The sequence below is a fragment of the Bacillus sp. 01N42_2 genome (assembly GCF_056399565.1).
Genome location: NZ_JBFTRO010000001.1, coordinates 56043 through 113489 on the forward strand (window position 1 = coordinate 56043; position 57447 = coordinate 113489).

Genomic DNA, 57447 nt, shown 5'->3' on the forward strand with positions numbered 1-57447 from the left:
GGCGAAAAACGTAAATGAGCCAGAAAACAACTCACAATAAACTTACAAGCTATCAAGGGACGGCATTGATTGCCAACACGATGCTCGGGGCGGGGCTCCTCACCATGCCGCGGTCGCTGTCAGCGAGGGCAAATTCGCCGGACGGCTGGATCGCATTATGTCTGGAAGGCGTCATCTTTATCTTTTTGATTTATCTCAATACGCTCATTATGAAAAAGCATCAATACGGATCGTTTTTTGATTATATGAATGAAGGTCTCGGCAAATGGGCGGGCAATATCGTCAACCTGGTGATCTGTCTCTATTTTATAGGAGTCGCCAGCTTCGAAGCCCGTGCGATGGCGGAAATGGTCAAGTTCTTTTTATTGGAAAAAACCCCCGTTCCGGTCATGCTGATTATCTTTATCGCCTGTTCCGTTTATTTGATTATCGGCGGCATGAGTGATATCGGCAGGCTCTTTCCTTTCTATTTAATGATTACGATTATTATTTTGCTGACGGTGTTTTCCTTCAGCTTTAAAATATTTGATATAGACAACTTGCGGCCGGTGCTCGGCCAGGGATTTTCTCCCGTTATGGCCTCTTTGACCGTCGTTTCTGTTTCCTTCTTGGGCATTGAAATTATGCTGTTTCTCCCAGAGTACCTTAAAAATAAACAGCACACGTTCCGCATGTCGGCCATTGGCTTTGGCATCCCGATTATTTTATACATCATTACCTACGTGCTCGTCGTCGGCGCCTTAACCACCCAGGATGTCAAAACAATGATCTGGCCTACGATCGCGCTCTTTCAATCATTTGAAATCAAAGGGCTTTTTATCGAACGGTTCGAGTCCTTTTTACTTGTTGTCTGGATTATCCAATTTTTCGCCACCTATGTATCGTACGGATATTTCGCGACATCTGGCCTTCATAAAATTTTCGGGCTGAAGCAGAAAAAAGGCATCATCTTCGTAGGGATTGCGACATTCTTGGGGGCATTGATGCCAAAGGACGCGAACAAGCTGATGATGTTCAGTGATATTCTCGGCTATATCTTCTTAGGTTTCTTTTTGCTGCCTTTACTGATGTTTGCAGTCGTCGCTGTGAAAAGGAAGGTGAAAAAAGCGCAATGAAGAAATACATCGTAATCTTTCTTTGCTCATTGCTTTTGACGGGGTGCTGGGACAGCCGTAATATAGAAGACTTGAGCCTCGTTATCGGCGTCGGGCTCGATAAACCTGAGGAAGAAAACGTGGAAGTGACGCAGCAGATTCTGATACCGCAAAAAGCAAGTTCCCAGCAGTCGACATCAAGTAATCCGACAAAGGTGACTTCCACTTCCGGGGAAACTGTTCACCAAGCCTTAAGGACGGCATCGTTAAAAAATCACCCCGCTTTCTCCCAGCACTTGCGCATCATGCTGTTTTCCGAAGCGCTGTTAAAGGACAACATCCCGTTTGACGCATTAATGAACCAGTTTGTCAGGGACAACGGAACGAGAAGAAGCTGCAATGTGATGACGGTGCCGGATAAAACGAAAGATATTTTCAATGTCAGCGACCAGGGGGAGCCTGCGTCAAATACCATCTATGACTTAACGGAAAATAATGCCGTCACCATCCGAATGATGGAGCCTGTGACATTGGGGGAAATATCCGAGAGAATCGCCAAGGGCGAAACCTTTGCCCTTCCTCAAGTGCGCAAAGTGGGCAGCAGACTGGAAATCTGGGGCGCTACCATTATAAAAAATAAATTCTGGTATGCGAATTTAACGCCTTTACAAGTCCAGAATATGAACCTGTTCACAGGGACGGTAAAAGGGGGCGTCACGTTTGCAAAGCATGACAATTATTATTTATCCTTCGAGGTATTTTCAAGCAAATATGATGTAAAAACACAATATAAAAACGGAAAATTCAAGTTTATCGTTACCCGATTTGTTGAAGGCCGCCTGTCTGAGGATTGGAACCCGAAAGAAGATTCCTTCAAGGAGTCCTATATAAATGAAATCAAAAACGCGGTAAAACGAAGCATCCATTCGGATGTCATGACATTCATCGATTATCTGCAGCATGATTTAAAAGTGGATATTACCGGGTTAGGCGACCAGGTCCGTATTCATTACCCCGATAAGTGGCAAAAGGTGGCCTCTGACTGGGACCGTCATTTCAGTGAATCAGATATTGAATACAAAGTCAAAGTCGCCGTCAGAGATTTCGGAACAAAAGGAATGTCCCAATGACCTGTCCTGCGGGGAGAGTGTGCATAGCACCGCTCTCCTTTTTTCATTTCACGAGATGATTGCGGTGGGCATATACGGCTGCCTGCGTGCGGTCACTGACATCAAGCTTTGACAATATATTCGTGATGTGGGTTTTCACCGTTTTAATCGTTATGAACAGCTCGTCCCCAATCTCTTTATTCGTCTTGCCTTCCGCGACGAGACAGAGGATTTCCAATTCTCTCTTTGTCAGCGTTTCATGCGGAAGCTGATTCTCTGAATGGCGCAGCCTTGACAGCACTTTTCCCGCCACCTTCGATTCAAGCTTCGGTTCGCCCTTGGCAGCCGCTCTGATGGCTTCGGCTATTTCCGCCGCCTTGGACGTTTTCAGCAAATAGCTGAGCGCTCCCGCTTCGATTACCGGGTACACTTTATCGTCATCAATAAAGCTCGTCAGCACGATGATTTTCGGGTCATCGAGTTTGGCGCAGATCTGTCTCGTCGCTTCGATGCCGTCCATGCCGTCCATGACAAGATCCATTAAAATCACATCCGGCAAAAGCGCGGCGGCCAGATCGACGCCCTGCTGTCCATCTGATGCTTCACCGGCGACTTCAATGTCCGGCTGTGCTTCTAAAAACGCGGCCAGACCCATCCTGACCATTTCATGATCATCAATCAGTAACACTCGAATCACTGTCGTTCTCTCCTTTTGTTTTCTCGTAAATCGGGACTTTCACGTCGATCTGCGTGCCTTTTCCCTTCACTGAGATAATTTCCGCTATGCCGCCGATTTCGCTCGCTCTTTCCTTGATGGAATGCAGACCGTAAGAGGACGCTTTGACTTGATCCATTGTAAAACCCGCGCCGTTATCAATAACTTTAAGCTGAAGTTTTTGATGTTTCGCGCCGAGTCTGACAGTGACCTTGGTCGCCTTTGAATGCCTGAAAACATTGGAAAGCGCTTCTTGTACGATTCGGAACAGATGGTCTTCAACGCCTTTTGACACACCCGTGTCGCTGATATCCCACTCAATATCAAGCGGCTGCTTCGCTTTGAACTCTTTTAACAGCTCAATCAGCCCTTCTTTCAAGCCTTTTCCTTCTAACGTGACAGGCCGCAGGTGCAATAGCAGCGCCCGCATTTCGTTTTGCGCTTCACCCGCCATATGTTCAACCATGCGAATCCGTTTGACGATTTTGTCATCCGCATCTTTCACCTGCTCTAAGACGGCGGAAGTCATCATAGAGATGGCAAAGAGCTGCTGGCTGACGGCATCGTGCAGATCGCGCGCCAGCCGCTGGCGTTCTTCAGTGATGACCGATTTTTTCATTTGATCCTGCCATTCCGCCCGCTCGTTGGAAAGCTTTTGCAGCGATGTGACCTGCAGCTCGACCCGCTTGGCCATTTCGTTGAGCTGGTCTGCCGCCAGACCGATTTCATCATCACCGAGCGGCGGCACCCGATAAGCGAAATTGCCGTTTTCAAATTTCAAAACCGCTTCAATCAGTGTATCCATTCTCGTTTTCAGACGGCCGCCGTATACATAACCGGAAATCAGTCCGGCCGAAAGGGACGCCAAAAGCAGGATGACCACAAACGGAATACCGAACCAGCCGGAAGAAAACAAAAGCATCGGATCAAGCCCGTAATATAACAGCATCAGCGCAATAAACACCGCGCAAAGGAGCAGACTGAGCCCCGCGGTCATCCGCATGGCGCGCCACTGAATATTGGCGAGTAATTTTTTCCTCATAAATACTTCACATCCACATCGCCGATGAATAGAGAAATTGATATTTTAATCCGCCGCGGCGAGTCGCCGTACTCAGAAGACACTTTATACAGATTCGTGCTCATGCCGCTTTTCTTAGAGCCGAGCAGGTTCATATCGCCGATAAAAGCTGATGAACTGACGGACACTTCGATATCGGACGGGACGTACACATCAACATTGCCGATGACGCCGCTGATTGTCATCGTGCTTTCTCCTTCAGGTATCATCGCCTTTGATAGATCAATTTTCACATCACCGATAAACCCGGAAACATTTAAATCATTCAGCTCAAACGGGTCCTTCATCATGCGCAGCTCGCCGATAAAAAAGCTGCGGAGGTCCGGCTGTCTGCTTTCCGGCTGGACGGCCGGCTTTGGCTGTTCTTCTTTTTCAAGGCTGATTTTCTTTTCTTTATGCTCAAATACGCGCTTTCCTTTCAGAAGCCTGTAGCCCGCGTAAATGAGAAAGGCGGCGAAGGCATAGCCGAACAGGCTGAAGGTGGCGCTGAACAGGTTTCTCAAAAATAAAAAAGCGGCAAAGATATACAGGACGGAGCCGAGCCAGCCGCGGGAGTATTTATTAAAAATATAGCCTGTGATCAGAAAAAAGAGCGGCCAAAACAGGAAGTCGCCAATGCCGATAATACGTAAAAACATGCTGACGCCTAATAAGGCGATGATAAGTCCGAGAATCTGTTTTTTTGCCATGTCAGCTGCTTGCCCCTCCTTTCCTTGTCTATTGCAGTGCAATATTGCCGCTCGTCACTTTTATATCTATCGGCCTGGCGCCGCTGCCTTTCATGCCGGTGAAGGTCCCGCCTTCCTTACTCGTTTTTTCAAAGGAATAGGACGGCTGAATCCTTCCGCTTGCCGTTTCGGCGTTTACCGTAAAATTCCCGTCTTTCGTCAGGCTGATGGCTGCGCTGCCGCTCGCAAGCCTGACGGATACGGGAGCGTTCGCCGTCTCAAGCGAGGCGTCGACACTGCCGGAAGCGCTCCTCACGTCAAGGGCTCCCTTCACATGATGAAGCCTGGTATGTCCTGAGGATGAGCGGACTTCCGCCGTTTCAGCCGCAAGATCGGCTGCTTCGAGATCGCCCGACAGCCCTTTTGCTTTAAACACATCCGTCTTCACATGCTTCAGCGATATGTTCCCGCTTACAGAACGGACGCCGAGATGTGCAAGAGACAGCCCCTTGTTTCCGTCAACGGAAATGCTTCCGCCTGATGTTTGGACAGTGATGTCCTGATGATACTCATACGGGATGCGGACAATCAGCAGAGGACGCTGGAAGAGATTCAAAAATTGGAATCGTTTCTCCTTCGCTTTGAGATTGAGGGTTTTCCCCCTGCTTTGGACAAACATTTTCCCCGCTGGTCCGGTCATGTTTGCCGCGATGTCATTCCGCTCTTCCGCAATGATTTTCACATCCGTCTGTTCCGACGAAACGGACAGGCTTTTGACGGCATGAGGCGGCACGCTTGCCGATACCGATTCTGTTTCGTACAGCGGAAACAAACGCCCGGCAAACACTTCTTTCACCAAAAACAGACAGCAGATCAGAACGGACGCCGCCATCAGCCCTTTGGCAATCTTACGCTTCATTACGTTCCATCCTTTTTCATTCATTTTATTATAAAGGAAAAGCCGGATAATTGATACGTGCGTATAGGGAAGAGGCGTAAAAGCGCCGACCTTCCCTTGTGCACATTATTCATGAGCCGCTTTTTGATGCTCTGCTTTTTCCAGAGAAAGCGAGCGCATTTTTTCAAGCTCAGCTTCGACCTCGTCCGAATATTGCGAGCGGCTGTGTTCTGTATTCGCCTCAGCCGAAGTGCCGTATTTGACGCGGACTTCCATTTCTTCAATGCGGTTTTCCATTCGGAGAAACTCTCTGTAGGCGCTTTCGCTGTCAATCTTGTCAAAAGAAGCGTTCATATGTTCCTTCGCTTTAGCCGCGTTGGCGCGGGCGATGAGCGCCTGTTTTTTATCCTTTACGTCGCGAAGACGCGTTTCCAGGGTTTCCAGCTGTTCTTTCAGCTCGGCCAGCTGTGTTTTCGCCTGCTCGTACGCTTTTTCATGTTCGGCCGCTTTTCCCTCAAGGTATTTCATTTCAGTCAAAGCCTTTTTCGCAAGCTCCTCTTCCCCGGCGTCAAAAGCAAGCTGAGCCTGATTTTTCCGCTTTGCCGCCGTTTCGGAAGCGTCCTCCTGTTTTTTCTTAAACTGATGGACGATCGTGTGCTGTTTGACGATCGTTTGTTTCGCCTTGGCGATGTCACTTTCCATATCACGCACATATTGATTCAGCATGACTTTCGGATTTTCTAATTTATCAAGCCCTTCGTTAACAGATGCGACGAACATATCTCTTATTCTTTTTAAGACCATTTTGTCTTCCTCCTTATTTTTTCTTCAAAAATTCTTCCCATTCAGAGTCAAAGCCGGATTGGTAGCCCGGTGATGCCGCTTCGGGTTCATACTGGCGGGAAGCGGTGTCTGAGCCGCCCTGCTTCATCATTTTCCATCCGCCATACACCATAGCGCCGGCCAGTCCGATGGCAACGATAAATGGAAGAGAGCCGACAAGAATCATAGCTCCGATGACGCCCGCGATGATGCCGGATACGGCGCGGCCGTTTGAGAAACGTTTGATTCCCCAATAAAGCATCAGGCCTCCGATCGCAAGCGGGATGATAAACGCGAAGTGGCCTCCTCCTAAAAAGACAGAAAGTCCGAACACAATCAGCAGAAAGCCGCCTGCCGTTTTTACATTTATATTCATGCAGATCCTCCTTTCGATTTCCTTGTCTTTACTATAAACAAATCCCCCGGCCGGCAAAACGAATCAGAGATTGATTTTCATATCAGACCGGAGTCGTATAAGCCCCCCGACCCTTACGACAAAAAAACGCCGCTGCACCGGACGGCGCAGGGCGTTTTACAAGAATGCTATATTCTGATGCTCGCTTCTTTTTCCTTGATGAGATCAGTGCGTTCCGCTTTGGCAAGCTTCGTAAAGAACAATATCCCGAGACCTGACAGGACTTCAACGAGACCTCCGGCGGCAATGACTTTTCCGGGACCGAAGGCGTTAGCCGCATATCCGCAAAGAACCGCACCGAGCGGAATGGATATGTTGGAGATCATATGGATGACGGCATAGACCTGCGGCTGATCATCATGGTCCACAGACGTTTGAATAATGGTATACTCCGGGACATTTATGGCGCTGACGGCCGATCCGAACGCAAACGCCGCAAGGAAGACGAGCGGCAGAAACGTGTTGATGCCGGTGATGAAAAATGCCGCCCCTTCTATGATTCCCGCTGACACAAACAGGAGACCGTATTTGTTCACCTTCACCTTAGCCAAAATAAAACCCATTAAAAAAGCTCCGCCCGTGCCTGTCGCTTTCAGAAGCGAGTAAATGATCGGCGGCATATGTAAATCTTCGGCGACGTAAACGGCGGAAAGCGCCTCCCACGGAGCGGCCGCAAAGTTCATGAAAATACAATAGATGGCGAGCGGGTATAAAATCTGGTGTTTTCTGACGAGCACAAAACCCCGTTTAAGCCTTCCGAAATACGTCCCGCGCTGTCTGACGGCGGCGGTATCCTGTTTGTCATGCTGAACTTGGTATGACATAAAGAGTACGAGAAAACCTGATAGAAGATAGAATATAAGTGCGATAAACAAAGAATAGGCGGGACTGATAAATGTTAAAAACACCCCGCTCAGCGTAATGGCGGCAAGCCTGACGATCTGGCCTGATGACTGGATGACCGCATTCGCTTTCTGCAGGCTGTTTTCTCCGACAATATTGGGGATTAAAGAGATAGATGCAGGATTATAAGCAGCTCCGGTGGCTGAATGCACAATCATGAGAAGCATCACAAACCATAAAGGAGAAAAACCGTTAAAATAACAGACCGGAATGATTAACACGACCGCCGCGCGCGTGAGGTCTGAAAAATACATCCAGAATTTCAGCGTATGCTGCTTCATAAAAGGCCCGGTAATCGGCGCCAGCATCGCCTCCGGAAGGAACGTAACCGCAATTAACAGCGCCGTGCCGATCGCCCCTTCACCGTCAAAAATCAAAAACCAGAGAATGGAATTAAAGGCAAAACCGTCTCCCGACAATTTAACAAGCCTTGAGATAAACAGAAAGGTGAAATTTTTATTCCAGATGCTCTCGCTCTTATGATTTGTATCCATCTATCAAATCCCCCATTTTTTTACAATGTTTCTTATAATATCTCATTTTTTAATTTTTCAGTCAATAATGCATAAGATACATTTTCCTTCTGGCAATAAGGGTTCAATTGATGGATATCGCCGTTAAAAACAGCCGGCTTCCTCTCGCCGGCTGAATCAAAACGTTATTCATCTTCACGGAATACTGCGGCGCTTCTTTCATACTCTATATCTTTCACGCCATGTCTTGCGTTGACTGCTCTTGCCGCCGCGAAAAAATAATCAGACAGGCGGTTCAAGTAACACATCACTGTGTCATTTATCTCTTCTGTTCTGCCCAGTTTCACGATGAGACGCTCCGCCCGTCTTGTGACGGTCCTGGCAATGTGAAGCTGAGCAGCCGCCTTATGCCCGCCCGGAAGAATAAATTTTTCAAGCGGAGGCGCTTCAGCGGTATAACGGTCTATGCAGGCTTCCAGCACGGTAATAGATTTCTCTCTTAATGTATAGCTCTTATTCTCCGTGACAGTCGCCAAGTCGGCGCCGCAGTCAAACAGCTCATGCTGAATGTTTCTGAGTTCGGCTTTCAGATCACCGCAATTCTCACAATCATCAAGCTCCGCAAGCGCAAGCCCGATAAAGCTGTTCAGCTCATCTATCGTCCCGTAGCTTTCAACCCGCAGACTGTCTTTATCCGTTCTGCCGCCGATCAGGCTTGTCTGTCCTTTATCGCCGGTTTTCGTATACAGCTTCATCGTTCTGTTCCTCCTTCTTCCGCCGCTTTTACACATGCCGCGGTTCCTCTTCTCACAGCTTTTTCCGCATGACGGACGTCCATTACCTTTCCTGTCTGCCAGGCACAAATGACAATGTCGCCGTTTGCCTGTCTGCCGGAAAGAGCCTGCATTCTCGCTTCCGTTGCTGCCGTTAACAGCCGTACAAATCCTTGTTCAGATAAGCGGCCGCTGATGAGTGCCCAAACGGTGTGCTTGGCGGTCACGGCAATCGTTATCGAATCAAACGTCCGGCAGACAAAACCAGCCGCCGCTGATCCGGTAAGCCGGCGGCTCCACGAAAAGCCTGAGCCGTCAGATGCGGTTGACAACATTCTGAACGGACGGTCTGTTTGAAGCGTTACGGTATTTCCGCTTTTGTTTATCAAAGAGGCGAACTGAACGCTGGCGGACTCTCTTTCCTCCCGCACTTCCGGCATGAAGGCGATCAGCGGTTTCGGTGACGCTTTTTGGCCGACAGCACTGACGGTGATGCCGTAAATGTCTTCAATCGTTTCTTTTTTCAAAGCCTGATCCGGCGTCTGCTTCGAAAAAGCGCGTCCGTCTTTCATCATCAGGAGCTGATCACAGTATTGTCCTGCGGCGTTGAGGTCGTGAAAAATACTGATGACCGTCAGGCCGCTTTCTCTCGTCAGCCGCTTCACCGTATCAAGCAGGTCTTTTTGATATTTGAGATCAAGAAATGTCGTCGGCTCATCCAGACACAGCACCTCAGGCTGCTGAGCCAGCGCCTGCGCCAGAAAGACGCGCTGCCGCTCCCCGCCGCTCAGATTGCGGACGGATTGCTGTGCATATCGGTCGATGCCGGTCATTTCCATCGCTTCCCGGACAATGTCTTCGTCATGTTGATCCATCTGTCTGAAGAGTCCTTTTTGATACGGGTATCTGCCGAAAGACACCGTTTCCTTCACGGTAAATGAAAAGGCTTGCTCCGTATGCTGCGGCAAAACGGCCATGATTTTCGCAAGCTCCCGCGGCTTGTATCTGCCCGCGGGCCTGCCTGCGACAAGCACCTCGCCTTTTGACGGAGAAAGCATCCCCGTCAGCAATTTCATCAGCGTTGTTTTTCCTGAGCCGTTCGGACCGAGTATGCCGACAAATTCACCCTTTTCGGCGGTAAAGCTGACATCCTCTACAATCATCCGGCCTCCGTACCCGCCGGACAGGCTGCTCACCCTGATCATAAGCGTTTCCCTCCATGATGCTGGCGAAGCAGAATCAAGGCAAATACAGGCGCTCCCGCCAAAGCCGTCATAATGCCGATCGGCAATTCGACAGGTTCAATGACGGTGCGGGAAAACAAATCAGCCAAAATGAGAAAACCGGCGCCCGTCAATGCTGACAGCGGGAGTAAATGGCGATGATCCGTTCCCCATAAAAGCCGTGTCACATGAGGAATGACAAGGCCGACAAATCCGATTGTCCCCGATACGGCAACCGCTCCTCCCGTCAGCAGAGATCCGGCAGCGATCATCAGCAGTTTTCTTTTTCCCGTACTGACGCCTAACAGCCTTGCCTTTTCTTCTCCATAAGTCATAATGTTTAATTCTCTGCCATTGATAAGCAGAAGCGCCGTCCCGGCCAGAAAAAAAGGCAGAAACAGCGCGACATAGCCCCAGCCCCTCATTGACACGCTTCCTAACAGCCAGCGCACAATTGGGAGCAGGTCATTTCCCGTTAAAGCGATCACAAGCGAAATGAGAGCTCCGAGAAAAGAATTCATGATGATGCCTGTCAAAATGAGCGTCGAAACAGACATCGACGCATGAACGAGACGGCTGAAAAACAGAACCGCCGCCATGACCGCAATGGCTGCGGCGATGCTGACAACCGGAAGTGTGAACCGGCCGATGACGGGAATCTGGAGGCCGAAAAACAAGGTGATCACGGCTCCCGCCGAAGCTCCCGAAGACACCCCGAGTGTATAAGGGTCGGCGAGCGGATTTTTCAGAAGTCCCTGAAACGCCGCTCCCGCAATGGATAACGCGGCTCCGACAAGGGCGGCCAGCACGACTCTCGGCAGGCGGATATTCATCATAATATTGACATTCATAGGGTCAGCCGAGGATGTCCGGCCGATCCCGATCCAAAAAACGTCGGATAAAGGAATATGCAGACTGCCGATTGAAATGCCAAGCGCCGCACAAACGGCTAAAAACAGCAGGCTGACCGCGTAAGCCAGCGGCCGGTTACTTTTTAAACGTTTCAGGATAAACGCTTTCCGCAAGCTTCTCGACCCCTTTTACAAGGCGCGGGCCTGAGCGTGTGACAAGGTCAGGATCAACAGAATAGACGTTGTGGTGTTTGACCGCATTGACGGCACCCCAGCCGGCGCGTTTTTCCACTTCAGCGGCCTTTACGCCGTCTGTCGTAATGATGACGTCCGGATTCATTTTGACAATCGCTTCATCCGTCAGCTGCACCCAGCCGGTCTGGCTGCCGGCGGCGTTTTTCGCATGTATATCTTCAAGCATTTCGTTCATAAACGTGCCCTTTCCCGTTGTATAGCCGTCAGGAGAAACCTCGACGAATACTTTCTTTTCATCTTTTTCAGAAATCGCCGCCGCTTTCTTTTCTATGCCGGAAAGGTCGGATTTCATCTTTTTGATCAGCTTGTCCGCCTGCTTTTCTTTGCCGGCTGCTTTTCCGATCATACTGATTGATTTGTACACGTCTTGGAACGATTGCGCATCATTGACCGTTAAGACGGTGATGCCCGCATCTTTTAACTGCTTCATCGCATCGGCGGAAGCAGACATTGAGGACGCGTGGGCCAGCACGAGATCCGGCTTCAGCGCGATGACTTTCTCAGCGTTTACATTCATATCTCCGACTTTCGGTTTTTTTGCAGCTTCTTTCGGATATGTATCATTGGTCGTGACGCCTGCGACCTTATCTCCCAGTCCGAGCGCGTATGTAATTTCCGTATTGCTCGGCATGAGGGAGACGATTTTTTCGGGCGCCTGCTTCATGGTTACTTTGTCATTTGCGGCATCCTTGATGGTTACCGGGAATGCCTCGGTTGAAACGGCTTTTTGTTTGGCCGGGCTTCCTTCTTCTTGCGCGCCGGAACAGCCGGCGGACACAACGGCGGTGACAAAGAGCGCCGCCCAGACGGCAGTGATCTTCTTCATTCTTTTAAATCCCCCTGATTATGGTAAGCGATTGTCTTCTTGACATTCGTATCCTTTTTTCGCAGTAATTATACTATAAGTCTTGAAGGCTTGTATATCCGGCCTTTTTTGCATGAAAGCAAATGATTCGTAAACACTAAAATTCATCATGTATACTGTTACACAATGGAGTAAAAAGGAGGATCATCATGGAATTACAGCTTGAACGAAAACTCGTATTAATCACAGGATCAACTTCCGGCATCGGAAAAGCCGCGGCAAAAAGCTTTTTAACCGAAGGCGCCGAGGTGATTGTAAACGGAAGAAAAAAAGAAACCGTTGAACGGACGGTCGAGGAGCTTTCCGCTTACGGAACGGTTCACGGCATCGCCGCAGATTTATCGCGTCAGGAGGAGGCCGATGACCTGATTAAGCGCGCCGCCGGAATCGGGGAAGTCGATATTCTCGTTAATAACCTCGGTTTTTTCGAAGTAAAGGACTTCGCGGATGTATCTGATGACGAATGGACCCGGTATTTTGAAGTGAATGTCATGAGCGCCGTGCGCCTGTGCCGGCGTTTTCTGCCGCAAATGCTTGAAAGAAACAGCGGACGGATTTTGAACATCTCCAGTGAAGCCGGTGTCAAACCGCTTGCGCAAATGATTCCGTATTCAATGACGAAAACGGCGTTAATCAGCTTGTCACGGGGGATGGCGGAAATGACAAAAGGCACGAATGTCACGGTAAACTCTGTGCTGCCTGGACCGACATGGACCGAAGGCGTCGCTTCTTACATGGAAGGAGCCGCAAAGGCCGCTGGAGAAGATACGGACAGCTTCGTTCGGGATTATTTTAAAGTGAATGAACCGACATCTTTGATCCAGCGCTATGCGACCCCGGAAGAAGTCGCCAATACGATTGTATTTCTCGCTTCAGCTGCGGCATCTGCCATTAACGGCACCGCACAGCGGGTTGAAGGCGGCATCATCCGCTCCATTTAACAAAAAAAGCCCGGCACAATGGGACTGTTCCCATATGCCAGGGCTTTTTTACATGAGGCCTGCAAACGGAACCGGCTCCCAGCCGCCTGTCTCAAGCTCTGCGGAAAACAGGCCGCCCGCATGCGGCTGTTCAAGTCTTTCGGCTTCCGTCAATTTTTCCGTCGCGGTCGTAATGTATAATGTGTTGAGCTCCCTTCCTCCGAACGCACAGCAGGTGACGTATTTTGCGGGAACTTCAATAGATGCAATTTCCTTATGCGAAAACGGGTCAATCCGGACGGCACGGCCGCCTCCGAACAGAGCCACCCACAGCATTCCGTCACGGTCAATAGTCATCCCGTCGGGAGATCCTTGCGACTCCGGAAAGCGGTAGACCGTTTTCGGATCTGATACGGCTCCGGTTTCAGGATCGTATGCATAACAGACGATTTCCTGCGTCGGAGTATCAATATAGTACATCAGGTTTCGATCCCGATCCCAATCCAAACCGTTCGAAGTGGAGACCTGGTCTTTTATTTTGGCAAGACTGCCGTCCGTATTCAGACGGTACAGCGAAGCCTCCTCTTCTTTGCCTTCCATGCTCGTCGTCCCCGCCCATAATCTTCCGGACGGGTCGCATTTGGCGTCATTGAAACGGATATCTTCCCGCATGTCTTTCGGCTGCTTCATCTTCGTCAATGTGTCTTCCCGGAGATTGTACAGGTAAAATCCGTCTTTCATCGTCATCACCAGCTCTTCCTTTGAATACAAGGCCAGAGCCGTGACAAATGATTTGAATTTAACGGAACGGTTGATTCCGTCAGCCGGAGTGAAAATATGGAGCTGGCTGCCCAGTATATCCACCCAGTACAGGCATTGCTTGTCCTTATCCCATAAAGGGCCTTCTCCTATAACTGCTCTCGTATCTGCTCGTAATGCTGCTTCCATGTGTGAACACCTCTTCTTTTGCTTGTCAGTCTTCTATTGTTATTCCCGACAAAGCGGCGTCCAAACTCAATCTTTCTTAAAAAGAATCGTAATCACCGTTCCGGCGCTGATTCTGCTGTTGACATGAATGGTTCCGTTATGAAGGTGAACCAGCTCCTTGGCAATGGCGAGCCCGAGCCCAGTTCCTTCTGACGGCCCCTTCGTATTCGTTCCCCGGTAATAACGGTTAAACAGCTGGTGAATCGTTTCGTCGTCCATTCCTCTTCCGTTATCTTTCACCTTCAGAATGAGCTGTTCTGCTGATTCCTCAAGCACGACCCGAATGGCGGTCCCTTTCTTATTATGCTTTACCGCGTTTGCCAGCAGATTCTCCAGAATACGGCGGAACCATGCTTCATCAATGGCGAAAAGAATGTCTTCCTTTTTGGTTTCAAAGGCGATGTCATAGCCTTCCGAGAACGTGTTTTTCGTGAAATCGTTCGTGACGTTTCTGATAAACGGAACGACGTTGATCAGGCGCCGTTCGATCGGGAGGGCGGCGTTTTTCAGACGGTATGTCAAGTTCAAGTCCTCAATCAGCTTCGACATATATTCTGATTTTTCCCGGACGATCTGCCCCATTTCTTTGACTTCTTCCGGGGTCCAGTCGTATTGCTTCGATTCAAGCATCATGCTGTAGCCGTAAATCGTGCTCAGCGGGGTTTTCAAGTCATGGCTCAGCCCGGCGATCCACTCTTCCCTTGTCGCCTGGATTTTTTCTCTGTTTTTCTTATCCCGCTTCAGCGTGTCCGTCAGCTGATCCATTGATTCGAAAATCTCAGCGAAAAAGCGGAACGGCTGCTTTGTTTTGCCTTTTTTGTTTTTGCTGACCGGCTGTCCTTTGCGGTTCTTCGGCTCTTCAAGCCGGCCCTTTGATAAATTGACGAGCCATTTGATGGTATGAAACAGCGGCCAGCCGAAACGGAAAGAGTACCAGATGGTCAGGATGCAGATCATCAATACTAAGATTCCGATCAAGAGGAAGAGGGTTTTCATCACATTTCTCAGAAATGACTTGTTAAACTCATGATCGGGAATGTACACGGGATTCGGCACCGACGCGACCATCCATTTCGTTTTATCGAGTCTTTTAAAAGAAATTTCCCGCTTGTAATTCCACGGTTTGGAATTGTATTTCAGCAATTCAAGCTCATTGACGGTGTTCCGCTCTTTTTTGGTGCTGTTGATATCCCCGAGCAGTCTGCCGCTGTCTTCGAGAAGGTAGACCGCCCCTTTTTCCCGTTTAATATAATCAACCGTGCTTTTTTTATATTGAGAAAGAGAAGCGAGGGATGGCTCCTGGGACTCGATGTAAGTGAGAAGCTGCTCACTGGCGGATTTCCAGCCGAACAGAATCAGATAGGTCTCATCATTAATCGTGACCGTCCAGTAGTTCAGCTTATAGTTGTCAAAATTCCGATACTGATAAATGGATAAGAGATCTTTTCTGCTGTAATGGCTCGGGACGTCTTTCGGCACTCTGTACGCGTAGTCCGTTTTTTCTTTGTCATTAATGATCTGCAGCCAGCCCTTCTGCTTTCTGACCGACATCTTTAAAAATTCATCGACATCCCATGTGCCGTCTTCGTTTTTATCAAGCCACGCTTCAAACGAGTCTGCCGTCGCTTTAGTAAGTCCTGCATTGGCTTCCGCTTCGCTGAAACGCCAATCCAAATAGAAGAAAGAAGCGACGGCCAAAACGGACATCAGCAGGATGACAAGCAGCAGCTGACCGAAAAAGTGAAGCAGAAATTTTCCGCGCATTCTCATGAGCGGGTTCCTTTTTCTCCTTGATCGGGAATAAACCGATAACCGAGGCCGCGCACCGTCACAATATAGGACGGATTGCTGGGGTCTTTTTCAATCTTTTCTCTGAGCTTGCGGATGTGAACCATGACGGTGTTGTTGTCGCCGTAAGACGGGTAGCCCCATACTTTTTCATAGATCTGGTCTTTAGAGAGCACCACATCAGGATGTTCACAGAAATATTGAAGCAATTGCAGAAGCTGTGCGGAGCAGCTGACGGGCTCGCCCCCGACAATCAGCTCGGCGTTTTGCGGCGAATAGGAAAAATGGCTGTATGAGTACGTTTTCTCTTCGCGCTTATAGGTTCTCTTCAACGTCGCCCTGATCCGCGCCGCCAATTCAAGCGGATTAAACGGCTTTGTTATATAATCGTCAGCTCCCAATGCAAATCCTGACAGCTTATCCGCATCAGACGACCGGGCAGTCAGAAAAAAGATCGGAGCGTCGGTATAGTTCCGGATTTCGGCGCATGCCTCAAAACCGGACATGCCTTCCATCATCACATCCAGCACGAGCAGATCCGCTGTCTCATGTTTAACAAACTCAATCGCTTCCTCTGCGCTGCCTGCTGTCTTAATGTTGTGATAGCCTTCTTTGACGAGAACGCGCTTGACCATATCAACGATCGCCTTCTCATCGTCTACAATTAAAATTGACGCATTTTCCACCTTGGACGTTCCTTTCTCTTTGTTTTTTTCATCATATCATTATATGGATAAGATTTGGTACTTTTTTAGTGCGGAGGTCTTGCGGGGAAACAGAAAAGAAAAACGAGACCGGACATCTCCTCTCGTTTTTCTCGCGGTGTCAGAGCGGAATCCCAATCATCCCGCCGCTTTGTCAGGAGCTTTCATTTATAAGATGAAGAATAAATTCCCAAAATCCCGGCACTTCCTGGCATAACAGCATGTCCGCTTTCTCAACGATTTTAATCTTCAATTCCTGTTCCAGATCTTCTCTTTCCTGGTAAGACGTATTGCTCAGTTTTTTTTTTATCATTGGCGAAAAACGCGAAATCAAGAGTTCCATTTCGTCTATATCTGTTTTCCCCTTGTTGAAGTCAAATGGCCCGTTCACTGCTTATTTTCCCCCTTTTTTCTGCTTGTCCAGCTGCTTTCTGAGATTGTCGAGACCCTTTTTATGAATATTGGAAATGTTCTGCCGTGATTCCCCCAGAGACTCGGCAATCTCCTTCATTGTCGCTCCGTGAAGATAAATATTCGTCAGCACGCTTTTTTGTTTATCGGTTAACGTCTGGAGCGCTTCGTATAAATCCCTGTTTTGGACATGCTGGCTCAAATCCCCCTGCTGCCGCAGAAACTCTTCATACGCGTCTTTTCCCATTTCATAGGGAAGCGCTTCACCTCCTTCCGGCTGATCCACCGTAAGCGGATAGCGCTTCTGATTTTTGCGGATGCGCTTGTCAAAGTCGATGGAGAAAATCCGGATCATAGAATTCATATATTTGATGATCCGGATTTCCTTATAAAACTGCTTAAAATGTTCGTCCAGTGATTTTGCATCCTTCTCGTCTGAATGTTCGAGCACATTTTTAAATTTCTCGTAATGCTTAGGGTCACTCAAGAAATGTTTGACGATCGGATGTTTCATGATTTCCTTGCATTTTGACCGTAAAAGAACTTGATAGTCCATAAAACCGCCTCCTATTTAAATTAAATGAAAGAAAGCAAAAAAAAGTAAACTACTCCTTTCCGACTAAGGTTTCACACTCCTTATGTCCCGTTTTTGCCGGAACAAAAAAAGACTCTCGCCCGGATATCAGGTTTACAAGAGCAGCACGTTCTTTCACTTATATACATGACTGCAGGTCAAGTCAGGAGGTGGCTGGTGATGGATCAGGTTTTTATAGAAGAAGTTGTCAGACAGATCGGCAATCTCGGCTTTCCGGCTCTGATTGCCATGTATCTTCTCACACGGTTTGAGAAGAAGTTTGACGCCCTGATCGAGCTGATGGCGGAGCTGAAAGACCAGAAAATGAAAAATTAATTTTCACACGAAGTTGACTTTTCATCAGGACGCATCACTTAACAAAGCAGAAGGGAAAACGAAAGGCCTTTCACATTCTCTTTCTGAAAACCAAAGCTTGAGAGGAGACGATTTACATGTCAAAAGAAAACAACTGCAATATCCCGCAGCCGATCAGAGGAGACAAAGGAGCGACCGTCACGATACCGCGCAACCTTGAAAGAGACCGCCAAAACCCGGATATGCTGACGCCGCCGGAAACGGATCACGGCACGGTGGATAATATGAAATTCTCTTTCTCAGATGTGCATAACCGGCTGGAAAAGGGCGGATACGCGCGTGAGGTAACCGTCCGCGAGCTGCCGATTTCTAAAAATCTCGCATCTGTCAACATGCGTTTAAAACCGGGCGCCATCCGTGAGCTGCATTGGCATAAAGAAGCGGAATGGGCATATATGCTGACGGGCAAAGCGCGGGTCACAATTGTTGATGAACAGGGACGCAGTTTTATTGATGACGTGAAAGAAGGAGATCTGTGGTATTTCCCATCAGGCCTGCCGCACTCCATTCAGGCGCTGAAAGAAGGCTGTGAATTCCTTTTAGTCTTTGATGACGGTTCATTCTCAGAAAACAGCACGTTCCAAGTAACGGACTGGCTTGCCCACACACCGCTTGATGTCATCGCCAGCAACTTCGGGGTTTCAGAAAAAGACCTTGCCGGACTGCCGGGGAAAGAAAAATATATCTTTGAAGAACCTGTTCCCGGCAAGCTGAAAGATGACATTGTGGAAGGACCGAACGGCGAGGTGCCTTACCCGTTCACCTACCGTCTGCTGGATGAAGGTCCGACTGCTGAAACGGACGGCGGCAAAGTATATATTGCGGATTCCACAAATTTCAAAGTGTCCAAAACGATCGCTTCAGCGCTTGTCGTGGTCGAACCGGGCGCAATGAGAGAGCTGCATTGGCATCCGAATACACATGAATGGCAGTATTATATTTCCGGTAAAGGACGAATGACGGTGTTTGCTTCGGACGGCCATGCGAGAACTTTCAACTATCAGGCCGGAGATGTCGGCTACGTTCCGTTCGCCATGGGCCATTATGTAGAGAACCTGGGGGATGAGCCGCTCGTCTTCTTGGAAATCTTCAAGGATGACCACTATGCCGACGTGTCTCTGAACCAATGGCTCGCCATGCTTCCTGAGAAATTCGTCCAGCAGCATCTGGATCTGGGCAAAGACTTTACGGATATTCTTTCGAAAGAGAAACACCCTGTCGTCAAAAAGAAATGCTGAAGACACACACCGACTTGCAGAGTCCGTCTCTGCAAGTCTCCTCTGTGTAAAAAGGAGCTGAGCAGATGATCAATCAAAACGGGCCGAAATTGTTTTTTCTCCAGGTGCTCAGGTATGCCCTGGCAGCGGCCGCCGTATTATTCGGGTATTTCATCGTGATGATGACCGTTTTTTCATTAGCCGGGACGAGCTACGGATCAATGGCGTACGTCCTGCTTTTTTCCGTACTTTTTATTCTTCTCGGTTTATGTTTTGAACCGCTTGAGCGGCTGATGATACATAGCTTTACTTTTTTTAGGACGGGCAGGCTGCCTTTTCTTCTTTTAGCCAGCACCGTTCAGCTGCTGTTCCTCTGGATGACCGCGTATACGACGGATAAAATGATTGAAAAGATTTGGCTGTCAACGACCGAGGAGCTGATTGTGGCGGGGGTTTTTTTCGTTTTGGATAAATGCGTCTCCGGGCAAAAGCAGCCCCGGGCGCAATAAAAAAAACGCAGACCGAAATGGTTCTGCGTTTTTACCGTCATACCGTGGCATTTTCATGCCGGATTAAATCGTATGTCAAGCAGACGGGTTTGTTCGTGCGCGGATCTTTAACGATCTGTGCGTCAATCTGAAACACGTCTTCCAATATGCCGGGCGTCATGACTTCCTCCGCCGTCCCTTCCTTGATGACGCGCCCTTTTTTCAGCGCAATCATATAATGGGAAAAACGGGCGGCATGGTTCAGATCATGAATAACCATTAAAATCGTGCGCCCCTGCTCTTTGTTTAATTTGTCCAGCAGCTGCAGAATTTCAAGCTGATGGGCGAGATCTAAATAAGTGGTCGGTTCATCAAGAAGCAGCAGCTCCGTTTCCTGAGCGAGCGCCATGGCGATCCACACACGCTGCCGCTGTCCTCCGGAAAGCGCTTCGATCGGCCGGTCGTAAAATTCGGCCATCCCCGTCTCTTCAAGCGCCCATTTGATCATATCACGGTCTTTATCACTCAAGCGGCCCATTCCGGACTGATGCGGAAACCTGCCGTAAGAAACAAGTTCGTATACCGTCAGCCCGCTCGGCGCTTCAGGCGTCTGCGGAAGGATGGCCATTTCCTTGGCGATGTCCTTCGTGGATTTTTGCATGATCGCCTGTCCGTTTAAATAGACGGCGCCGGATTTCGGTTTCATGATTCTTGACATCGTCTTAAGAACCGTCGATTTTCCGCATCCGTTTGGGCCGATCAGCGTTGTTATTTTTCCTTTCGGTATGGCGATGTCCAATTCTTTCGCTATCAGACGGTCTCCATAACCGACAGTAAGCTGTTCCGCCGATAATGAGTTCATCGCGGCAGTCTCCTTCCTCTATTTCGTTTTCATCAGCAAATAGACAAAATACGGCGCTCCGAGCACCGAAATCACCAAGCCGACCGGAACCTCGGACGGCGCAAGCACATTTCTCGCCAGCGTATCAGCGAGCAGAAATAAAAATGCGCCGATTAAAGCCGAAACCGGAATAAGCGTTTGATGGCGCGGCCCGGTAAGCCTTCTGGCCAAATGCGGGGCAATCAATCCGAGAAAAGCGATTCCGCCGGCTGCCGCAACACTTGACGCGGCCAAGGCGGCAGCTGAAAACAGCAGAATGCGCCGTTCCTTTTCGACCTGGGTGCCGAGTCCCGCCGCCAGCTGGTCACCGAGCTGGAGCACGTTTAAATACCTCGCTTTATAGAGGCTGAACGGCAAAAGAACCAGCAGCCACGGCAAAATGGACAGCACCATTTTCCAATTGGCATTCCAAATCGAACCGGAAATCCATACAAGCGCCTGCATGAAGTCCCGCGGGTCCATTTTCAGCTGAAAAATCAAGAGAAGCGCATTAAACCCCGCATTAACGCCGATCCCGACCAAAATGAGCCGGACAGGCGAAACACCTTTTTTCCAAGCGAGCACATAGATGAGCAGCACAGCCAGAAAAGCCCCCGCCAAAGCGCTCACCGGAAGCAGCCATGTACTGAACATGCTTAAATCAGCAGCGGACCCTTGGAAAAAGAAGATAAACAGAACGACCGCCAAAGACGCTCCGGCGTTGATACCGAGAATGCCCGGCTCCGCCAAGTCATTTTGAGACACGCTTTGAAAAATCGCGCCTGAAACCGCGATTCCGGCCCCGACCAGTAATGACAGCACCATGCGCGGCAGTCTGAATTCAAATAAAACGAGCTGATCCCGGGCATCCCCCTGTCCGAAAAAGACACGTAATGCATCGAAAGGCGCAATCCGGATCACACCCATATTTAAGCTGATAAAAAAGACGATGCATATGAGCAAAAACGTAACGGCTATAACCGCCAGCGGTTTTTTCGATTTCACATTCATTACAGCCCTCTCCTTTCCCTGCGCGCCAAATAAAAGAAAAAGGGAACGCCGATAAGGGCCGTTAAAGCGCCGACCGGTGTTTCAAACGGCGCATTGACGAGTCTTGCCGCAATGTCACTGAAGACTAACAAAACGGCGCCGAATACCGCCGAACAAGGAATAATCCATCTGTAATCTACACCGACTAAAAAACGGGTGATGTGCGGAATCACCAAGCCGATAAAAGAAATGGCTCCGGCGACTGAGACTGAAGCCCCCGTCAAAAGGACAACGACAACCATTCCGATGACTTTCACAAGCGCCGTGTACTGCCCGAGCCCTTTGGCAAGCTCCTCACCCAAGCTCAGCACCGTCACTGAGCGCGCAATCAGAAATGCAAGCAAAAGTCCGATGACGCCGACTGCCAAAAGCAGCTGGACGCCCTCCCATTTCACGGACGCGACTCCTCCGGCATACCAGAACTTCACATCCTGAGCGACATCAAAACGGATCGCAATCGCGCTTGAAAGCCCCGTTAAGAAATAGCCGACCGCCGTACCGGCCAGCGCGAGCTTCACCGGTGTCAGCCCGCCTTTTGAAAACAGGCCGATGCCAAACACAATGAGCGCCCCGATTCCCGCTCCCATAAAGGACCACAAAACAAACCCCGCGGCAGAGAGTCCCGGAAAAAAAGCAAATGCCAAAGCGATCGCAAAACCCGACCCCGACGTCACGCCCATAATGGAAGGCTCAGCAAGCGGGTTCCGCGTCAGCCCCTGCATGATCGCCCCGGACACAGCTAAAAAAGCCCCGACGAGCGCGGCGGCGGCAGTTCTCGGCAGCCTTAGATCGCGTATGATTTGATGAGATGTATTTTGCGGCTGAAAGTGAAAGAGAGCATCCCACACCGTCCGCAGATGAATATCGGCAGCTCCGATGGAAACAGACAAGGCAACGCCGATCAATAAAACCGCAATACCGGCACACAGCAGCACAGCCGCCCGGAATGAACGCGCCGTCCACTGGATTTCGCTCCCTGATGCCCCTTGAGCCGTCATTGTCTGCTTCTTTTTTAATAGACCCAACACTCGTTCTTCCTTTCTCAAAACAAGAATGGTAATGATAATGATTATCAATGACTTGTTTCAGTATAGCACTTTTATCTTCTCTTTTAATAGACCTAATTTCATATCATAAAAGAAAGCTTTTCTTTAAAAAGAGCGTGCTTCTCTATAAAAGCAGTGATATAATCACACTGATAATGATTCTCTTTATCACTATTTTTTATGAAAGAAGGAATGTCGGATGTTCCATACATACAAGAAAATCGGCGCTGCGCTGATTGCCGTGCTGCTCATCGCCGCTTTGGCCGCATGCGGAAATTCTTCAGACACGAAAGGCTCTTCTGAAAAAGGAGAAACCGTCACTTATAAAGCCGAAAACGGCAATATTAAAATTCCGAAGCACCCAAAACGTGTCGTCGTCATGGCTGACGGCTACTACGGCGACTTCAAACAGCTCGGCATCAATGTTGTCGGCGCGCCGCAAAACGTATTTAAAAACCCTTATTACAAAGGGAAAACAAACGGTGTGACAAACATCGGCGACGGCACGTCCGTTGAGAAAATCATTGACTTAAAGCCTGATTTAATCGTTGTCTGGACGACACAAGGCGCCGATATTGAAAAACTGGAAAAAATCGCGCCGACCATCGCCATTAAATATGACAAGCTCAGCAACATTGATCAATTCAAAGAGTTTGCGAAAATGACAGGCACTGAAGATAAAGCAGATAAATGGCTGGCTGAATGGGATAAGAAAACCGCTGCCGCTAAAACAAAAGTTCAAAAAGCGGTCGGCTCAAAAACCATCTCCATCATGCAGACAAACGGAAAAGACATCTATGTATTCGGTAAAGACTTCGGCCGCGGCGGAAGCATCATTTATGACAAACTCGGGCTGAAAGCCACAAAACTGACGAAGGAAAAAGCCATTAATCAAGGGCCGGGCTACGCCAGCATTTCACTTGAAAAACTGCCTGACTTCGCGGGAGACTATATCTTTATGGGGCCATGGCAGGCCGGCGGTGACGACAAAGGCGTGCTTGACAGTTCAATCTGGAAGAATCTCGATGCCGTCAAGCAAAACCATGTCTATCACATTGATCCGGTCGGCTTCTATTTCTCAGACCCGATCTCACTCGAAGGCCAGCTCGACTACATCACAAAAAGCTTAACAAAGTAACCCGGGAGCCGCTGTCACAGCGGCTTTTTATGACGCCAAAAACTTGACAAAAAAATTCATTTATGCTATAATTTACATTTTTGGATTAACATGTATAATGAGATTCTCCCGGCCGGAGATTGATGTAAATAACGGAGGATCTTTAATATGAGAGAAAATAAAGCGAGTATGACTTCCCTGCTGTCGGCTTTCGTAAGGGCGTACCACAGTAAATACGACACACCGGTGATATTTGATGATTTCTTGGCACAAGATCTTTTATCTGAAAAAGAGCTGTCGGACATCAGCGATCATTTGATTCAAGGTATATCATTTTTCAGCAAAGACATGGCCCGGAAGCTTCAAGGCAAACCGGATGACATCTTAAAATGGGTGACTCAAGTTCAGCTGTCTCCTACACCGTTAGCCCGTGCGGCGTATTGTGAAGAAGTGCTTTTGAATGAAGTGAAGCTCGGGGCCAAACAGTATGTCATCCTCGGCGCAGGGCTGGATACTTTCTGTTTCAGGCATCCCGAGGTGACAAACAGCTTAGACATCTTTGAAGTGGATCTCCGCGCTTCACAGGAAGACAAATTAAGCAGATTAAAACGTTTGGAGCGCGATATCCCGAGCTGTCTTCATTTTGCGCCGATGGACTTTACGGCTCCGCTTTCTTTCAGCCGTCTGAATCAGGATGGTTTTTCCCGCCGAAAAACCTTTTTCAGCCTGCTCGGTGTGTCATATTATCTTACGAAAAAGCATCTCGCCCGCCTGCTTACACAATTATTTGCCGAAGTCCCGCCCGGCAGCTCTGTCGTGTTTGATTATGCGGATGAGTCGCTCTTTGAAGAAAAAGGACTGTCAAACAGAGTGGAGAACATGGTGAAAATGGCTGCGGCGGGCGGAGAACCGATGCTGTCGTGTTTCAGCTATAAAGAAATTGAAAAGCTGTTAGAATCATCAGGCCTGCTTATTTATGAACATTTATCTCCAACGGTAATCAATGACCGTTTTTTCAGCGGGCGCACTGACCATTTAACCGCATTCGAGACCATTCATTATATACACGCCGTCAAAAAGTAATCCGCTGACGCCAAAAAAGACATCCCACAGACGTGAGATGTCTTTTTTTTTATACGGGTTGTCTGTTGTTTGCAAATTTCTTTGAAACGAAAGGATATAACAGCAAACCGACGAAAAACAGCCCGATTCCGAGAATAAAGGTCGTTAAATCGGCCGTTCCCGTAATAATGACGTAAAAAGAATAGATGCAGGCAAGGATAGCGATGAAACCGTCCTTCACTCTTGAACCCTTGATTTCGTCATACGTTTCACCCGTCAGCACGAGCTTCAGGCTGTAAAACGCAGATACGAGATACGGAATCAGATAAGCGAGTGTCGCCGCCGTTGTTAAAAACGTAAACGCGTCACTGATTGTCCGGGAAATAACCGAAAAGATAAAGATCTGTGACATCACGTTCGTGACGATTAACGACACAACCGGGCTGCCCTGTTTATTCGTTTTTGCAAAAGCAGCGGGAAAGTCTCCTGATTTCGCGGCTTGATACGGAACTTCAGAGCCGAGAAGAATCCAGCCGAGCATCGTCCCGAACAGACAGAGGATCGCCAAAATCGCCATGATGATGCTTCCCGCATTGCCGACGATCGCGTATAATACGTCAACAAACGGTTTTTCCGAGCCGACAAGCTTACCATGCGGAAGCACGCCCATCGTAATCAATGTCACGATGATATAGATGCTGAGCGCAATCAATAAGCCGGTAATGGTGGCGCGTTTCACGTCGCGCTGCGAACGGGCGCGCCCGGATAAGATGACTGCCGATTCAATTCCGACGAACGCCCATAATGTTGAAATCGCCGCATTGTGGACCTGACCGCCGATTCCCTCAACCGTATGAGGACCTGTTTGAACCGGAAAATAAAAATGATCGAAAAACGACGTTTGAAACACAAACAAACCTGCAATGATAAAAAAGATAAATCCTAATACTTTTGAAAACGTCGTAACGAAATTTAATTTACTCGCACCGTTCATGCTGGAAACGAGAATCGTGTGAGTGCCCCATAATAAAACCGTACATACGGCAAACGTCAGCAGCTGGCCAAGTGTAACCGCCTGGCCGCCGATTGAAAACATTTCACGCTTATCCGTTAAAATCGGGAAAAAAGAAGTTAAATATCCGGCAAGGCTGGTGATGATCGCCACGTTGCTGATCCAGCTCGCCACCCAGTAGCCCCACACCATCGTGAATCCGGCTGCGTTCCCTTTTTTCCGATCGCTGAACAGCGCTCTCGCATAGCTTTGCGGCCCCGCCGTCAGCTCAGGCTTGCGGATGGATAAGTGACCGAAGACAAGCGCGATCATTAACACACCGGCTCCCGTCAAAAGCCATGCCGATGTAGCGCCGAACGGACTCGCGATTTTTGCGAGCGTGCTCGGAAGGGAAAAGATGCCCGAGCCTACCATATTTCCTACGACAAATGCCGTTAATAACCAAAAACCCCATTTTTTCGTCTGTTCCATTCCTGTACCTCCTGGTTGTTCATTCGTACGGACCAGACCCCGAGACCATATTTACACGCAAAAAAAGCCTGAACAAAAGTCCATGCTTAAAGAAACACACACCCTTGATCTCCGGATAGCCCTCCGCGAAAAAGCACGCGGCAGTCCTGCACTTATTCAGATACAGTCCCAGCATAAAGAAGGATCGGCTTTCTTTACACTTCGGCGCTGATGCCTTTAACACATGTTTTGCGGCCCCTTATCAGCCTGGCATGTGCGACTCATCATCAAGCGCAACCTCTACCTCACCGAGAAAGAGTGAGGATTTTTATCATTCAATTCTACTCAGAGGTTATCAGAGATAAAAAGATCTGTCAAAGGGAAAAATTAGACGGAAAACGGATAGAGCATTCGCCCTACCCGTTTTATATGGTCAGCGGTTGTTTTTTTTCTTTTGAACAGCTTCTTGAAGCGGATCGTCTTTCAAAGCTGCACCGGCGTCCTCAAGCGCACCTTGAATGACGTTTTTGTTTTTATCGCTGTTTTTGCCTTTTTCTTTGTTAAAGAAAGCCATCTGTATCACCTCTTTATCAAATATAGGTACACCTATAATGTGTCTTTTTCCGCGGCAGAATATGCGGAATCCGATCCTCCTTCCTTTTGGCGGAACAGGTAAAGTTTGTTGATCAAACATGCATTCTCTTGATATATTTGTAATTCAGGGGATTTTGGCAAAAATAAAAAGGAGAAGCGAAAAATGACAGGAAAAACACACATCATGGGAGGCATCGCTTCTTGTTCCGCAATTGCGTATTATTACGGGTATGATCCGGTCCTTATGACCTCCGCGGGTGCCCTCGGGGCGCTGATTCCCGATATATGCCATACGAAAAGCAAAATCGGCAGAACACTGCCCGTTCTGTCCAAAATCGTAAGCACGGTGTTCGGCCACAGAACGTTTACACACAGTCTGCTGTTTATGCTTATTATGTTTTTCATCACGGCAGCCTATATCCCGAATCCAAGCATCTCCGCCGGACTGATGATCGGAATGGCAAGCCACCTTGTGCTTGACGCATGGACCGTCAACGGCATTAAACTGCTGTTTCCGTCAACCATCCGCTTCCGTCTTCCCCTTTATATGAGGACGGGGAGCTTTTCGGAGCAGCTTGTGCTGGCCGGGTTAACGATTGTATCCTGCTATTATTTATACGAATTGGTTCACGGCCGCATCTCTTAAACAAAAAGCGTCTTTTCGCTTTTAGGGTGAGGAGTCATACATATGAAGAAATCCTTTTTCAGCAATCATCGGTTTTTATGCCTGTCCATCCTGTTCATGTGGATAAAAACATACGTCGTTTACAAGCTCGGTTTTGATCTGCAGAACAATTCTGTTCTTGAGGAATGTCTGCTTCTCATTAACCCGCTGAGCTTTATTGTGCCGCTGTTCGGCATCGGCCTGCTGCTGACGGAAAAAAAGCAGCGGATCTTTCTGCTTTCGGCGAATGTGATGCTGACGGGGATTTTAATTGCGAATACGGTGTTTTACGGGTTTTATATTGATTTTATCACCATACCGGTTTTGTTTCAGGCAAGCAATATGGGCGATATGGGAAGCAGCGTCCAAGAGCTGTTTCACCCGCTGTATATCGCTTTATTCGCGGATATTGCGGTTCTGTTTTACCTAGCGGGAAAGCATAAAGCCGGTAAGGGAAAAGCGGGCGCCCGGACTGTTAAAGCGTATGCGTGGGCATCAGCCGGCCTCATGCTGTGCAACCTTGCGCTGTCTGAGGCCCAGCAGCCGAAGCTGTTCAGGCATCCTTTTGATCGTGAAGCGCTCGTAAAAGGAATCGGCCTGTTCCACTTTCATTTGTATGACACCATTTCGCAGACGCTGAATGCAGGGGCTAAAGCGTTTGCCGACGAAGACAGTCTTGCGGCGGTCGCGAACTACACCCAAGCCGACTACAGCCGCCCGTCCGATGCAAAATTCGGGCTTGCTAAAGGGCGTAATGTGATTTTTGTCACGCTTGAATCAACACAGCGTTTTGTGATGGATGAACGGGTCAACGGGCGGGAGATTACCCCGTTTATGAATAAGCTGCGGAAAAAAAGCTATGACTTCACTCATTTTTATCAGCAGACCGAACAGGGAAAAACCTCAGATTCAGAATTTATTACTGCGAATTCGCTGTATCCGTCTTCAAGCGGCGCCGTTTTTTTCACAAAAAGCGGCAATCGGTTCAATACGCTGTACCATACGTTAAAAGACCATCAGTACTATTCGGCCGTTCTGCATGCCAATCATAAGGCCTTTTGGAACCGGGATGAGATGTACGGGGCATTCGGCATCGACCGTTTTTTCGATGCGGATGAATTTAAGGTGACACCGGAAAATTCAACGGGCTGGGGCCTGAAGGACAAGGAGTTTCTCGAACAGTCAGCGGAAAAATTAAAGAAGCTTCCGCAGCCGTTTTACGCAAGCCTGCTGACTTTGACCAACCATTTTCCTTTTGAAATTGATAAACAGGATCAGCTCATTGAGGAACCGGACACAAGCAGTGATTTGTTAAACCGTTATGTGACGACGGTCCGCTATGAAGATGAGGCGCTAAAACACTTTTTCAACAAGCTGAAAAAAGAAGGGCTGTATGACAACGCGATGATCGTCCTGATGGGAGATCATTACGGCATATCCGAAGCCCACAATAAAGGACTTGCCGAATTCTTGGGAAAAGAAGAAATTACGCCGTTTGATACGGTTCAGCTTCAGCGCGTGCCGTTTATCATTCATATTCCCGGGGTGACCGACCGTGAGCCGGAAACGATCGCTTCCGCCGCGGGACAGGTAGATGTAAGACCGACGCTGCTTCACCTGCTCGGCATTGAAACGAAAGGCAGCATTCAGTTCGGCAATGACCTGTTTTCCAAAGAGCGGACTCCGTTTGCTGTGCTGAGAAACGGCAGCTTTATCACGAATGATCATATTTATACGAAAAATACGTGTTACAGCCGCAAAACGGGCGAACCGCTTTCTGACATGGGCGCATGCAGCGATGAGAAAGAAAAAGCGGAACAAGAACTGATGCTCTCCGATAAAATATTAAACGGCGACCTGCTGCGGTTTTACAAACAATAAAAAAATCCCTCCGTCATTGGAGGGGTTTTTTATGTTTCATATATGAGCCGACCGGTCATTTTCGTATCATATCCGGATAATTGAGAAAGCTGAGACTTGAATTCCTCAGAATTAAGAACGTCCCGCACGCTTTGAACAAGCTCCCGGTTTTGTTTTAAGACGACCACATCGTACTGCTCCCTGATCACCGGGATAAAGTCCGTGCCTGCCATATACGCCGCATGCTGCGACCCGACTCCGATATCCGCCTTGCCGCTTGATACTTGTGAAGCCGCTGACAGATGATCCGTGACAATGTCATGATATCCGGCGACATCAGACGGCTTGATGCCGAATGATCTGAGCTGTTCATCAAGCAGCACCCTCGCGCCTGATCCTTTTTCGCGATTGACGATACGGACATCCTTTCTGCTCAAATCCTGAAAGCCCTGAATGTTCAGCGGATTGCCCTTTTTCACGTATAATCCGGCCTGCCGAAGCACAACATGAAAGAGCGCAAACGGCTCTCCTGAAAGAATGCGCTTCACATACGGGATGTTATACTCCCCCGTCTCCCCATCATACAGATGCAGACTGACGATGTCGCAGGCTCCCCGGTACATCTCGATCAAGCTGTTTAAGCTGCCGCTGTACTTGCGGAGCGGGGACGCCTGTATCTTTTGTTCCAGCTGTTTACTGAGGAGATCCATCGACACATCCTGGCCGCTGATGATAACAGACTGCCTTTTTTCCGGCTCCGGCCTGCGGGGCGGATCAGCCTCCTTGGCTGCTGATGGCTCTTTAGACATCCTCATATTTGCTTTATATTGTTTCAAGTCCTCTTCATCGACCCTCATCTGTCTTCCGACCCTGTACGCCGAAATGAGTCCTTTTTTTATCAAATCATATACTGTCAGTTTTGAGACCTTCAAAAGGCCCGCAACTTCTTCTATTGTATAGGAAGTGGCTTCTGTCATATTATCACGCTCCGTTTTTATTATAACGGTTCAGATATTGAAAAAAAACCGCACCCTCACGTACAATTACGTTATAATTAGTTTTATCTAATGATATTCAGTTATAAGGGGTGCACAATGTTGAAAAAGAAAGCGACACTATTCACAACTGCGGTTATGGGCGTTTTCCTCGCAACTGCGGGCTGCTCATCCGGACAATCGGCCAAAGGCGGACAAAACGAAAAAGTAACGCTGACCGTTTCAGCAGCGGCCAGCGCTCAGGACGCGCTTAAAGAAATCCAAACCAACTACGAAAAATCACATTCAAACGTTGCCATCCAAGACAACTTCGGATCATCAGGCACACTGCAAAAACAAATTTCCCAAGGCGCGGGAGCTGATTTATTCTTCTCGGCAGCCGAAGATAAATTCGAAAAGCTTGTCCATGACGGCGATATCGACAAAAAGGACAGCACGGACCTTTTGAAAAACGATCTGGTCATGATCGTGCCCGAGAAAAACAGCGCACACCTTACACATCTGAATGACCTGAAAAAAGACAGCACGGAAAAAATCGCGCTCGGCACGCCTGAATCCGTTCCGGCCGGGCAATACGCCAAACAGTCATTGACTAAATTATCCCTGTGGGACAAGGTAAAAGATAAAGTCGTCTATGCAAAAGACGTCCGCCAGGTGCTTTCTTATGTTGAAACCGGAAATGTCGATGCCGGGCTTGTCTATAAAACAGACGCTCTCATTTCGAAAAAGGTGAAAATCACCGATGAAGCACCGGCGAAAACACACGATCCGATCGTGTACCCGCTAGGCATCGTCAAGGATACAAAGCACCATAAAGAAGCAGAAGCGTTTTATCAGTATCTGCAGTCAGATGCAGCGATGAAAGTGTTTAAGAAATATGGATTTACTGCCAAGTAACATTACGGCTTCGGAGTTTTTCACCCCAGTCGTATTGTCTTTTGAGGTGGCTTTGGCTTCGGGCATCGCCGTCATCATTCTCGGAACGCTTGCAGGCGCCTGGATGGCGAAAGCGCGATTTCCCGGAAAAACGGCTGTGGAGACGCTGTTTATGCTCCCGCTCGTTCTTCCGCCTACCGTTGTCGGCTTCATCCTCATTATCATTTTCGGGAAACACAGCTTTATCGGCCGGGCGATCGAGCGGATTTTTCACCAGCCCGTCATTTTCACGTGGTGGGCCGCGGTGATCGCTTCGGCCATTGTCGCCTTCCCGCTTATGTATCAGTCTGCCAAAACAGGTTTCGCTGCGGTTGATCCTGACATCGAAGGAGCGGCGAAAGTAGACGGAGCCGGCAGATGGCAGGTATTCACCCGCATTTCCGTACCGCTTGCCTTTCCGTCCCTTTTGACCGGAAGCATTCTCAGTATCGCAAGGGCGCTCGGTGAATTCGGGGCGACTTTAATGTTTGCGGGAAATATCCCGGGCGTCACCCAAACGCTGCCGACAGCGATTTACGTCGCGATGGATTCCGGCAATGAAACACTCGCTTGGGTGTGGGTGATCTGTATTATGATGATTTCTTTTCTGATGCTGTTTTTCATCCAACTGAAAAAACCGGCTTGACCGATCCGCCTTCCGACCACATTTCGCCGGGAGGCTTTTTGATTTAAAATTGGATGGTATATAATGAAACAAAAACACACAAAGGGTGCGGTTATGAAAATTAATGTCATTATCGCGGATGATAATTCTTTCATCAGAGAAGGAATGAAAATCATTTTGCATACATATGAGGAATTTACAGTATCGGCAACGCTGGGAAACGGATTAGAGGCGGCAGAGTATTGTAAACACAATCCCGTCGATATCGCCTTATTGGACGTTCGCATGCCGGTGATGAACGGCGTCGAAGCCGCAAAACGGATCGCGGAGGAAACGGATACGAAGCCGATGATCCTGACGACATTTGACGACGACGAGTATATTTTAGAAGCGATTAAAAACGGCGCAAAAGGATATTTATTAAAAAATACCGAGCCGGAACGGATCCGCGATGCGATCAAAAGCGTCTTCAACGGGCACAGCATCCTTCAGGACACCGTGCTGGATAAAATAAAAGACAGCCTTTTCCGGCCGGCGGAAGCCGCGCATCAGATTGATGAAAGCCAGTTTACTGAAAGAGAGCTCAGCATCATGTCGCTTATTGCGAAAGGACTGTCGAACAGAGAAATTTCAAAACAGCTTTTCATTTCTGAAGGGACGACGGCCAATTATATTTCATCTATTTTAGGGAAAACGGGTCTTGAGCACAGAACGCAGATCGCGATTTATTATATCACCGGGAAGGTGGATAACGAGCGTTGAACGGTATGGATTTTTGGATGCTGATGAGCAGACTGATCGTCATTTTTTATACGGCCGTTTTGTTCGTATCGGCCGACCGCCCTTACATGCCGTACGCCGTCTTGTTTCTGCTGCTTTATCTGTGTCTGGGCATTGCGATCTGCATGATCAGGCCGACCGCTTGGAGGCGCGGGATCACCCTCATGACGCTGGCATTGACCGCCTCGCTTTCCGCCGGAGGCCATCCGGCGTTCCTGTTTCTTTTGCCGCCCGCCATTTTTGCCGTTCTTGCCGAATATCCGGTTCACCGCTATGTGTTCTGCCTGCTCGTGTTTTTGCCGTTTTTATTTATCCCGTACGGCGATCTTCCGACGTATACCGTCATGACCTTGTTCTGTCTGGCGATTTTCGTTTTGGCCGCCCGGTCAAACGATCGGCTGAAGACATATGAGGAGCAGTCAGACAGCATGCGGTCAAGCATTGAAAAGCTGACGAAACAGCTGCACAGCAGCACAGAATATATCAAACAATCGGAGTATACCGGCAAACTCGAGGAAAGAAACAGATTGTCCCAAGCCATCCATGACAAAATCGGCCACTCCATGACCGGCGCGCTCATTCAGATGGAAGCGGCGAAGCGGATGCTCGGCTCCCGTCCGGACAAAGCGGCTGAACTGCTTCAAAACGCCATTACGATTTCCAAAGAGGGCATAGAAGATATCCGCATTACGCTGAAAAATATGAAACCGCCCGCTGAACAAATGGGCATTCACCGATTAAGAATATTTATTGATGAATTTTCGGCTAAAAACGGCATGCCGGTTCCGTTTACGCATCAAGGCGATTTGGACAGGCTGACGCAGATGCATTGGAAAGTCATTCAGGAAAACGTAACCGAAGCTTTGACCAATGCGATGAAATACGCCGATGCCGCGCAGATTTCCATTGATATTCAAGTGCTGAATAAAGCCGTGAAAGCGGAAGTGAAAGATAACGGAAACGGCGCCGTCCGCTTTAAAAAAGGCCTCGGCATGCTCGGTATGGAAGAACGGGCCGCCGCCCTGCACGGAACTGTCATTTTTGACGGCACGGCGGGTTTTTCCGTCACGACATTACTGCCTATTGAATAAGTGAATGTTTTCATGTGAAAAATATGAGGATTCTCATGTCAAAAGAATGAACAGCTGCACTAACGGCCGTTCATTCTTTTTTTTATAATTAGAGCATCATAAGACATAGAGGTGGAAATATGAACATTTTGGAGCTCAAACAGCTGAGTAAGAAATTCGGCGATTATGCCGCCGTTGACCAAATGTCGCTTGCTGTAAAAGAAGGTGAGATTTTCGGGTTTCTCGGCGCAAACGGAGCCGGAAAAAGCACGACGATCAACATGATCTCAGGCCTTTTAAAACCTTCTGACGGAGACATTCTGTTTCTCGGAAAAGATATTTTCAAACACAGCAAAGCCGTGAAAATGAATATCGGCATCGTCCCCCAGGACCTCGCCATTTACGAAGAATTAAACGCCTATGAAAATGTGAAGTTCTTCGCCGGGCTGTACGGGCTGAGAGGAGCGGTTTTGAAAGAACGGGTCGAGGAAGCCCTGACATTCGTCGGCTTGAGCGATAAACATAAATATCTGCCGAAGCATTTTTCCGGCGGAATGAAACGCCGGCTCAATATCGCCTGCGCCCTTGCCCACCGGCCGAAACTGATCATCATGGATGAACCGACGGTCGGCATTGACCCGCAATCAAGAAATTATATTCTGCAATCAGTGAAAAAGCTGAATGAAATGGGCTGCACGATCATCTACACGAGCCACTACATGGAGGAAGTTGAAGAAATATGCACGCGCATCGCCATCATTGACCACGGGAAAGTCATCGCAGAAGGCACAAAGGAACAGCTGACCTCCATTATCACAGACACAAAGGACGTCGTCATTGAGCTGTCATCCGGAAACGGCATCAGCCTCGGCGATATTCAGGATCTTCCCGGCGTCAGAGCCGCCGCACTGGAAGAAAACAGCGTGAAAATCAGCTCTGACACAGGGGTCAACAATTTAAACCGCCTGATCCGGTACTTCATGGACAAAGGAATTGAAATCCGCTCTTTACAGGAACAGGCCCCTGACTTAGAAACGGTGTTTCTCACTCTGACAGGCAGAAGCCTGCGCGACTGACCCAACTGAAAGGAGGATTGCAAATGAATATTCTGCACATCGCCGAGAAAGAAATCAAAATCAGTTTCCGTGACAGACGGACCTTTATTTTCATGCTTGCTTTTCCGATCGTCTTTATGATGATTCTCTCTGCGGCATTATCAAACGCCTTTGATTCAGAAGTGACGGTCGGACACATCAAGGTCGAATATACGGACCAGTCAAACGGACCGCTTTCTCATCATTTTACTGAGTTTATGAAAGCCGCAAAAAAAGAGCATGTCTATTTTCACAAAGCGGATACGGCGGCAAAAGGCAAAAACGACGTTCGTGAAAATCAGGCGGATGCTTTCGTCACTGTCAAAAACAGCGGTTTTCAAGTTTATACAAATGACCGGAGCGGTATGAACGGCACGATCGTCGAAGGCATGCTGACCGCTTTCACCAACCAATACAAAGCAGGCGCCGCCGCATACAAGGCGCATAAGGCACCTTCCGCCGGACAAATAAAAAGCGATTATATGAAGCAGACGTCTTTAAACAAAGCGAAGGAACCGAAAGCGAAAGATTTTTACGCGGTGTCCATGACGACGATGATCGGGCTGTACGCCTCGATTTTTGCAAGCACCTTGTTCCGCGGGGAAAGAATACGGCACACAGCCGATCGCCTGATTGCCGCTCCGCTCCGGAAAAGCGATATCTTTCTCGGAAAGATGCTCGGCATTATGGCTGTGAACGTACTGACAATCCTTGCCGTTGTCGCCTTCAGCAAATTTATTTTAAAAGCCGATTGGGGCAGCCACATGGGACTTGTGCTTTTGATTCTCGCCTCTGAAATTCTTTTGGCCGTCAGCTTCGGGCTCAGCCTGAGCTATTTGACCAAAAAACCAGAAAGCGCCAGATTAATCACCGTCATCATCGTTCAAGTGATGGCCATTATCGGCGGCGCCTATTATAAATATGAAGGCGGAGGAATTTCCTCCCTGTCGCCCTTATCCTGGATCAATAAGGCGATTAACAACATCATATACGCAAATGACGTATCGGCCGCCTGGCCCGCAATTGGTTTAAACACAGCATTAGCGGCGCTCTTTTTGCTGATTGCCGCGGTTACGTTTCAAAGACGGGAGGGACTGTAAAATGAAAAACTTCTGGTGGCTGTTTATACACACGCTCAAAGGAATCACAAAAAGCAAAAAACAGCTCATTCTTTATATCGGGGCTCCGCTGATCGGCGTCTTTCTCTCCTTCATGTCCAATGCCAACGGCGGAGCCGAAACGCTCAATATCGGCATTCTCAATCAAGACGGCGGAGAAGTAGCACAGGATACGGTCACGTTTTTAAAAGGACTGGATCATGTGAAAATTTCGGAGGAAACGGCTGCGTCCGCCTCATCCAAGATCGCATCGGGGAAAATGGAGGCGCTGGTTACGTTTGAAAAAGGCTTTTCCCAAAGTGTAAAAGACGGAAAACCGGCTCACATCGGCATGACCTCGCTGAAAGGCGCCCAGGTCACCGGATATGTCAGCTCTTATCTGTACAATTATATAAACAGCGCCGCCTCAATCGGCAAATCTTCCGGCGGAAATGAGAAAGCCTTTCAGGCGATGTACGCCGATTTCAAGCATTCTCCGATTCAAACGGAGTCCGCTGTTTTACAAGATACTTCGAATCATAAAGAGATGACTTACTCAGTCATCGGGTATCTCATTATCATTATGCTCTATTCCGCCGGCAACCTGACGGAACTGATGATTAAAGAAAGAGAAAACAGAACGTATTACAGACTTCTGTCAACGCCGATCACGTCAAAGCAGTATGTATTGGCAAACGCGGCGGTTAATATCATTATCATGGCCGTCCAAATTCTATTCGCCGTTCTCTTTATGGGCGCCGCTTTTCATATTCATCCGTCATTCCCGCTGTGGCAGCTGTTCGTCCTGATGATGCTGTTTGCATTAAGCGCAATCGGGATCGCCTTTATTGCCGTCGGTTTTTCCAACAGCAGCGCTTCGGCATCGGCGCTTTTGAATTTGATCGTCGTGCCGACATGCTTGCTCGCCGGCTGCTTTTTTCCGGGCAATATTATGCCGAAAACAGTGCAGACAATCGCCGAATTTCTGCCTCAGCGCTGGGTGCTTGATACGGTGGATCAATTGCAGCACGGCCGCACGCTCCAAAGCCTGACGCTGAACATCATCATTTTAGGAGCCTTCGCCGCCGCCCTTTTATTAATAGCCGCATACAGATTCAGCGTAAAACGGCAGACACAGACATTTATGTAAAGAAAAACAGCCCCGTAAAGGGCTGTTTTATTGATTCGAAAGATTTAATGACGGAAGCCAAGCGCGGTTGTTTGTGCCATAACTTTTGCTTTGGCCCGCATCCTCCAGAGACCCATTTTGATAATGAATAGATAAAACCAAGTCAGGAACCGTATCATAACCAACTGATGCAAGACGCTTTACTTCAGATCCGTAATGAGATAACGCTGCCGAGGTAAAGTCTTTCGTTAATGGATCTTTTTCTAATGCTTCTCGATACACATCTAAAATGTCACGACCATCCTCTGTCATGAAAGTTCCATTTTGTGCATGAAGATCACCCAGATGATAACCGGTTTTTTCATATATTTCTTTTACAGCTCGATACTTGTTGAATGTTTCTTTCTCAAATTGTGCAGAATCATCTGTCCTGCTTCCCATAATATGTTGAAATAACTCTTTGCTGTTACTGCCGCTATTCAAAAGTGCTTCAATTGTGTCAATTACCTTTTGATCATCGGTTCCTGTCACTGTTACAGCATAATCAAATGGTGTAATGGTAAATGTTAATTTTGCATTCTTAGGGATCGTCAGGTTTTGGCGATCAAAGAGAAGGCCAATTTGTTGATTCACAACATCCCGCTGAAATGCTTTTGCTCGATCATCCTCATTTGGTGCAGACATATCAACATGCCGAAATGCCGCATCTCGCATATTGTAATGTTGTGCTTTTCCTTTATAAAGCCACTCTGTCTCATTGTCATATGCTGCTTGTCTCTCTTCGTTTGTTAAATCATGACGAAAATACGGTGAATTGGCATTTTTATATTTGTCGCGTATATAACCAATCGGATTCTCTTTTGATAAATTGATTCTATTGATTCGGCTGTATTTTTCATTAAGTATTTGAATTTCAATGTCACTTTCGGAAACATATGGATTTCTGCTATGGATTAACGTTTCCTCACCTGTATCCACAACTGTTTTCTCGTTCGCTAGTTGATATCGTTTTGCGACATCATTCTTATCACTCATGACCGATTCTCTAGAATAATTGATTTGTTTCAGACTGCTGCTCTGGACGGGCGATGATTTCTTGTAAGTATTGAATTGATTCTCCTGTTTTATCATTGTATCCTCTTTGCGGATGGATGAATGACTTTGATTTTTGATTTGTTGTGCAAAGTATTGCAGCTGTACACTATCCTTTATATGCATACAATTTCCTCTTTTCACATTTTATCTCGTTAAGGGTGATATCGACAAATAAATCAAATTTTTAACATATTATAGACAAATAATGTAATAGAGCGTATAATTCAGGTCATTAATATCGAAAAATTGGATATAAAAGGAGAATTATGATGAAAAAGTTGTACGTTTCTTTTACTAGCTTCATTGTTTTATCTGTGATATTGTTCACTGCTTTTACCTTTACTCCATCTGCAAAAGCAGTAAATGTGATTACAGACAATCATTCCATGTCAACTGCAGCATACCTTGGTTATTGGAAATACAACCCGTATTCAGATACAACGAAATTAGAAGCTGGTGAAAATGTAGCTTATTATAAATTCACTGCTCAAAAAGATGAAAAATTATATGTTCAAAGCACTTATCGTGATAACTATGAAGGTATGATAATTGAAGTGTTAGATGAGAGCGGACACCAACTCGATAAAAACACTGGCGTTACAAAAGGCGATTACTCTTCTTTCATCTTTGCAAATGCTGATGCAACAAAAACAAGTCAAACATTCTATGTAAGAGTGACAAGGGGCTCTTACTCAGGCGATATGTACTTTACTCTATCTTTTAACAATCGAATCAAATCAGGGTCAAAAACATTTACATTTAGCGGAACAGCGAGTAACACAGGAAATCGCAACTACTATAATCGAAGTGGACAAGATTCTTCCGTGTTGACATTAGATTTGAGGAATGAACAGAACGTTCCGCATGAGGCGACTGTCAAAAGAGTAACAACCTCTTCTAGTCAATTTCCTAATCAAGGTAACACCGTTCATCTTCTTATGACCAATCAAGATTCTGTATGGCACAAAGCACTTGCAAATAGTGCAACAAGCGGCATTTTCGATATCTCATTGGATAATCAATACCTTGTAGCCAACAAATGGAACTTCAAGTACAATACATTAGCTTCTGCGAGTTCAACAATGTCACGTGTGAGTATCAAATTTGACTATGAATATGATGTAACAAAACAATTTTAACGAAAAAAACTTAACGGGATGTTTAAAACCAAAGACAAAATTCCATTTTTTCTTGTGAAACTTACTTATATAAAGTTAGTTGCCTTTACATTTTTGTAAGTACCGAAAAGTAGCTATAACAAAGAATACAAAAAACCATCCAAATGGATGGTTTTTTGTATTCAGCCCCGCAAAGGGCTGTTTTTTTTCTTAGAACAGAAGCTCGTCCGGGTTCGGGCCGACACGCTCATCTTTGTTCAAGGCGCTGATCTTTTCCATTTCGTCCTGTGACAGTTCGAAATCAAAAATATCGGCATTTTCTATGATGCGGTGCTCTTTAATGGATTTCGGAATGGTAACGACTTCGTTTTGAAGATCCCAGCGCAAAATCACTTGAGCGACCGATTTGTTATGTTTTTCCGCAATTTGTGACAGCACTTCGTTATCCAAGAGCTGCCCCTGCATCAATGGAGACCATGCTTCCACTTGAATGCCCTGCGCTTTGCAGAAATCTCTTACTTCTTTTTGAGTCAGGCGCGGGTGGAATTCTATCTGGTTGACCATCGGCTTGATCTCAGCATCTTTCAGCAGTTCTTCTAAGTGATGCACTTGGAAGTTGCTGACACCGATCGCGCGGATTTTGCCGTCTTTGTACAGCTTTTCAAGAGCGCGCCATGTGTCTTTATATTTATCCTTGCCCGGCCAATGAATGAGGTATAGGTCGAGGTAATCGAGGCCGAGGCGCTCAAGGCTCTTCTCAAACGCGTCAAGGGTCGTTTCGTATCCTTGATCTTCATTCCACACTTTTGACGTGATGAACAGCTCTTCTCTGGCAACGCCCGCAGCTCTGATGCCTTCGCCGACGCCCTCTTCATTTTTATAAATTGCCGCCGTATCAATGCTGCGGTAGCCATTTCTGATTGCCGCTTCGACAGAGTCCGCCGCTACGCTTCCGTTTTCCACCTTAAATACGCCAAGGCCGAACCACGGCATTTCAACGCCATTATGAAGCTTTACAGTATCTTTTAAGCTTTTTGCCACGTTGAACCATCCTTTCTAGTCATTATGTAAACGGTTATTATTATCTCACATTTCCGCCGTAAGAAACCAATTATACGCTCATCGTTATAACAGAAACCATCTTTAGTACCCAGGTACCACTAACGTTATTATTTTCCTATTTTTCAAAAAATCCGGTTAGCCCGGTAACTGACCGGGTAAATCGCTAATGTAGCCACCAAACAATTGAAGGAGGAAATACGATGAAACGTATACGCATCCCAATGTCCGTTGCCCTTGGCGCCGCTTTGTCCCTGACTCCTCTGTCCTTTGTATCCGCAAAAGAAAAGCCAGTCCCTCAAAACATGGCACAGCAAAAGTCAGATGTCTCCGCAAAAGATGTCGGTTTAAACATTGATGTTGACCTGCTCGGCATCGGCAATTCGATTGCTGACGCGATTAAGTCGGCGCAAAACCGTGACGGCTTCGTCAAAAACTTAATGGAATCTTCATTCTACGCTTCAGGACAAAAATATAATGTCATGGTGTTTAATTTAAGCCAGGAATATGAAGATCATTTTAACGGCGTTCAGTTTTACGGTTCCGCCGTTTATGACGGCATCACATACGGCATTTGGGTGTTTGAAGACGGAAGCTTCACCAACAAAGGCGATGGCGGCTGGATCAACTGGGCCTTCAGAGGCTGGTTTGACCGCGACGGCGATCACGTCGAATTCCATCGTCCGTAATCAAAAAAAAGTCCGGCACACAGATGCCGGACTTTTTTCATTTATTCATCTCCGTCAAGCATCGCCGCTTCCACATCATTGATGTATTGGCGAAGCTCATGTGACATGTCGCGGGAGATTTCCCGCTCTTCGAATAATGTTTGGATTTCGTTGCGGATGGCCTGCACGGCCCGCAGTTTGATCTCGAGTTTTTGATTTTCAAAACGGCGGCTCGGATTCTGTTCGTGATACGAGTGCCCCAGCCTGAAAATCAGGTGATTGTAAAAGGAAATGACGGCAAGCGTCACATCTTTATTTTCTTCGGTCATGTGTTTTTTCAGGCTTTCAATCGCCGCTTTTGCCGTTTTAACCCTTGTGGCGCGAATGAGGCCTTCTTCATTTAAAATCGACATTTCCGGCTTTTTTTGTTCACCGAAAAAGATCCAGTACATCAGGCGTTTCAGCTTTTTCTTAGATAAGCCGACTTTAAACGGATTCGTATACAGCACTTCCAGTTCATCAAACCGTTCCTGGAGGCTGTCAGCCGTTTCTTCCGGGATGTCGCCCCGCTCAATCAGCCGGAGCAGTTCTTCCTGTTCAGCCTGTATCCCTTGGGCGCGGACTTTCCGCTCATCTTTTTTCGTGCGGTTTTTTACGGTGAACTGCTGAAACCTGAGATTTTTCATTTTCTCATTGTATTCGGCAATGACCGCAAAAGAAGCCGTTTTGTTGGTCTCATTCATATTTTCTTTGATGGCCGATAAAGCAGCCTTTATCAGCTTCCGTCTCGCTGTCAGCAATTTGACTTTCTTCTCTTTCGCATTGTCTTCCGGCTTATCAGTCAGAATCGGCAGTACGATTGTCGCCAGCACCAATGTGCACAAAATAACGCCTGCGGCTAAAAAGAGAATCAAATTCCGTTCAGGAAACGGCGAGCCGTCGGAGAGCACGTACGGAATGGAAAAGGAACCCGCAAGCGTGACCGCTCCCCTGACGCCTGATACTGAAATCAGCAGCGTTGAGCGCAGGCCGGGCTTATAAATGCTCTGATCCTTGTTAAAAAACCACTTGCCGTTCCAAAAAAACAGCACCCACAAAAATCTGAGAATCATTAACGTCAGCGTAATGACGATAATGTACCCGATGACCATCATATTGTTAAACGCGGTATCATTAAAAATAACAGAAACCACATCCGGTATTTGCGTTCCTAATATGACGAAAACAAGACCGTTAAGAATGAACAAAATAATATTCCATGTACTTGAAGAGACGATTTGCAGTTTGACCATCGTTGATTCAAGACGATCCTGCTCCACCGCATGCGTGATGCCGCCGGCCACAACCGCTAAAATGCCGGAAACGCCGATTTCTTCAGCCGCCAGATAAATGACAAACGGCGTCAGAATTTGAATCAGCATATGCATCGTAACATCCTGCATGCCGAGGCGGCGCAAAAACAGCCGGAAACGGATAATCAAAAAAGAAATGACGACACCGCTGAGTAAACCGCCGGCTGAAATCAAGACAAAGCTGAACGCGGCTTGTGCCAGCGAAAATGCGCCCGTCACGGCTGCCGCAATCGCAAATTTAAAAGCGACCAGGCCGGATGCGTCATTCATCAGCCCCTCTCCTTCAAGGAGACGCAGAATGCCTTTTGGCATCTTCACACGCCCTGACAGCGCGCTGACCGCAACAACGTCAGTCGGTGACAGGATCGCCGCCAGCCCGAACGCGGCGGCCAGCGGAATGCTCGGAATCATCCAATGAATGGTGTAACCGCCGACAATGACCGTGGCAAACACGAGCCCCAGTGCGAGAAGCAGAATCGGAGCTCTTAAATTCCAAAGTTCCGCACGCGGCGTCCGTTTTCCATCGTTAAAAAGCAGCGGAGCGATAAACAAAACAAAAAACAATTCGGTATTCAGTTCAAAATGAAGCCCCTGCGGAAATGACGCCGCAATGATACCGAGCGCCACCTGAATCAGAGGCACCGGGATAAAGGGGACAAACCGATTTATAATATTGGAGATCGCAATGATGGTTAAAAGTACGAGTACGACTAAAAATATGTCCAAAGCATGACCTCCTTCATCTGCTGCATTGAATCATCATTGCCTGTTCTCACGGCCCCTGTCAAAGGCCGGAGCCAATTACCGGGCTGGCCCGGTATATTTTCCGCACACAACCATTCTTCTCTTATATTACCCGTTTTTATTTAAAATTTCTCATAACGTGCTCACGGGGAACTTTTTTTGCCTTCGGCTACTTTTTTTCTAAAAAAAGAAAAAGCCTGTTTTCTATGAAAACAGGCTTTTCGCACGGCTGCGTTCTTACTGTTTTAGTAAATTGTTTCAGCAGCTCATCTTATTCGTGAAAATTCGTTCCGTCTGTTGTCGCTTTAATAATGCCCGCACGGATGACGAAATCTCCAAAGTGTTCGCCTTCCTCGCGCTCTTTCGCATAACGCGGCAGAATGGTGCGGAGCTCACTGAGAATCTCCTCTTCACCGATATTTTCCCGGTACATTTTGCTTAAACGGCTGCCGTCAAATGCAGCTCCTAAATACATATTATATTTTCCCGGCGCTTTTCCGATAAATCCGATTTCGCCGAGCGCATGCCGGGCGCAGCCATTCGGGCAGCCAGTCATACGGATGGTGATCTCTTCATCCCGCAGACCGTTTTCGTCAACAATGGCTTCAATTTTATCAATCAGCTTCGGCAGATACCGCTCCGCTTCGGCCATCGCGAGCCCGCATGTCGGAAGCGCGACGCAAGCCATTGAACTGCGGCGCAGGGCGGAATGCTGCCGGCCGTCTGTCAGACCGTATTGTTCGATTAATGCGCTGATTTGTTTCTTTTTCTCGCTCGTCACATTGCCGATAATCAGGTTTTGATTAGAGGTGAGACGGAAATCTCCCGTATGGACTTTGGCGATTTCACGTAATCCCGTCATCAGCTTATAATCCTCATAGTCCGTGACACGGCCGCCTTCGATGAACATCGTAAAATGCCATGTTCCTTTTACGCCTTTCACCCATCCGTAACGGTCGCCGTTATGGTCAAAATGATAAGGTTTCGCCTCATCCAGCTGCCAGCCGAGGCGGTTTTCCAGCTCAGCTTTTACATTTTCCAGACCGAGACGGTCAACAGTATATTTAAATCTGGCATTCTTTCTGACGGAACGATTTCCGTAATCACGCTGAATCGTAATGGTTTTTTCCGCTACATCATACAGCTGCTCCGGTTTGCAGAAGCCGATGACTTTTGAAAGCTGCGGATAAGTGGCCGTATCACCGTGCGTCATTCCCATACCGCCGCCGATCGCCACGTTGAATCCGATAAGTCTGCCTTCTTCTACAATGGCAATGAAGCCGAGATCTTGAGAAAAGACATCAATATCATTGGACGGAGGCACGGCGATTCCGATTTTAAATTTCCGCGGCAAATACAGCGGCCCGTACATCGGTTCCGTTTCCGTATCAGGAGTGCCCGCCACCCGTTCCTCATCAAGCCAGATTTCATGATAGGCTCTCGTGCGCGGAAGAAGGTCGTCACTCAGTTTTTTCGACCATTCGTACACTTCCGCATGGATTTCAGACTGATACGGATTTGATGCGCACATGACGTTTCGGTTGACATCTCCGCAGGCCGCAATGGTATCAAGCAGCGCCTCATTGATTTTCTGAATCGTTTTTTTCATGTTCCATTTTAAAATTCCGTGCATTTGGAACGTTTCGCGCGTTGTCAGCTTTAATGTATTGTTTCCGTATTTTTGCGCCAGTTCATCCATGACAAGCCATTGTTCCGGAGTTGACACGCCGCCTGGCATCCGGACGCGCAGCATGAATTGATAAGCCGGTTCAAGCTTTTGTTTCTGACGTTCATTGCGGAGATCGCGGTCATCCTGCAGGTAGCTGCCGTGATGCTTCATCAGCCGGTTGTCATCGTCCGGGATGCCGGCTGAAATCCGGTCAAGCATGACTTCTTTCAATGTGCCGCGCAAATAATCACTTTTTTCTTTAATTTCCTCAACATCACTTGGAGGGCCTTCCGGCGCTTTTAAAATGTTATTCACCATGCTGAATAAGCTCCTTTCAAACCAAAATCAATATACGTCACGCTGATAGCGTTTTTTCTGCTGCATGTCTGCCAGGAAGCTTTCCGCTTTTTCACGGCTCATGCCGCCTTCTTCCTGAATGATATCGAGAAGCGCCTGGTGCACGTCATGCGCCATATGCTGTTCATCACCGCAGATGTATACGGCGGCTCCCTGCTGCAGCCATTCATACAGCTCTTTGCTTTGTTCTTTCATACGGTGCTGCACATATACTTTTTCCTCCGAATCCCGGGAAAAAGCGACGTCCATTTTTGTAAGTACACCGTTTTGCAGCCATTTTTGCCATTCCGTCTGATACAGAAAATCAGTGACAAAGTGCTGATCTCCGAAAAACAGCCATGTTTTCCCTTCAGCACCGGTTTCTTCACGTTCCTGCATAAAGGAACGGAACGGCGCGATGCCTGTCCCCGGCCCGACCATAATAATCGGTGTATCCGGGTTTTCCGGCAGCTTGAAGTTTTGGTTGTGCTGAATGTAAATCGGAAGCGTATCTCCCGGCTGGAGTCTTTCCGCACACAGAATGCTGCAGACGCCCTTTCGTTCTCTGCCGTGCGCGTCATATCTGACCGCTCCGATGGTCAGATGCACTTCATCCGGATTCGCTTCTAAACTGCTTGCGATCGAATAGAGCCGGGCCGGCATTTTACGCAGGATGGAAAGAAAGTCTTCCGCGGACGCTTCCCACGGACCGAAATCCCGGACGAGATCAAGCAGATCACGGCCGTTGATGTATGCTTTCACCTGCTCTTCATTTCCTTCGGCCAGAAGTTCACCCAGCTTTTTGTCAGTCGTAAACTGTGCGGCCTTTTGCAAGAGCGGTTTTGTTAACACTGTAATTTCAAAATGAGAAGTGAGCGCGTCTTTCAGCGGACGGGTCTCTCCTTGCTTATTCACCGCCACTTCCTGTTTTGGGTCCCATTTCAGCTCATTGATCAGCTCATCCACGAGCGCCGGATCATTTTCCGGATAGATGCCGAGGCTGTCCCCGGGCTGATACGCGAGGCCGGATCCTTCAAGCGAAAGCTCCAGATGGCGTGTTTCTTTATTCGAACCGCGCCCGTTCAGATTGATGTTCTCAAGAACCTCCGCCCGAAACGGGTTCGTTCTGGAATAAACGGATTCACCGAGAGCAGGCGTCTCGGCAGGCGCTTCGGCTGTTTGGTTTCCCGCACCTTCGTTCAGGCCGCCGATAACCGCATCAAGCCATTCTGAAAACGGTTCATCATAATCAAGATCGCAATCAACCCGGGGCGCAAGCTGCGTGCCGCCGAGCTCTTTAAGACGCTCGTCGAACTCTTTGCCGGTCTGGCAGAAAAATTCATACGAGCTGTCCCCGAGCGCCAAAACGGAAAAACGGAGCGCTTCAAGCTTCGGCGCGCGTCTGCCGTGAAGAAATTCATGAAAAGCCAGCGCGTTATCCGGCGGATCGCCTTCTCCGTGCGTGCTCACCACGATCAGTAAATTGTTTATTTTTTTCAGATTATTCGGCTTAAAATCGTTCATCGATGCGACGGTGACTTGGAATCCCCGTTCCTCAAGCGTCTTTACCGTCTGTTTCGCAAGACCTTCCGCATTTCCCGTTTGCGATCCGTATAATACGGTCACTTCTTTCGAGACTGCCGGGCTTTCTGCCGCAGCCTGGGGAGCGGGTGCGGCTGCTTCACCGGACTCGGGCCGGGCCGCAGCCAAATAACCGCTCAGCCAGATTTTCTGTGATTCTGTCAAGGTCGGCAGAAGGCGGTTAAGGAGCTCTGCCTGCTCCTGATTAAACGGACTGTTCATGACCTGAAGTTGCAACGATATCCACCTCACAAGGAATTAAACGTAACGTACGTTATTTCTATAGGAATTGTCAAAATAATATTCTAATTGAAACTTTACCGAAAGTTTGTGTGTAAGTAAAATATATAATCATGATGATAATGATTAAGATTACTAATGATAAAAAGCCCTTTGCACTTGGGCAAAGGGCTTACACGAATAAGCCGGCGGGCACTTCGTTTATAAAAGGAGAGAGTTCTCCCGGAGACAGCACGGTCAGATGATGCATCGCCCGCGTGCAGGCCGTATATAAAAGCTTGCGGTCATGCCCGCTTTTATACTGAGCAGCAGAGGCGTCAGCGACAATGACGGCGTCAAACTCAATGCCTTTTGCCAAATACACGGGAATGACGCATACCCCTTTTTGAAAAGGCTGGTTTTCTTTATTGATCAAACGGACACTGCTCCCGGCGCTGACTGTCTGAAACACTTTTTCCGCTTCCGCGGCCGTTTTGCAGATGACAGCGATCGTCTCCCGGCCTTTTTGCCTGAGCTCCCGTATTGTTTGAGTCAATTGCTCGCGGCGCTCTTTTTCAGTATCCGCCCGCAGAACCCGTGGTTTTTCCCCGTTCCGGTTAAAAGGCTCAATGTCATCACCATCAGCCAGCAGCGCTTTCGTAAATTCAACAATCTGCCGCGTCGATCTGTAAGTCCTCTTCAGGCTGACATCCTTTTCTGCGCCATTGCGGAAGCAGCCGGCGAGTGAAGAAGGACCGGTAATGGTGTGTGCATAAATCGACTGGCTGACATCACCGAGCACCGTCATTTTTGCAGCCGGGAAGATGCTTTGAATATACGTGAGCTGAAAAGAGGAATAATCCTGCGCTTCATCAATGAAAACGTGCTTCATTTGTGTGTTTATTCTTTTTCCTTCTATCAGGTCCTGCAAATACAGATACGGAGCGGCATCTTCATACGGGAGCGACCGTTCTGCAAATGCGCTGCGGGTTAAAGCCCCGATGCTCTGCCAATGATCGGGCTTTTCATCAGCTCCCCAGTCTGAAAACAGCCGGAGGTACATCCGTTTTATATCGAGAAAGCCGAGCTGTCTGACGGCCTGTTTAATCGGTTTAAAGGCTTTGCGGACAATAATGGCGCCAAGCAGGCGCTGTTCACGCTGATGGTCGTCAAATGCAGGTTCATCATCCGCCGCTTGCTTCTTAAGTTTTTGATAAACCTCCGCATAATCTTCTTTATCAAGCAGCTCACTCTCCTGCAGCACCCATTCCTTCTTACGCTCCTTTTTTTCGAGTGCGCTGATTTCCGTAAGAAGCCATTCCGCCGTCAGCTCCGCTCTGTTCGGAATCGGCAGCTGCTTATCAAGCGAATAAAAATAGGCTTCAATCCGCTCTTTTGAAATCAGGATGTCTCCTCGGAAGCTGATCTGTTTACATATCAGACCGGAGACCGAAAGCGACCCGGCATAACGGTCAATCATGGCCTGAAAAGCTGGTGACGCTTTGTAAGCAATGGCTTCGAGCCTTACGGAAAGGGCGTCCTGGTTCTGCTCGGTCAGGCAATATTCGAGCTGTTCGTACGGGCTTTCACATTCAAACTTTCGTCCGAGCCGGCGGGCGATATATTCCTGAAACGTGGCCTGCTCCATATTTTCTTCTCCCAGTTCCGGCAATACGGCGGAAACGTAACTGTTGAATAAAATGTTCGGAGAAAACAGCACTATCTGACGGGCGTCAAGCACACCGCGCCCGCGGTACAGCAAGTAAGCGGCCCGCTGAAGCGCCGCGGATGTTTTCCCGCTTCCGGCGGCTCCCTGAACGATGAGATATTTGCTTTTTTCATCACGAATGATTTCATTCTGTTCTTTTTGGATGGTTGACACGATGTTTTTCATATGCTGGCCGGAATGGCCGCTCAGCACCTCTTGCAGCATTTCGTCACCAATCGTCATATCCGTGTTAAACATCGCTTTAAGCGTCCCGTTTTTAATGATAAACTGCCGCTTCAGTGTGATGTCCCCTTCTATCGTTTCTTCCGGAACTTCATAGCGGGCTTTTCCCGGGGAATATTGATAGTAAAGAGATGAAATGGGCGCACGCCAATCGTAAATGAGAAAATGCTCATTGTTTTCATCCATTAAAGAAGTCAGCCCGATATAAATCTGCTCGGCAGAGGACTCCCCTTTTTCCGTAAAATCGACACGGCCGAAGTAAGGAGAGGCTTTCAGCTTTTGGATTTTTTGAAGCTGCCGGTATTGAAGCCGATGCGTCCGTTCACGTTCTGAAAGCATTTCAGCCTGCTGTTTAATGCTTGAAAATGTTTCCGCCGCTTCATGGGCATCATCCAAATTAACCGTGACATCATCCCAAAACGTTTTTCTCAGGCCGACAATATCCTGCTTCAATCCGCCCGATGATGCTTCAAGACGCGTTTGTTTCTGATCCAGTTCCTTCATGACAAAATTGATTCTTTCCTGCTCTTCTTTCCATTCTTCATCACGTTTTGCCATCAGCGGCACCTCCGACATCAAGCTGACAAATCCGGCTTTCTTTACCAAACATATTATTCATCATTATAGTCAAATACCCTTTTTCTTATCATATCGGGCGTCTTTTTATCCGTTATGCAAAAAAACCGATTTCTTTTATGAAATCGGTTTTTTACTGATCTATATGATAGGAACGAATCGGCAGGCGCCACCTGAAAACATAACTGCAGATGCGGCATGCCACAAGCACTAGGAACAGCACATACAAACCTGCGGCATTCCCGGCCCAGCCGAGGCCCACGATTAATCCTCCGAGTGCGGCCCAGACTGCATAAATTTCCGACTTGAGCACAAGGGGCTTCCTGCCCGCGAGCAGATCCCGTATGATGCCGCCCCCGCTTCCGGTCAGCACCGCGGCCGCAACCACTGCACTGAGCGGATGGCCCATTTTTACGGCATACAAAGCGCCTTGGATGGCAAACGCCGAAAGCCCGATGGCATCGGATAAGTTGCCCCATTTACTCCAATGTCTTAACAGCAGCTTCGGAAATAAAAAGACAATCGTAACTGATGCGAGAGCGATTTGAAAAAATGCGCCTTGCTCCCACAAGGCGGAGACCGGAACACCGATCAGCAGGTTTCGGATGGCTCCGCCGCCGAACGCCGTTACAATCCCCAAGATATACACGCCTAAAATATCATACTCCTCTTCCATCGCAACAATCGCTCCGCTGACCGCAAACGCAATGATGCCGATTACACTAAGCAGCTCCCAGGCCATTCCATATGCTCCTTTTTATTTGTTAAATTTTCTGACGACCATTAGATTTTATAATCGCTTTCTCTTAAAATCAACCTTATTTTTGAAAGGTTCTGATCCCAAAATCGGGACAACTGCAATCAGCATATCTGGAGGCGAGAATATTTTCCTATTTTATACTATATTAGGAGGTTTATTGGAAGTTACATTGAATACCTTCTCTTAACAAAAAAGGGGGGTTATAAGATGAAAATCAGTTCACTTGTTTTTCCAGTTTTATTGGCCGCCGGATTAATTCCCGGCCTGCCGTCAGCCGAAAACCATACGCATTCGCACACTCATGCGGAGCCGGCCAAAACGGTGTATACGGACCCGCTTCCGAAAGCCGATCATTTTAAAGATCTGAAAGGCCCGGTTCAGATTGAACAGACGGTTGATACAAAAATTCTGGATGAAAACGGTAAGCAGGTCGGCACGAAACGATTCGATGCCAATGTCAATCAGGATAAAGCCTCAACTAAAGCCAGCACGGGCTCTCAGAAGGTCAGAGTACTGGCGGTGGCGGACGCTGAATACCGCGCCAAATACAGCGACTGGCAAACGCGGATCGTCCAGATCGTGGAGCAGGCTGATGTCGCCTTCAATCGTGATCATAACATTGATTTTGTCGTACAGGCCGTGCAAGCCTGGAATTCCTCCGGCTCAAACAGTTCTCAGATTTTATCGAATCTCCAAAGCAGCTTCAGAAATCAAAATTATCATTTTGTCGTCGGTTTTACCGCAAAATCGAGTTTTGACGCCGGCGGTATCGCGTATGTATATAACGGCAAACCGAGCGGTCCGGCCTTCAGCGTGAACCTAGATCAAGGAACGGCCAACACGGCGAAAGCGGCCCAGCACGAGTTTTCCCATAATTTCGGACTTCAGCATGACGCCCAAGGCAGCGGCATCCGCTGCGTCATGAATTATGATTATGCCTATTCCGTAGATATTTGGGACAGTTCCCATAACAGACAGATTGAGACAAACAAAGCTTGGTACAGATAATAGAAAAAGAGCCGCTCCCATGGAGCAGGCTCTTTATTTTGCCGTGCGTTCCGCTTTGACAAAACACATGCAGACAATAATGAGAATAAATGCCGTCAATGCTAAGAATGGAATGGTAATAAAACCGAACCAGTTAATATATTCAGATGAGCAAGGTACGCCGTAGACGCATGGCTTGATGCCGCTGAAACCGGGCACCTTCTGCTCAAGGTAATGCATGATCGATATAAACGCGCCGATGACGGCCATCGGCAGCACATATTTTTTCACGCGCGTGTCACCCTGAAAGGTGGCGATTCCTAAAATCAGGACAAGCGGGTACATGAGAATTCTTTGATACCAGCACAGCTCGCACGGTATGAATTTTCTGATCTCGCTGAAATATAGGCTGCCGAGCATGGCAGCAAGAGCTATCACCCAAGAAGCATATAAAAATACGATTCTATTTTTCATTTTTCAGCTCTTTCTTAATCGTTTTTGAAATCTCCTCATAATTAGCGAAGTCTTTAATCACTTTGTCATTTACGTAAATCGTCGGTGTCGCCGTGATATTTAATTTATCATTCAGGTCAGTGTCAGCTTTCAGCTCTGTTGCGAAGGTTTCTTTATCAAGGTTTTCCTTCAGCTTGTCAGGATCAACCTTTTTCGCGGTGCTTTTGACCGTCTTTTCAAGCAATGCAGGCGTGACCCATTCCTGTTCGCTTGACGGCTGCTCTTCAAACAGCTTTTCATGGAAAGCCCAGAATGATGCCGGGTCTTCCTTCCACACCTCTTCTGAAGCAAGTGCCGCCAGACGCGAGCCGGTTCCGTGGAACATGACGTTCACAAATGAAAATTTCACGTCGCCTTTATCGATAAAATCTTTTTTGATTTTCGGAAAGATATCGCTGTTAAATACTTTGCATGACGGACATTTGTAATCTCCGAATTCAACTACCGTCACAGGCGCGCTGTCTTTGCCGAGCACGGGCTGTCCTTTAATGGAAGGCTGTTCGGCGGCTGTTTCGCCCGCTTTTTCTGTTTGGTTGTTAATAATTACGATGGCCGCAAATAAAACGACAACAATTAACGTCAGAATCACCGCAAATTTCGCAGACGATTGTTTCTTTTTCACTCAGACACCTCATTGTTTTTAAAATAAAAAAGAAGCGGATGCCGGATGGCCCGCTTCTCTATTTTACCAAGACAACCTTGTTTAAGAAAACCCTGAAAAACGAATTATCTTTGACAATTATTCCGCTTTCACTCTCATGACGCGCATCGCGTTGGCAACGGCGATCAGCGTGACGCCTACATCTGAAAAGACCGCTTCCCACATGGTGGCGAATCCGAATGCGCCAAGCAGGAGAAAAATGATTTTTACGCCTAAAGCAAATCCAATATTCTGCCAGACGATCCGGCGTGTGCGGCGTGCAATCCGGATGGCTTCGGCTGCTTTTGACGGCTGGTCTGTCATCAGGACGACATCGGCCGCTTCGACGGCGGCATCAGAACCGAGAGCCCCCATGGCAGCTCCGATGTCAGCTCTGGCAAGCACAGGTGTATCGTTAATCCCGTCACCGACAAACATCAGTTTTTCATTCGGTGCAAGCGCCGCTTCGAGTTCTTCGACTCGGTCTACTTTGTCACCCGGCAGCAGTTCTGTATACACGTCATCAATACCAAGCTCGCGACCGACCGCTTCACCGGTCTGCTTTGAATCACCCGTCAGCATCACTGTCCGTTTGACGCCGAGTGCTTTTAAACGGGCAATGGCCTGTTTGGCGTCCTCTTTGATTTCATCGGCGATCACAATCGCCCCCGCATACCGCTGATCAACGGCAACGTAAACGACGGTTCCGTTGTTTTCAGCTGTGCCGAAAGCGATTTGTTCTTTTGCCATCAGTTTTTGATTTCCGGCCAAAATCGTTGATCCGCCGGTTTTCACCCGAATGCCATGTCCGGGTATTTCTTCATATTCTTCAATCTCCTCAGCTGCGAGCAGTTGATTGTAAGCCTCACGGATGGATGAAGCTATCGGATGATTGGAATGGACTTCGGCAAGCGCAGCCGCATGAAGCAGGCTGTCTCGCGTAAATCCTGCCGCCGGTTTGATATCAGTAACGGCGAAATTGCCTTTCGTTAAGGTTCCCGTTTTATCAAACACGGCGTATGCCACCTGATTGAGCGCTTCTAAATAGTTGCTGCCTTTCACGAGCACCCCAGCTTTAGACGCGGCTCCAATACCGCCGAAAAACCCGAGCGGAATGGAGACGACGAGTGCGCACGGACAAGAAATCACAAGGAAAATCAGCGCCCGGTACACCCACTCGGACAGCGCGGCTGAAGGCACGAGAAGCGGCGGTAAAAAGGCGAGAAGCACCGCAACAATGACAACGGCCGGTGTATAGTACTTGGCAAACTTCGTAATAAAGTTTTCCGTTTTCGCTTTACGTCCGGCCGCATTTTCGACCAAATCCAATATTTTTGATACGGCGGAGTCTTCATATCCTTTAGAGGTTTCAATATGAAGCACGCCGTTCTGGTTCATAAATCCGGCCATCACATCTTGCCCCGGCTCCGCTTTTCTCGGCACGGATTCGCCCGTTAAAGCGGATGTATCAACCATCGAGGAACCGCTCAGCACCTTTCCGTCCAGCGGAATCCGTTCTCCGGGATTCACGACGATGACCTGTCCGACTTTAACGTCCTGCGGCGGAACGGCAGTCATGCCGTTTTCCGTTTTCACATTGGCGTACTCAGGACGGATGTCCAATAACGCGCTGATCGATTTTCTGGATCGGCTGACGGCCGCTCCCTGAAACAATTCACCGATTTGGTAGAACAGCATGACCGCGACGCCTTCCGGATACTGATGAATGATAAATGCGCCGATTGTCGCAAGCGCCATCAGAAAATGCTCATCAAATACCTGGCCGCGGACAATATTTTTTCCCGCTCTGGCTACGATATCGCCGCCGATGATCAAATATGAAGCAAAAAAGAGCAGAAACTCAAGGACGGCGCCTGCGTGCGCGAAATAAGCGATGACAGCCAAAACGGCGCCCGCCGCCAATCTCACTAGCATCAGCTGCAGCTTTTTGCGGTATTCATCCTCGCCGGGTTTGTCTTCATGCTTCGAACGGACGGTCACATGAGGATCAATGGACTTTACTTTTTTTGCAACTTCATCTTTCATCCATTGCTCATCTTTGCCCCCGGCCGAAACCGTGATGGTGCTTGCCGCAAAATTGACAGCACAGCCGTCGATGCCGTCAATGGCTTTTACGCCGTTTTCTATTTTTTTTGCACAGTTGCTGCAATCAAGTCCGTCTAATACAAATTCACCTTTTGCCGCTTTCATTTTCGACTCACCCTACTTTCCGTAATAGGATTCCCATAACATCAATACAGCTAAACGAAATTATATATATGAGCATATGTTCATATAGTTGTTTTCTATATTATATGCAAGTTTTGGATAAAGTGTCAATAAAAAAGACAAAACCGGCATCAGCCGATTTTGTCTTTTTTCACCTTCTGTAAACGCAAAGCATTAAGGACAACCGATACCGAGCTGAATGCCATGGCAGCGCCTGCCACCCACGGAGCCAGAAAGCCGGCTGCCGCAATCGGAATGCCTATGGTGTTGTAGCCCAATGCCCATCCTAAATTCTGCTTGATGTTTCTCATAGTCAGCCTGCTCATGCCGATGGCGTCGGCAATGCCGTTCAGGTCTCCGCGGATCAGCGTAATGTCCGCTGCTTCCATTGCGATATCGGTGCCGGTGCCGATGGCCATCCCGATATCGGCCACAGCCAGCGCCGGAGCATCATTGATGCCGTCGCCGACCATTGCCACGCGCCGGCCTTCTTTTTGCAGCTGGGAAATCTCCGCTGCCTTTTGTTCGGGAAGCACTTCGGCAATCACGCTGCCGATGCCTGCGGCTTTAGCAATGGCTTCCGCCGTCTTTTGGTTGTCACCGGTCATCATGATGACGTCAAGGCCCATATCCTTCAAGCGTTTCACCGCAGCCTGAGATGTTTCTTTGATCGTATCGGCGACTGCGATAAGCCCCGCCGCTTTGCCGTCTGCCGCAATAAGCATCACCGTTTTTCCTTCCGCCTCCAAGCGGGTCATGTGCGGAAGCAATGCACTATGCTCAATGTGTTCCGATTCCATCAGCCGTCTTGATCCGGCAAGAATCGTTCTCCCGTCAGCCTCTGCATAGATTCCGGAACCGATCCGGGCTTGGAAACGGGTTAGTTTCGGAATGGAAATCCCCCGTTTTTCGGCTCCTGAAACGATGGCTTCTCCAAGCGGGTGCTCCGATCCCGCTTCAGCGGCGGCCGCAAGCTGCAGGAGCTCCTCTTCGTTCATTCCCGCTGCCGGTACGGCGTCTGTCAGCACCGGTCTGCCGTTTGTCACCGTTCCGGTTTTATCCAGTACGATTGTCGTCAGACGCTGGGTCTTTTCTAAGTGCTCTCCGCCTTTAAAGAGAATGCCGAATTCAGCGGCGCGGCCGGAGCCCGCCATAATGCTCGTCGGAGTGGCGAGCCCGAGGGCGCACGGACAGGCAATGACAAGCACGGCGATGAATTTGCCGATCGCTTCAGAAAACTGTCCCGGAGATACCCATACATACCAAATGAGAAAAGTCACCACGGCCAATCCCAGCACAATCGGGACGAAAATGCCTGAAATGTGATCCGCAAGCCGCTGAATGGGCGCTTTTGATCCTTGGGCTTCTTCCACGATTTTAATAATGTGTGCAAGCGCGGTATCTTTCCCGACATTCACCGCTCTGATTTTGAGAAAGCCGTTTGCATTGATCGTCGCCCCGGTGACGGTGCTACCCGGAGACTTATCTGCAGGCATGCTTTCTCCCGTAATCATCGATTCATCAATCGCGGAATGGCCTTCAATCACTTCGCCATCGACAGGAACGCGTTCTCCCGGTTTCACATATACGATGTCCCCCGTCCGGACCTCGTCAATCGGAATCACCTGTACCTTCCCTTCCCGCTCGACCGCCGCCGTCTTCGCCTGAAGCTTCATTAACTTTTTAATCGCTTCTGATGAGCGGCCTTTTGCTTTCATCTCTAAAAGTTTTCCAAGCAAAATCAAAGTCAGCAAAATGGCGCTCGTTTCATAATAAAGCCCCTCGGCATGGCCGTTTCGCCCGAGAGACGCAATCGTCATGTACAGGCTGTACGCGTAAGCGGCCGTCGTTCCGAGGGCAACGAGAACATCCATATTGGCGCTTTTATTTCTCAGCGCCTTGTACGCTCCCGTATAAAAAGGCCAGCCGATGACGAGCTGCACCGGGGTGGCAAGCGCGAATTGCAGCCACGGATTCATCAGGATATCCGGCATCCAGATAAAAGAAGTAAAAGAAAAATGGCTGACCATCGACCATAGAAGCGGAAAGGAGAGAACGGCAGAAAATATCAGCCTGATCAGCTGTTTACGCTGTTCTTTTTCCTTTTGAGATAATCCGCCGTCTTGGCCGTCCGCTTCCTTATCTTCTAACCGGTAGCCGAGTTTTGCCACGGTCTCTTTCAGTTCTTTCGGTGCCACTTCTTTAGGGTTGTATTCAACGGAGACCGTTTCAAGGGCGAAATTCACCGGCGCGCCCACAACGCCCTCTATTTTGTTCAGGCGCTTTTCAATCCGATTGGCGCAGGCGGCACACGTCATGCCTTCAATCTGAAAATCGGCTTTTTCCGTCACGACGTGATAGCCGAGTTTTTCAATTTTATCCTTTATGGCGCCAGCTTCGATTTTGTCAGGTTGATAGGAAATATTTGAGGTCTCAAGCGCAAGATTGACGGAAGCGTCATTGACGCCGTCCATCCGTTTCAGTCCTTTTTCAATTCTTGAAGCGCAGGCGGCGCATGTCATGCCTCCCACTTGAATGGTCATTTCTTTCGGTTCACTCAATGCCCTCACCTCTTCTCACAAACCCCCAGGGGGTATCATTTTCATAAAAGAAAACCGCGCCCGTTTCCGAAGCGCGATAAACCTTATACGACGTCATAGCCTTGATCTTCAATCGCGTCTTTTATATCTGATACGGAGACTTTGTTCTCATCAAACGTCACATCCACCTGTCCGGCTTCCAATTTCACCTGAACCGCCGTCACTCCGTTCAGTTCTCCTACTCCGGTCTCTACTGCTTTGACGCAGTGCTGACAGGACATGCCTTCGACTTGCAGTGTTTTTTGTTCCATGATGATTCCCTCCACGTCTTGTTTTTTCTTCTTCATGTTACCATACCCCT

Annotated in this window: 55 protein-coding genes and 1 riboswitch (1 of these 56 cut by a window edge); of the genes, 21 read left to right on the top strand and 34 right to left on the bottom strand. The window is 48.2% G+C overall.

Going from position 1 to position 57447, the window contains the following annotated elements; translation table 11 throughout:
- The 3 genes in view from AC1DN5_RS00335 to AC1DN5_RS00345 are tightly spaced (each overlapping or abutting the next) and all read left to right on the top strand, a layout consistent with a single transcriptional unit that may run on beyond the window.
- Positions 1–40, top strand: the 3' end of a protein-coding gene (locus tag AC1DN5_RS00335) for a spore germination protein (protein WP_045925989.1). 1403 nt of this gene lie to the left of the window's left edge; 40 of the gene's 1443 nt are visible here — the last part of the coding sequence; the start codon falls outside the window, past its left edge; its stop codon occupies positions 38–40.
- Positions 15–1115, top strand: a complete 1101-nt coding sequence (locus AC1DN5_RS00340; RefSeq protein ID WP_095241361.1) for a spore germination protein — start codon at positions 15–17, stop codon at positions 1113–1115. Before AC1DN5_RS00335 ends, AC1DN5_RS00340 begins: the two co-directional genes overlap by 26 nt.
- Positions 1112–2224 (top strand): Ger(x)C family spore germination protein, encoded by a 1113-nt coding sequence (locus tag AC1DN5_RS00345; RefSeq protein WP_016937974.1) that lies wholly within the window; start codon positions 1112–1114, stop codon positions 2222–2224. Before AC1DN5_RS00340 ends, AC1DN5_RS00345 begins: the two co-directional genes overlap by 4 nt.
- Positions 2225–2267: 43 nt before the next feature.
- On the opposite strand, the gene liaR is transcribed toward AC1DN5_RS00345, so the two are convergent.
- The 11 genes from liaR to AC1DN5_RS00400 all read right to left on the bottom strand — a co-directional run bounded on the left by liaR (position 2268) and on the right by AC1DN5_RS00400 (position 12106).
- Positions 2268–2900, bottom strand: coding sequence for a two-component system response regulator LiaR (gene liaR / locus AC1DN5_RS00350; protein ID WP_366969776.1), 633 nt, complete (start codon positions 2898–2900; stop codon positions 2268–2270).
- A complete protein-coding gene (gene liaS, locus AC1DN5_RS00355; RefSeq protein ID WP_045925986.1) occupies positions 2878–3960 on the bottom strand; it encodes a two-component system sensor histidine kinase LiaS in 1083 nt (360 codons plus the stop codon). Before liaS ends, liaR begins: the two co-directional genes overlap by 23 nt.
- Entirely contained in the window at positions 3957–4688 is a 732-nt protein-coding gene (liaF, locus tag AC1DN5_RS00360; protein WP_016937971.1) for a cell wall-active antibiotics response protein LiaF, read from the bottom strand. The genes liaS and liaF overlap by 4 nt, the downstream gene beginning before the upstream one ends.
- A 28-nt stretch (positions 4689–4716) precedes the next feature.
- Positions 4717–5586, bottom strand: a complete 870-nt coding sequence (gene liaG, locus AC1DN5_RS00365) for a LiaG family protein (protein WP_366969778.1) — start codon at positions 5584–5586, stop codon at positions 4717–4719.
- A 105-nt stretch (positions 5587–5691) separates the two neighbouring features.
- The gene (gene liaH / locus AC1DN5_RS00370; RefSeq protein WP_047477575.1) at positions 5692–6369 is read right to left on the bottom strand and encodes a stress responsive protein LiaH; all 678 of its coding nucleotides are present in this window, start codon (positions 6367–6369) and stop codon (positions 5692–5694) included.
- 13 nt (positions 6370–6382) lie between these two features.
- On the bottom strand, positions 6383–6763 hold the full coding sequence (locus tag AC1DN5_RS00375; protein ID WP_188154470.1) for a protein liaI: 381 nt from the start codon (positions 6761–6763) through the stop codon (positions 6383–6385).
- A gap of 167 nt (positions 6764–6930) precedes the next feature.
- Positions 6931–8199, bottom strand: a complete 1269-nt coding sequence (locus AC1DN5_RS00380) for an MFS transporter (protein ID WP_016937967.1) — start codon at positions 8197–8199, stop codon at positions 6931–6933.
- Positions 8200–8363: 164 nt separating this feature from the next.
- The gene (locus AC1DN5_RS00385) at positions 8364–8933 is read right to left on the bottom strand and encodes a cob(I)yrinic acid a,c-diamide adenosyltransferase (protein ID WP_366969780.1); all 570 of its coding nucleotides are present in this window, start codon (positions 8931–8933) and stop codon (positions 8364–8366) included.
- Complete coding sequence (locus AC1DN5_RS00390; protein ID WP_366969781.1) at positions 8930–10156, bottom strand: ABC transporter ATP-binding protein; 1227 nt, start codon at positions 10154–10156, stop codon at positions 8930–8932. Before AC1DN5_RS00390 ends, AC1DN5_RS00385 begins: the two co-directional genes overlap by 4 nt.
- Positions 10153–11199 carry a FecCD family ABC transporter permease gene (locus tag AC1DN5_RS00395; RefSeq protein WP_045925979.1) on the bottom strand — a complete coding sequence of 349 codons (1047 nt, stop codon included), beginning with the start codon at positions 11197–11199 and terminating at the stop codon, positions 10153–10155. The genes AC1DN5_RS00390 and AC1DN5_RS00395 overlap by 4 nt, the downstream gene beginning before the upstream one ends.
- Positions 11162–12106 (bottom strand): ABC transporter substrate-binding protein, encoded by a 945-nt coding sequence (locus AC1DN5_RS00400; RefSeq protein WP_047477560.1) that lies wholly within the window; start codon positions 12104–12106, stop codon positions 11162–11164. The genes AC1DN5_RS00395 and AC1DN5_RS00400 overlap by 38 nt, the downstream gene beginning before the upstream one ends.
- Positions 12107–12294: 188 nt before the next feature.
- Here AC1DN5_RS00400 and AC1DN5_RS00405 point away from each other — a divergent pair, with 188 nt between their 5' ends.
- The gene (locus tag AC1DN5_RS00405; protein ID WP_016937962.1) at positions 12295–13086 is read left to right on the top strand and encodes an SDR family NAD(P)-dependent oxidoreductase; all 792 of its coding nucleotides are present in this window, start codon (positions 12295–12297) and stop codon (positions 13084–13086) included.
- A gap of 48 nt (positions 13087–13134) precedes the next feature.
- Here AC1DN5_RS00405 and AC1DN5_RS00410 read toward each other — a convergent pair whose 3' ends face one another.
- From AC1DN5_RS00410 to AC1DN5_RS00430, 5 genes are all read right to left on the bottom strand, one after another.
- Positions 13135–14013, bottom strand: coding sequence for an SMP-30/gluconolactonase/LRE family protein (locus tag AC1DN5_RS00410; RefSeq protein WP_045925977.1), 879 nt, complete (start codon positions 14011–14013; stop codon positions 13135–13137).
- Positions 14014–14079: 66 nt separating this feature from the next.
- The gene (locus tag AC1DN5_RS00415) at positions 14080–15822 is read right to left on the bottom strand and encodes a HAMP domain-containing sensor histidine kinase (RefSeq protein ID WP_060964297.1); all 1743 of its coding nucleotides are present in this window, start codon (positions 15820–15822) and stop codon (positions 14080–14082) included.
- Complete coding sequence (locus AC1DN5_RS00420) at positions 15819–16526, bottom strand: response regulator transcription factor (protein WP_016937959.1); 708 nt, start codon at positions 16524–16526, stop codon at positions 15819–15821. Before AC1DN5_RS00420 ends, AC1DN5_RS00415 begins: the two co-directional genes overlap by 4 nt.
- A gap of 172 nt (positions 16527–16698) precedes the next feature.
- On the bottom strand, positions 16699–16935 hold the full coding sequence (gene rsoA / locus AC1DN5_RS00425; RefSeq protein ID WP_016937958.1) for a sigma-O factor regulator RsoA: 237 nt from the start codon (positions 16933–16935) through the stop codon (positions 16699–16701).
- A gap of 3 nt (positions 16936–16938) precedes the next feature.
- Positions 16939–17469 (bottom strand): sigma-70 family RNA polymerase sigma factor, encoded by a 531-nt coding sequence (locus AC1DN5_RS00430; RefSeq protein ID WP_095241447.1) that lies wholly within the window; start codon positions 17467–17469, stop codon positions 16939–16941.
- 240 nt (positions 17470–17709) lie between these two features.
- Between AC1DN5_RS00430 and AC1DN5_RS00435 the strand changes: the two genes are divergently transcribed.
- The 3 genes from AC1DN5_RS00435 to AC1DN5_RS00445 all read left to right on the top strand — a co-directional run bounded on the left by AC1DN5_RS00435 (position 17710) and on the right by AC1DN5_RS00445 (position 19630).
- Complete coding sequence (locus AC1DN5_RS00435) at positions 17710–17865, top strand: YvrJ family protein (protein WP_016937956.1); 156 nt, start codon at positions 17710–17712, stop codon at positions 17863–17865.
- A gap of 116 nt (positions 17866–17981) precedes the next feature.
- On the top strand, positions 17982–19142 hold the full coding sequence (locus AC1DN5_RS00440; protein WP_016937955.1) for an oxalate decarboxylase family bicupin: 1161 nt from the start codon (positions 17982–17984) through the stop codon (positions 19140–19142).
- A 65-nt stretch (positions 19143–19207) separates the two neighbouring features.
- Positions 19208–19630: a regulatory YrvL family protein gene (locus AC1DN5_RS00445; RefSeq protein ID WP_016937954.1), complete on the top strand. Its 423-nt coding sequence runs from the start codon at positions 19208–19210 to the stop codon at positions 19628–19630.
- 37 nt (positions 19631–19667) lie between these two features.
- Here the strand turns inward: AC1DN5_RS00445 and AC1DN5_RS00450 are convergent, their stop codons facing one another.
- From AC1DN5_RS00450 to AC1DN5_RS00460, 3 genes are read right to left on the bottom strand one after another with little or no spacing between them, the layout of a single operon-like run.
- Positions 19668–20471: an ABC transporter ATP-binding protein gene (locus AC1DN5_RS00450; RefSeq protein WP_007613715.1), complete on the bottom strand. Its 804-nt coding sequence runs from the start codon at positions 20469–20471 to the stop codon at positions 19668–19670.
- Between the two features lie 18 nt (positions 20472–20489).
- A complete protein-coding gene (locus AC1DN5_RS00455) occupies positions 20490–21500 on the bottom strand; it encodes a FecCD family ABC transporter permease (protein WP_188154466.1) in 1011 nt (336 codons plus the stop codon).
- The gene (locus AC1DN5_RS00460; RefSeq protein ID WP_366969951.1) at positions 21500–22537 is read right to left on the bottom strand and encodes a FecCD family ABC transporter permease; all 1038 of its coding nucleotides are present in this window, start codon (positions 22535–22537) and stop codon (positions 21500–21502) included. Before AC1DN5_RS00460 ends, AC1DN5_RS00455 begins: the two co-directional genes overlap by 1 nt.
- A 247-nt stretch (positions 22538–22784) precedes the next feature.
- On the opposite strand from AC1DN5_RS00460, the gene AC1DN5_RS00465 reads away from it, so the two are divergent.
- The gene (locus AC1DN5_RS00465; RefSeq protein WP_188154465.1) at positions 22785–23723 is read left to right on the top strand and encodes an iron-hydroxamate ABC transporter substrate-binding protein; all 939 of its coding nucleotides are present in this window, start codon (positions 22785–22787) and stop codon (positions 23721–23723) included.
- Between the two features lie 147 nt (positions 23724–23870).
- Entirely contained in the window at positions 23871–24785 is a 915-nt protein-coding gene (locus tag AC1DN5_RS00470) for a class I SAM-dependent methyltransferase (protein WP_188154464.1), read from the top strand.
- Between the two features lie 49 nt (positions 24786–24834).
- On the opposite strand, the gene AC1DN5_RS00475 is transcribed toward AC1DN5_RS00470, so the two are convergent.
- The gene (locus AC1DN5_RS00475; protein WP_188154463.1) at positions 24835–26247 is read right to left on the bottom strand and encodes an amino acid permease; all 1413 of its coding nucleotides are present in this window, start codon (positions 26245–26247) and stop codon (positions 24835–24837) included.
- 108 nt (positions 26248–26355) lie between these two features.
- Positions 26356–26537: riboswitch (Lysine riboswitch) on the bottom strand.
- Between the two features lie 122 nt (positions 26538–26659).
- Complete coding sequence (gene sspJ / locus AC1DN5_RS00480; RefSeq protein WP_007410034.1) at positions 26660–26800, bottom strand: small acid-soluble spore protein SspJ; 141 nt, start codon at positions 26798–26800, stop codon at positions 26660–26662.
- Between the two features lie 183 nt (positions 26801–26983).
- Between sspJ and AC1DN5_RS00485 the strand changes: the two genes are divergently transcribed.
- Both AC1DN5_RS00485 and AC1DN5_RS00490 read left to right on the top strand, forming a co-directional pair.
- Complete coding sequence (locus AC1DN5_RS00485) at positions 26984–27466, top strand: metal-dependent hydrolase (RefSeq protein ID WP_016937948.1); 483 nt, start codon at positions 26984–26986, stop codon at positions 27464–27466.
- Positions 27467–27508: 42 nt separating this feature from the next.
- On the top strand, positions 27509–29365 hold the full coding sequence (locus tag AC1DN5_RS00490) for an LTA synthase family protein (protein ID WP_366969782.1): 1857 nt from the start codon (positions 27509–27511) through the stop codon (positions 29363–29365).
- 29 nt (positions 29366–29394) lie between these two features.
- Here the strand turns inward: AC1DN5_RS00490 and AC1DN5_RS00495 are convergent, their stop codons facing one another.
- The gene (locus tag AC1DN5_RS00495; RefSeq protein WP_188154461.1) at positions 29395–30321 is read right to left on the bottom strand and encodes a substrate-binding domain-containing protein; all 927 of its coding nucleotides are present in this window, start codon (positions 30319–30321) and stop codon (positions 29395–29397) included.
- A gap of 117 nt (positions 30322–30438) precedes the next feature.
- Between AC1DN5_RS00495 and modA the strand changes: the two genes are divergently transcribed.
- From modA to AC1DN5_RS00530, 7 genes are all read left to right on the top strand, one after another.
- A complete protein-coding gene (gene modA, locus AC1DN5_RS00500) occupies positions 30439–31236 on the top strand; it encodes a molybdate ABC transporter substrate-binding protein (protein WP_366969783.1) in 798 nt (265 codons plus the stop codon).
- Complete coding sequence (gene modB, locus AC1DN5_RS00505; RefSeq protein WP_264819138.1) at positions 31217–31900, top strand: molybdate ABC transporter permease subunit; 684 nt, start codon at positions 31217–31219, stop codon at positions 31898–31900. Before modA ends, modB begins: the two co-directional genes overlap by 20 nt.
- Before the next feature lie 93 nt (positions 31901–31993).
- Complete coding sequence (locus AC1DN5_RS00510; protein WP_366969952.1) at positions 31994–32641, top strand: response regulator transcription factor; 648 nt, start codon at positions 31994–31996, stop codon at positions 32639–32641.
- Positions 32642–32646: 5 nt separating this feature from the next.
- Positions 32647–33750, top strand: a complete 1104-nt coding sequence (locus AC1DN5_RS00515) for a sensor histidine kinase (RefSeq protein ID WP_366969953.1) — start codon at positions 32647–32649, stop codon at positions 33748–33750.
- Between the two features lie 119 nt (positions 33751–33869).
- On the top strand, positions 33870–34805 hold the full coding sequence (locus AC1DN5_RS00520; RefSeq protein ID WP_095241345.1) for an ABC transporter ATP-binding protein: 936 nt from the start codon (positions 33870–33872) through the stop codon (positions 34803–34805).
- Positions 34806–34828: 23 nt separating this feature from the next.
- On the top strand, positions 34829–35923 hold the full coding sequence (locus AC1DN5_RS00525) for an ABC transporter permease (protein WP_366969784.1): 1095 nt from the start codon (positions 34829–34831) through the stop codon (positions 35921–35923).
- Position 35924: 1 nt separating this feature from the next.
- The gene (locus tag AC1DN5_RS00530) at positions 35925–37070 is read left to right on the top strand and encodes an ABC transporter permease (RefSeq protein WP_366969785.1); all 1146 of its coding nucleotides are present in this window, start codon (positions 35925–35927) and stop codon (positions 37068–37070) included.
- A gap of 27 nt (positions 37071–37097) precedes the next feature.
- Here AC1DN5_RS00530 and AC1DN5_RS00535 read toward each other — a convergent pair whose 3' ends face one another.
- Positions 37098–38267 carry a DUF4885 family protein gene (locus AC1DN5_RS00535; RefSeq protein WP_047477517.1) on the bottom strand — a complete coding sequence of 390 codons (1170 nt, stop codon included), beginning with the start codon at positions 38265–38267 and terminating at the stop codon, positions 37098–37100.
- Positions 38268–38410: 143 nt separating this feature from the next.
- On the opposite strand from AC1DN5_RS00535, the gene AC1DN5_RS00540 reads away from it, so the two are divergent.
- On the top strand, positions 38411–39283 hold the full coding sequence (locus tag AC1DN5_RS00540) for a hypothetical protein (RefSeq protein WP_047477514.1): 873 nt from the start codon (positions 38411–38413) through the stop codon (positions 39281–39283).
- Between the two features lie 189 nt (positions 39284–39472).
- On the opposite strand, the gene AC1DN5_RS00545 is transcribed toward AC1DN5_RS00540, so the two are convergent.
- The gene (locus AC1DN5_RS00545) at positions 39473–40303 is read right to left on the bottom strand and encodes an aldo/keto reductase (protein ID WP_099744848.1); all 831 of its coding nucleotides are present in this window, start codon (positions 40301–40303) and stop codon (positions 39473–39475) included.
- Positions 40304–40524: 221 nt separating this feature from the next.
- Here AC1DN5_RS00545 and AC1DN5_RS00550 point away from each other — a divergent pair, with 221 nt between their 5' ends.
- On the top strand, positions 40525–41010 hold the full coding sequence (locus AC1DN5_RS00550; protein WP_049627362.1) for a hypothetical protein: 486 nt from the start codon (positions 40525–40527) through the stop codon (positions 41008–41010).
- A gap of 41 nt (positions 41011–41051) precedes the next feature.
- Here the strand turns inward: AC1DN5_RS00550 and AC1DN5_RS00555 are convergent, their stop codons facing one another.
- The 5 genes from AC1DN5_RS00555 to AC1DN5_RS00575 all read right to left on the bottom strand — a co-directional run bounded on the left by AC1DN5_RS00555 (position 41052) and on the right by AC1DN5_RS00575 (position 50159).
- Positions 41052–43067, bottom strand: a complete 2016-nt coding sequence (locus tag AC1DN5_RS00555; RefSeq protein ID WP_016937937.1) for a Na+/H+ antiporter — start codon at positions 43065–43067, stop codon at positions 41052–41054.
- A 289-nt stretch (positions 43068–43356) separates the two neighbouring features.
- Positions 43357–45072: an assimilatory sulfite reductase (NADPH) hemoprotein subunit gene (gene cysI / locus AC1DN5_RS00560; RefSeq protein ID WP_013353600.1), complete on the bottom strand. Its 1716-nt coding sequence runs from the start codon at positions 45070–45072 to the stop codon at positions 43357–43359.
- Positions 45073–45099: 27 nt separating this feature from the next.
- Positions 45100–46908 carry an assimilatory sulfite reductase (NADPH) flavoprotein subunit gene (locus AC1DN5_RS00565; protein WP_366969786.1) on the bottom strand — a complete coding sequence of 603 codons (1809 nt, stop codon included), beginning with the start codon at positions 46906–46908 and terminating at the stop codon, positions 45100–45102.
- Positions 46909–47083: 175 nt separating this feature from the next.
- Positions 47084–49399 (bottom strand): RNA polymerase recycling motor HelD, encoded by a 2316-nt coding sequence (gene helD / locus AC1DN5_RS00570; RefSeq protein WP_366969787.1) that lies wholly within the window; start codon positions 49397–49399, stop codon positions 47084–47086.
- Between the two features lie 151 nt (positions 49400–49550).
- Positions 49551–50159 carry a trimeric intracellular cation channel family protein gene (locus AC1DN5_RS00575; RefSeq protein WP_016937932.1) on the bottom strand — a complete coding sequence of 203 codons (609 nt, stop codon included), beginning with the start codon at positions 50157–50159 and terminating at the stop codon, positions 49551–49553.
- A 225-nt stretch (positions 50160–50384) separates the two neighbouring features.
- Here AC1DN5_RS00575 and AC1DN5_RS00580 point away from each other — a divergent pair, with 225 nt between their 5' ends.
- Entirely contained in the window at positions 50385–51185 is an 801-nt protein-coding gene (locus AC1DN5_RS00580; protein ID WP_013353604.1) for a zinc-dependent metalloprotease, read from the top strand.
- A gap of 33 nt (positions 51186–51218) precedes the next feature.
- Here AC1DN5_RS00580 and AC1DN5_RS00585 read toward each other — a convergent pair whose 3' ends face one another.
- The 5 genes from AC1DN5_RS00585 to copZ form a co-directional block, all read right to left on the bottom strand.
- Positions 51219–51638 (bottom strand): disulfide oxidoreductase, encoded by a 420-nt coding sequence (locus AC1DN5_RS00585; RefSeq protein WP_366969789.1) that lies wholly within the window; start codon positions 51636–51638, stop codon positions 51219–51221.
- Positions 51628–52299 (bottom strand): DsbA family protein, encoded by a 672-nt coding sequence (locus AC1DN5_RS00590; RefSeq protein ID WP_045925961.1) that lies wholly within the window; start codon positions 52297–52299, stop codon positions 51628–51630. Before AC1DN5_RS00590 ends, AC1DN5_RS00585 begins: the two co-directional genes overlap by 11 nt.
- Before the next feature lie 117 nt (positions 52300–52416).
- A complete protein-coding gene (locus AC1DN5_RS00595; RefSeq protein WP_366969790.1) occupies positions 52417–54528 on the bottom strand; it encodes a heavy metal translocating P-type ATPase in 2112 nt (703 codons plus the stop codon).
- Positions 54529–54677: 149 nt separating this feature from the next.
- Positions 54678–57107: a heavy metal translocating P-type ATPase gene (locus tag AC1DN5_RS00600; RefSeq protein WP_366969791.1), complete on the bottom strand. Its 2430-nt coding sequence runs from the start codon at positions 57105–57107 to the stop codon at positions 54678–54680.
- A gap of 83 nt (positions 57108–57190) precedes the next feature.
- The gene (gene copZ, locus AC1DN5_RS00605; protein ID WP_015240581.1) at positions 57191–57397 is read right to left on the bottom strand and encodes a copper chaperone CopZ; all 207 of its coding nucleotides are present in this window, start codon (positions 57395–57397) and stop codon (positions 57191–57193) included.
- Positions 57398–57447 lie beyond the last annotated feature (50 nt).

What these genes read in the sequence shown, in the direction of transcription:
- AC1DN5_RS00340 (WP_095241361.1), top strand. Translation starts at nt 15, where the DNA reads ATGAGCCAGAAAACAACTCACAATAAACTTACAAGCTATCAAGGGACG.
- AC1DN5_RS00345 (WP_016937974.1), top strand. Translation starts at nt 1,112, where the DNA reads ATGAAGAAATACATCGTAATCTTTCTTTGCTCATTGCTTTTGACGGGG.
- liaS (WP_045925986.1), bottom strand. Translation starts at nt 3,960, where the DNA reads ATGAGGAAAAAATTACTCGCCAATATTCAGTGGCGCGCCATGCGGATG.
- liaF (WP_016937971.1), bottom strand. Translation starts at nt 4,688, where the DNA reads ATGGCAAAAAAACAGATTCTCGGACTTATCATCGCCTTATTAGGCGTC.
- liaG (WP_366969778.1), bottom strand. Translation starts at nt 5,586, where the DNA reads ATGAAGCGTAAGATTGCCAAAGGGCTGATGGCGGCGTCCGTTCTGATC.
- liaH (WP_047477575.1), bottom strand. Translation starts at nt 6,369, where the DNA reads ATGGTCTTAAAAAGAATAAGAGATATGTTCGTCGCATCTGTTAACGAA.
- AC1DN5_RS00375 (WP_188154470.1), bottom strand. Translation starts at nt 6,763, where the DNA reads ATGAATATAAATGTAAAAACGGCAGGCGGCTTTCTGCTGATTGTGTTC.
- AC1DN5_RS00380 (WP_016937967.1), bottom strand. Translation starts at nt 8,199, where the DNA reads ATGGATACAAATCATAAGAGCGAGAGCATCTGGAATAAAAATTTCACC.
- AC1DN5_RS00385 (WP_366969780.1), bottom strand. Translation starts at nt 8,933, where the DNA reads ATGAAGCTGTATACGAAAACCGGCGATAAAGGACAGACAAGCCTGATC.
- AC1DN5_RS00390 (WP_366969781.1), bottom strand. Translation starts at nt 10,156, where the DNA reads ATGATCAGGGTGAGCAGCCTGTCCGGCGGGTACGGAGGCCGGATGATT.
- AC1DN5_RS00400 (WP_047477560.1), bottom strand. Translation starts at nt 12,106, where the DNA reads ATGAAGAAGATCACTGCCGTCTGGGCGGCGCTCTTTGTCACCGCCGTT.
- AC1DN5_RS00405 (WP_016937962.1), top strand. Translation starts at nt 12,295, where the DNA reads ATGGAATTACAGCTTGAACGAAAACTCGTATTAATCACAGGATCAACT.
- AC1DN5_RS00410 (WP_045925977.1), bottom strand. Translation starts at nt 14,013, where the DNA reads ATGGAAGCAGCATTACGAGCAGATACGAGAGCAGTTATAGGAGAAGGC.
- AC1DN5_RS00415 (WP_060964297.1), bottom strand. Translation starts at nt 15,822, where the DNA reads ATGAGAATGCGCGGAAAATTTCTGCTTCACTTTTTCGGTCAGCTGCTG.
- AC1DN5_RS00430 (WP_095241447.1), bottom strand. Translation starts at nt 17,469, where the DNA reads ATGAAACATCCGATCGTCAAACATTTCTTGAGTGACCCTAAGCATTAC.
- AC1DN5_RS00435 (WP_016937956.1), top strand. Translation starts at nt 17,710, where the DNA reads ATGGATCAGGTTTTTATAGAAGAAGTTGTCAGACAGATCGGCAATCTC.
- AC1DN5_RS00440 (WP_016937955.1), top strand. Translation starts at nt 17,982, where the DNA reads ATGTCAAAAGAAAACAACTGCAATATCCCGCAGCCGATCAGAGGAGAC.
- AC1DN5_RS00445 (WP_016937954.1), top strand. Translation starts at nt 19,208, where the DNA reads ATGATCAATCAAAACGGGCCGAAATTGTTTTTTCTCCAGGTGCTCAGG.
- AC1DN5_RS00450 (WP_007613715.1), bottom strand. Translation starts at nt 20,471, where the DNA reads ATGAACTCATTATCGGCGGAACAGCTTACTGTCGGTTATGGAGACCGT.
- AC1DN5_RS00455 (WP_188154466.1), bottom strand. Translation starts at nt 21,500, where the DNA reads ATGAATGTGAAATCGAAAAAACCGCTGGCGGTTATAGCCGTTACGTTT.
- AC1DN5_RS00460 (WP_366969951.1), bottom strand. Translation starts at nt 22,537, where the DNA reads ATGACGGCTCAAGGGGCATCAGGGAGCGAAATCCAGTGGACGGCGCGT.
- AC1DN5_RS00465 (WP_188154465.1), top strand. Translation starts at nt 22,785, where the DNA reads ATGTTCCATACATACAAGAAAATCGGCGCTGCGCTGATTGCCGTGCTG.
- AC1DN5_RS00470 (WP_188154464.1), top strand. Translation starts at nt 23,871, where the DNA reads ATGAGAGAAAATAAAGCGAGTATGACTTCCCTGCTGTCGGCTTTCGTA.
- AC1DN5_RS00475 (WP_188154463.1), bottom strand. Translation starts at nt 26,247, where the DNA reads ATGGAACAGACGAAAAAATGGGGTTTTTGGTTATTAACGGCATTTGTC.
- sspJ (WP_007410034.1), bottom strand. Translation starts at nt 26,800, where the DNA reads ATGGCTTTCTTTAACAAAGAAAAAGGCAAAAACAGCGATAAAAACAAA.
- AC1DN5_RS00485 (WP_016937948.1), top strand. Translation starts at nt 26,984, where the DNA reads ATGACAGGAAAAACACACATCATGGGAGGCATCGCTTCTTGTTCCGCA.
- AC1DN5_RS00490 (WP_366969782.1), top strand. Translation starts at nt 27,509, where the DNA reads ATGAAGAAATCCTTTTTCAGCAATCATCGGTTTTTATGCCTGTCCATC.
- AC1DN5_RS00495 (WP_188154461.1), bottom strand. Translation starts at nt 30,321, where the DNA reads ATGACAGAAGCCACTTCCTATACAATAGAAGAAGTTGCGGGCCTTTTG.
- modA (WP_366969783.1), top strand. Translation starts at nt 30,439, where the DNA reads ATGTTGAAAAAGAAAGCGACACTATTCACAACTGCGGTTATGGGCGTT.
- modB (WP_264819138.1), top strand. Translation starts at nt 31,217, where the DNA reads ATGGATTTACTGCCAAGTAACATTACGGCTTCGGAGTTTTTCACCCCA.
- AC1DN5_RS00510 (WP_366969952.1), top strand. Translation starts at nt 31,994, where the DNA reads ATGAAAATTAATGTCATTATCGCGGATGATAATTCTTTCATCAGAGAA.
- AC1DN5_RS00515 (WP_366969953.1), top strand. Translation starts at nt 32,647, where the DNA reads ATGGATTTTTGGATGCTGATGAGCAGACTGATCGTCATTTTTTATACG.
- AC1DN5_RS00520 (WP_095241345.1), top strand. Translation starts at nt 33,870, where the DNA reads ATGAACATTTTGGAGCTCAAACAGCTGAGTAAGAAATTCGGCGATTAT.
- AC1DN5_RS00525 (WP_366969784.1), top strand. Translation starts at nt 34,829, where the DNA reads ATGAATATTCTGCACATCGCCGAGAAAGAAATCAAAATCAGTTTCCGT.
- AC1DN5_RS00530 (WP_366969785.1), top strand. Translation starts at nt 35,925, where the DNA reads ATGAAAAACTTCTGGTGGCTGTTTATACACACGCTCAAAGGAATCACA.
- AC1DN5_RS00535 (WP_047477517.1), bottom strand. Translation starts at nt 38,267, where the DNA reads ATGCATATAAAGGATAGTGTACAGCTGCAATACTTTGCACAACAAATC.
- AC1DN5_RS00540 (WP_047477514.1), top strand. Translation starts at nt 38,411, where the DNA reads ATGATGAAAAAGTTGTACGTTTCTTTTACTAGCTTCATTGTTTTATCT.
- AC1DN5_RS00550 (WP_049627362.1), top strand. Translation starts at nt 40,525, where the DNA reads ATGAAACGTATACGCATCCCAATGTCCGTTGCCCTTGGCGCCGCTTTG.
- cysI (WP_013353600.1), bottom strand. Translation starts at nt 45,072, where the DNA reads ATGGTGAATAACATTTTAAAAGCGCCGGAAGGCCCTCCAAGTGATGTT.
- helD (WP_366969787.1), bottom strand. Translation starts at nt 49,399, where the DNA reads ATGGCAAAACGTGATGAAGAATGGAAAGAAGAGCAGGAAAGAATCAAT.
- AC1DN5_RS00575 (WP_016937932.1), bottom strand. Translation starts at nt 50,159, where the DNA reads ATGGCCTGGGAGCTGCTTAGTGTAATCGGCATCATTGCGTTTGCGGTC.
- AC1DN5_RS00580 (WP_013353604.1), top strand. Translation starts at nt 50,385, where the DNA reads ATGAAAATCAGTTCACTTGTTTTTCCAGTTTTATTGGCCGCCGGATTA.
- AC1DN5_RS00585 (WP_366969789.1), bottom strand. Translation starts at nt 51,638, where the DNA reads ATGAAAAATAGAATCGTATTTTTATATGCTTCTTGGGTGATAGCTCTT.
- AC1DN5_RS00595 (WP_366969790.1), bottom strand. Translation starts at nt 54,528, where the DNA reads ATGAAAGCGGCAAAAGGTGAATTTGTATTAGACGGACTTGATTGCAGC.
- copZ (WP_015240581.1), bottom strand. Translation starts at nt 57,397, where the DNA reads ATGGAACAAAAAACACTGCAAGTCGAAGGCATGTCCTGTCAGCACTGC.